Raw genomic sequence first — 43,862 nt, forward strand, 5'->3', positions numbered from 1 at the left:
CTCGCGCGCAAGATCGGAGTCCACCCGTCCTACGTCTCGTTCGTCGAACTTGCGCAGCGACCGCCGAGTGAGAAGTTTGCTACCAAGGCCGACGAAGTCCTGCAGACCGGCGGGACCCTGCTGCTGATGTACTGGCAGCTCAAGCACACTGCCCTGGTCCCGGGCTTCCCCGAGTACGCCAACTACGAGAACCGTGCCGCCGAGGTCAGGCTGTTCTCGATCGACATCGTGTCTGGCCTGCTGCAAACCCCTGCCTACGCCAGCGCTTGGGAAGCGGGCAACGTCCGGCGTGGCAACGCCACCCCCGAGCAGGCCGAGGAGCGAGTGAACTTCCTCATGACGCGCCAGCAATTCCTGAACCGCACCCCTCCGCCTCTCCTTCATGCGGTTCTCGACGAGAGTTGCCTGCGTCGGACTGTCGGAGGAACAGAGGTGATGATCGAACAACTGCGGCACCTCGATGAGTTGGCCGCAAACCCGAACATCCTCCTCCAGGTAGCCCCGTATTCTTTGGGTGAGGACCGGCCTTTCAGCTCACACGTGACGTTGCTGACCATGCCGGACCGCAAACTGCTCGGATACACAGAAACCGAGCTGCGCGGGTACCTCGACCGCGATATCAACGCTGTCCTTCCGCTAGCCAGGGACTACGATCGGCTGCAGATCGGGGCACTGAATCAGGCCGCATCCGTGAAGATGATCCGTGCGGTACGGAAGGACTATGAGGATGGACGTTGACCTGGCTAGCGCCGGCTGGCGTAAAAGCACGTACAGCGGCGGGCAGAACGGCTGCGTCGAGGTCGCCGACGGCTTCACCGGCCTCATGCCCGTCCGCGACTCCAAGGACCCCGAGGGCCCGGCCCTTCTCTTCTCCTCCGCCGCCTGGCAGGCCTTCGTCACCGCCACCCGTACCGGCGAGTTCGACTCCAACTAGGCCTATCTGACGCCGGAGTGGGAAGTCATCCCCACCGACTTCCCACTCCACCCACAGGAGGCAACCGCGATGGACACCACCTGGCGCAAGAGTTCGCACAGCGGCAGTGGCGGTCAGTGCATCGAGGTAGCCGACGGCTTCATCGGCGTGCAGCCCGTCCGCGACTCCAAGGACCCCGACGGGCCCGCCCTCCTCTTCCCCTCCCCCGCCTGGCAGGCCTTCGTCACCGCAGTCCGCGCCGACGAGTTCGACGCCCGGTAGACCCGCCTCTCGGCGAACTGACCCGTGGCCTGCGGAGGAGGAAGCCGACTGCGGCGAGGACCCGGCCGTTCTCCAGCCGGATCCACGCGGCCTTCTCGATCGGCTCGGGCATCGCGTGCGCCCTCGTCAGGCCGCGACGGGCGCGCCGGCGACGCGGCGTTCGCCGCCGTTGCGCTCGCGCCACGCCCGGTAGACGTCGATGGCCGCGTCGCTGGGCAGGTAGCGCATCGGCAGCCGGCGCTCGTCCCAGTTCTTGGCGAACTCGGTGTAGAAGGTGGCGAGTTCGAAGTACTTGCGGTCGTCGACGTAGTGCGGTTCGTAGTCGTCGCGGGTGGTGAGGAAGACGACCTCGTCAGGGCTGCAGTAGTAGAGCGAGCCCAGGCACATCGGGCAGGGGTGGGCGAGGACGTAGATGGTGGTGCCGGTCAGGTGCTCGGTGCCGAGCCTCGTGCAGGCGTCGCGGATGGCGAGGATCTCGGCGTGCGCGGTGGGGTCGCCGGTCTGGGCGACCTTGTTCGGACTCTCGGCGAGGATCTCGCCGTCCTTGACGATGACGGTGGCGAACGGGCGCCCGCCTTCGGCGACGTTGCGGCGGGCGAGGTCGATGGTGTGCTGGGCGAAGTCCACGGTGGCGGTTCCCTGCTGGTCGGGGGTGGGGCGGCGGGCCGGGGGACCTGTCGGGTCCACCCCGGCCCGCCCGGGGATCAGAACGGCTTGGTGGGCAGGTACTTGCCGTCCAGGGTGATGACGGCGCGGTGGCCGCCCTCGGGGTCCTCGACGGTCTTGACGTCGAGCTTGAAGTTGATGGCGCTGATGATGCCGTCGCCGAGCTGCTCGTGGACCAGGGCCTTGAGGGTGGTGCCGTAGACCTGGAGCATCTCGTAGAAGCGGTAGATGGTCGGGTCGGTGGGGATGCCGCCGGGGATGCTGCCGCGCAGCGGGATGGTCTGGAGCAGCCGGGCCGCGTCCTCGTCCAGGCCCAGGAGCTCGGTGACGGCCTTGGCCGCGTCGGCGGGCAGGGCGTGCTGGCCGAGCAGGGCGGCGGTGACGAAGGCGACGGACAGGCCGGTCGTGTCGGCGAGCTCCTGCCAGGTGAGGTCCTTGCGGGTCTTGGCGTCGACGACCTCCAGGGCGAGCTGCTGACGGGCGGTCTGGTCGAACTGCGCGTGCACCATGGGGTGGGCCTTTCGGGGATGGGGTCCGGGGCGGGTGCCCGGACCTGGTCTGGGGATGGTGGGAGGGAGTGGTCGGAGGGGACGCGGTGGTCAGCCCGCCAGGGCGACGAACCGTCCGCTGTCGGTGTCGAGCGTCTCGGCGGAGCCGGATCCGATGTCGTAGACCCAGCCGTGCAGGGTCACCCTGCCCTGCACCAGGGCCTTGGCCACCGACGGGTGGGTCTTCAGGTTGGCCAGCTGGGCGAGGACGTTGTCCTTCACCAGGGCGGCGACCCGCTCCGCGCCGGCCGGGTGCTCGGCCGCGTCGGTGCGGGCCTTGGCGACGTCCGCGTGGTGCAGCCAGGTGGCGACGGCGGGCAGGCCGGTGAGGTCGCCGCCGGAGGCGAGGGCGGTCATCGCGCCGCACGCGGAGTGCCCGCAGACGATCACGTCCGTGACCCCGAGCACGCCGACCGCGTACTCGATGCTCGCCGCGACACCGTCCGCGCCCCGGGTGTACGGGGGCACGAGGTTGCCGGCGGTACGGATGACGAACAGCTCGCCCGGATCGGTCTGGGTGATCAGCTCCGGCACGACCCGGGCATCCGAGCAGCCGATGAACAGCGCGGTCGGCTGATGGGTGGTGGCGAGCCTCTTGAACAGTGCCGCCCGGGTCGGGAACACCTCCCGGCTGAACCGCTGGAAACCCTGCGCCATCTCGTTCATGAGGTCACTCCTTCTTCGACGACCGTTGGTGCCTGCCGATGACCTCAACGATGCATGACCTGGTCCTATAGTGTCCAAGACGCGGTAGCCATCATTGCCATCAGCACTGCCTATAGTTGGCTCATGGAACTGCGCCACCTCCGGTACCTGCTCGCCGTGGCCGAGCACGCCAACTTCACCCGCGCCGCCGAAGCCCTGCACGTCTCGCAGCCGACCCTCTCGCAGCAGATCAAGCAGTTGGAGAGCTCGCTGCACGTGCAGCTCCTCGACCGCTCCGGGCGCACCGTGCGCCTCACCGACGCCGGCCAGGCCTACGCCCACTACGCGCGCCGGGCCCTGCGCGACCTCGCGGCGGCCGAGCGCGCGGTGCGGGACGTCAAGGACCTCTCACGCGGCACCCTGCGCCTGGCCGTGACCCCGACCTTCACCGCCTACCTGACCGGGCCGCTCATCGGGGACTTCCACGCGCGCCACCCCGGGATCAGCCTGGACGTCCGCGAGATGGCACAGGAACGCATCGAGTCCGAGCTGGCCGCCGACCAGCTCGACCTCGGCATCGCCTTCGGCGGAGCGCACCTGCCGGCCATCACCGCCACCACCCTGTTCACCGAGCGCCTCGGCCTCGTCGTCGCCTCCGACCACCCGTACGCGGCCCACTCGGGCCCGCTCCCGGTCCGCGAACTGGGCGACCAGCAACTCGCCCTGCTCAGCGGTGACTTCGCGACCCGGCAGCACATCGACCGGTTCCTCTCCGACCACCGGGTCCGGCCGCGGATCGCCATCGAGGCCAATTCCGTCAGCGCGCTCGTCGCGATCGTCCAACGCACCGGCCTCGCCACCGTGCTACCCGACGCCACCACCCGCGAACACCCCCACCTGCGCTCCGTCCCGGTCGACCCGCCGCTCCCCTCGCGCGCCGTCGCCCTGCTCCGCCGGGACACCGCCTACCAGAGCGCCGCCGCCCGCTCCTTCGGCGACCTCGCCCGACACCGGGCCCACACCTTCGACCACACCCCCGACGGCCCGGCCTGAAGCGGGTCGCGCCCGGCGGCCCCGCCCGGGAGAAGACCACCCCGACGACCGCGGAGTGGGAAGTCGGCCCGGCCGACTTCCCACTCCGGCCGCCCTGCCGGCGCTCTGCGCGCCGGCGGGCCCGGTCACGCACTCAGGACGAGCCTTCACCACGGATCAGCCGCAGCGCCGGCCCTGCACGCCCGGCCACCCGCCCGGCCCTCGGCCGCTGGGCTTCCCGCTGGGCTTCCCGCTCGGCCTCCTGTTCGGCCACCAGGTCCGCCGACACGCGGGCGCCCAACGCCCGCAGCTCGGCCTTGCGCTCCTCGTCGGCCTCCTCGTCGCCCGGGTAGGCGGCCACGTACTTGACGCCGTGCTCGTCCTCCCAGGCGTAGCTGCGGTACTGCGTCGTCACCTCGTCCGCCACAGGGAACCTCCGTTCCTCGTCTTCGGGGTGACCCACCGTAGGCGACCGACCTGCACCGGGAAAGGGGCCGTGGCGCCCGCACCGCACGCCCCGTCACGCGGCTGACGGGCCGCTTGCCGCCCTCGGACCTCGGGCCACGCCCCCCTCACGGGCCGTCCGTCACCGACGGCCGTTCCCCCGATCGAGGGAAGCGGCGCCCGTCCGTGCGCTCACTCCGGGCCGAACCGAGACACTGAGGCCATGAGGATCTGGAACGGACCCGTCCTGGGCGTGGTGGCACTGGCCGCCGCCGCGATGCCGAGCCTGCTCGCCACGGTGCCGGCACAGGCACAGGCACAGGCCACCGGTCCGGCGGTGGCCGCCCACTCCGCCGAGCGCACGTCCCGGCGCGACGTCTACGTGCCGCGCGTTCTCTCCCCTCGCGCGGGGACGGTCTGGCGGGTCGGCGAGCGGGTCGAAGTCACCTGGGACGTCTCGGATCCGCCGGCGCAGATCACCAACCGCACGGGGTCCATCGCCTTGCGCGCGGGCGGCGTCACCCTCCTCGACCGGGTCCTCGCCAGTGACTTCGACATCCTGCTGGGACGGATGGAGGTGACCGTGCCGGACGTCCCCCCTGGAGACGACTACCGGGTCGTCCTGTCCGGTGATTCCGGCAACTGGTCCGAGCCCTTCACGATCACGTCGGACGGACGGGCCGCCCCGCCGCCGGGTGCGCCGGCTACTCGTCGTCGGTGAAACTGACCGAGCCGATGCCGCTCTGGGTGCTCGAACCACCCGACCTGATGGTCTTGATCTCGTCCCGGCAGCCGGCGCCGAGGTAGACGGCCGCCTCCGCGTCGGTGTCGTTGTACAGCTCGGTGACGCGGCGGCCGAGGTCGTAGCACCGGTCGCCCTCGGGGTTCTCCAGCGTGTGCTCCTGGTTGTTGCTGATGTAGGTGAAAGTCCCCTCCGCGGCTTGGGCGTTGGCCGGGACTGCGATGCACAGAACCGCAGCGGCACCGACGGTGACCAGCGTCCTTCCGAGGCTCTTCACGGACTCGTCTCCTTTGAACGGCGGGCTTCCTCAGCGCTGCCAGTGTGGCCGTTCGGACACGCGAGGACGCGGGACGTCACTCGAATGGCCCTTCGACGGCGTTTCCCCGTCCCCGAAGAGCGGTGTTGGGCGATAGGAGGGTTCGCCCCCGATTCACCGGCCAACTTCTTTGTGCCATCTGCCAGTACGGCGGCCCGGCGGGGCGGAGGAGACTTTCCGCCACGGCCGCGACCCGGCGGGCGGCACACAGGAGGGGCGGCACGTGGGCGTGCAGCAGTACGACGGGATCGGCGAGGCGTTCGAGGGGTTCAAGTCCCTGCCGTTGATCCGCTACGGGGAGGTGCCGAGCTTCCTGGGCCTGGTCGGGGACGTGGACGGCCGGTCGGTCCTCGACCTGGCGTGCGGCACCGGCTTCTACAGCAGGGAGTTCAAGCGGCGCGGCGCCACCGACGTCCTCGGCGTCGACATCTCCGCCGAGATGGTCACCGCCGCGCGCACGATCGAGCGGCGCGACCCGCTGGGTATGCGCTACGAGGTCGGCGACGTGGCCGAACTGCGGCTCTTCGACCGGAAGTTCGACATCGCGCTGGGAGTGCAGTGCCTCAACTACGCCGAGGACGTCGCGGCGATGGAGCGGATGTGCCGCAACATCCACCGGGGCCTGGTGCCGGGCGGGGAGTTCTTCGTGCTCGCCCAGAAGCCCGACTACCGGTTCGACTGCCCGTCCCTGGACACGTACGGGTTCCGCTGCGAACCGACCGGCGAGGAGAGCGAGACGGGGCCGCGGGTGCGGGTCACGGCCCTCCTCGACCCGCAGCCGATCAGCATCGTGGGCGCGGCCCCGCGCCGCGAGGTCTACGAGCAGTGCCTGCGGGCGGCCGGGTTCAGCGACGCCGAGTGGGTCCCGCTACAGGTGTCCGAGGCCGGCCTACGCGAGTTCGGCGAGGACTTCTGGGCCGACCTCCTCGCCAACCCGCCGCTGGAACTGCTGCGCTGCCGCGCCTGAGCGGCCGGCCCGGTCGGGTGTCAGAGATCCGGTCGGGTGTCAGAGATCCGGCCACCTCCTCCACCGGCCCGTCAGGGCGACGTCGGTCTCCTTGAACGCGGCCTTCCACGCACCGCCCTCGCGCACCATCGCGTAGCGGGCCTCGCCGCCGATCAACCCTTCCGGTACGTACACCCAGCACCTGCCCGGCGTCTCCTGTTCGACGCGCAGGATCGGCGCCTCGAACTCCGGCGGCGTGCCGAAGCACAGCAGGTCGTAGCGCGACTGGTGCCGGGCCAGCGCCCTGGCCGCCAGGTGCCTGGCGAACACCGCCTTCACCGCCGCCAGTTGCTCGTCGCCCGTGGTGTCGTGCCGGCAAGAGGCCATCCACTCCTCCCACCGGCGCATCGCGTCGAAGAAGTCCTGCGCCGCCGCTCGGGCGCCTGCCGCACCTTGACCGCTCTGGCCGCGCTGGCCGCCTCGGCCGCCCGGTCGGTCGTCCGCTGGCATCGCTGCGCCTCAGCTCCAGTCGAAGGTCAACAGGGCGAGGCGGTCGACGGGTTCGAAGAACAGCATGATCCAGTCGGCGCCGCTGCCGCGGTAGTGCCAGCCGGGCACCGCCGCCACGAACTCGAAGCGGCGGCCGGAGGGGCCGACGGGCCAGGTGCGGTCGCCGTCGTAGTCGAGCGGGAACAGGTCGGTCTCGATCCAGTTGCCGGCGGAGTCGGCGTAGCCGCCGAGCTGGTCCAGGAGGGCCATCTCGCCGGTGCGGCCGGGGTGCGGCAGGCCGTCGTCGCCGAGCAGGACGAGCCTGCCCTCGCGGCGGAAGCTGTCGCGGTGCGCCCGGTAGCTGTGCTCCTGGCGTTCGCAGTGCTCGGCGAGGCCGGTGTGGAACCCGGGCCAGGGGTCGGGGACTTCGTCCGGGCCCGCCGCCCGGGCGAAGTAGCGCAGGTCGCCGGCCAGGCGGAAGCGGTCGCCCTCCAGCGTGAAGCCGAGCCAGTTCGGGGCCTGGAGCCCCGTGTGGAAGGCCGAGGTGTGGTCACCGATGAGGCCCTCCGACGGCTCCAGCGGGCTCAGCAGGTGGATCCACCCCTGCCAGGCGGGGTTGACCCGGGCCAGGTCGATCGAGACCAGCGGGTGCAGGTGCCGGGCCAGCTCGGCCTGGTCGGCGACGAAGACGTCCGCCGGGTCGGGGTAGATCCGCAGGCCCTCCCCGGCCGTCATGACGTCCTCGCGCACGGCGGTGTCCTCCACGGGCATCCGGGCCTCCTTCGGTGACCACGCGTCGGCGGTCGGTCGGCTGACGATCAGCCCCTTCCTACCAGGAGGCTCCGACAATCAGCCCCGGGCCCCGGGCCCCGGGCCCGCCGACCGACTGTCGGTGACGGGTGCTACGTTCCGGTCCTCGTCACAACGGAGGGGAGTTCCCGATGCAGCAGCTGTGGGCGCGGATCGAGGCCGTGCTCGGGCGGATCGCCCCGAGGTTGGCGGCCGCGATGCCGCCCGGCGCCACCGACGAGCAGATCCGGGCGGCGGAGGCCGCGATGGGGGTGGAACTCCCGCCGGACGTCCGGGACTCCTACCGCTGCCACGACGGCCTGCCGGGGGTCCTGATCGGTCTGCACACCGAGCTCCACTCGCTCGACGCGATGGTGGACGACTGGCGCGAGCGGTCCGCCGACGCCGGGGATCCGCCCTGGGACGAGCGGGAGGAGGACGGCGTGATCCGCCGGGACGTCGCCTGGTCCGCCGGGTGGATCCCCTTCATCGGCATCGGCAACGGCGACGTGATCTGCATCGACCTGGACCCGCCCGCCCCGCAGCGCCGCGGCCAGATCATCGACTGGTCGCACGAGGGCTGGCGGGCCGGCTACGAGGCCGCCGGCCTGCGGGAGTTCCTGGAGGCCTTTGCCGCCGACCTGGAGGCCGACCGCTACCAGGTCGACGAGACGGGCGGCGCGTGGAGCAACGGAGGCCTGCCGCTGGTGATGCTGAAGGACTGAGGGCGCAGCCCCGTCAGAGCGCCCCGCTCCCCCGGCGCGCCGGATCGGGGCTGCACAGCCAGCCGTTGACGGCGAAGCGGCTGTCCTCGGGCCGCCGGGACGGGCACCTCACCGGGCGCACCTCGTGCCAGGCGGTGGGGCGGAAGAACACGATGCTGTCGTGCTCGGGCTCCCAGTCCCGCCAGGTGCGCTTCTCCCACTCGCCCGTCGTCCCGCCGTACAGCGGCAGGGCGGCGTCGAACACGCGCAGTGCGCCGCCGCCGAACGGCCGGGGCGTGCCGTGCAGGTAGTAGACGAAGGTGAGCAGGCGCCGGGGGGAGAACTCGGCGCTGGTGTCCTGGTGCGGCCGGTAGAAGTCGCCGTCGTTGTGCACGTTGAGGGTGTAGTCGGGCTCGGTGTTGCGGCAGGAGACGCCCAGGGTGTGCTCGACCGCCTCCAGCACCTCGTCGATGGCCGCCAGCAGTTCGGGCGCGGCGAACTCCCGGCACGAACGGGAGCGGCGGAAGCCGGGGACCAGCTCCCGGTCCCCGATCAGGGAGGGCTGCAACGCGTCGCCGGCGCGGGCGAGCGCGACGGCGCGTTCCAGCAGGGCGCCGGCCGTCCGCTCGCCCAGGAGCCCGGTGATGCGGCAGACCGTCACCGGGAGCCGCCAGATCGCGTCCGTGCTCACCGGCGACGGCTGCTCCGTCACGGTGTGCGGCCCTGTCATGATGTCCGGCTCTGTCCTGGTGTCCGGCTCCGTCACGGTGCCCGGCCCTGTCCTGGTGTCCGGCTCCGTCATGGTGTCCCGCCCTCTCGTCGTCCCGCGGCCCCGGGCGCGCTCACGCCCGGGGCCGCACCGGCCGGTGCCGCACCCGCGCCCCTACCGGCTCCAGTCCACGGGGACCACGTCCTGCTTGAGCCCGCGGTCGCTGCACACGGCACACGGGTTGCCCGGGACGCCGGGGCCCTGGTCGGTGCCGATGGTGATGGCCCCGTGGGCGCCGGCCGGGGCGTGGACGCCGTCGCCGACCATCGCGGCCTCGTAGCCGCCCAGCAGTTCCTGGAGGGTGCCGGGGCCCAGGTTCTCGGGGGCGGTGATCGCCGCGATGCCGTCGTAGTCGGTGTAGGCCGCGCCCAGCGTCCGGCCGCCCACGGTGGCGAACACGATCCGGGCGCCTCGGATGGGCTCCCCGGTCACCGCGTCCGAGGCCATCGCGTGGATGTTCTCCAGCTGCATCTGGGTGACGTTCAGGCTCGCCTGACTGGCCGAGAGCCTGGTCGGCTTGAGGCTGGGGCACTCCGCCCCGCTGCACGGCGGGGCCGGCGAGGCGGCCGCGGACGCGGTGACCGCGCTCCCCGCGCCCAGCGAGGCCAAGGCCGCGGCCATCACCGCGACGGTCTTGCGACCAACAGAGCTCATGATCCACTCCCGTGGGAACCGCCCGCGCGTGCTCCGCTCCGACGCCCGAGGGCCACGAGGGCCGGGCGCGTGCGGCACGCGACGGGTGCCGCCCCCCATCGGACGACACGGCCGAGCGTAGCCACCGCCCGGCCGGCCCAACCAGCCGACGACCACGAGTTCGCAAGATCTGATGAACAGTCAACGGCGCGGTGACAACGGCGGTCGGGGCGCACCGGCTGGTGCGCAGCGGGGCCGGCCGCCGCGGGGCGCCGGCCCCTCAGCGGGCCGGGCGCGGCGGGTAGGTGGGCGCCGTCCAGGACGCGTGGGCGTTGAACGTCAGGCCCGCCCGGTCCGAGGGGAGCGTGTGGTCCGGGTCGTTGCGGACGACCTCGATGCGGTGGCTCTCGACGTACAGCGCGGTGAGGTGCAGGCCCGGCGCGGGGGCGCGGACCTCCTGCCGCTCCCGGGTCATGGCGGCGACGAAACGCGTGCTGTCGTAGCCGAGTTCGCGGCTGAGGGAGGCGCCCGCCCTGGCGCCGAAGCCCTCGGTCTCGACGCCCGCCTCGAACCCCACGGACAGGCCGACGGCTTCGCGGCAGGCCTGCGCCTGCGCCTCGTCCACCCCCCACGGGACGGTGGCGCCGACCGTGCCCGGGCCCGGGTCCTCCCGCAGGTCGGTGACCGCGACCCGGGTGTAGAACCGCTTGCGCCGCACCGTGTACGTCGGCGAGTTGCGCAGGATCCACTCCGTGGACGCGCCCCGGTCGAGGACGGCGGTGCACGGGAGGACCACCTCCCGGTCGACGACCGGCTCGGTCCGCTCGGGCACGTCGCCTCCGTCCGTGACGGCCGGGCCCTTCGCCGTCCCCTGCCGGACCTGCCGCATCGGCACGTCCAGCACGTGGACGTCGCCGGGGTCCTCCCCCTCGTAGTCGCCGTCGAAGTAGGAGATCCAGGTCGCGATGCCGGGGGTCAGCAGGCAGCCCGTGCCGCCGGGGATCGTCTCGGGGCGGACGGTCTCGGGGATCTCCAGGCCGCCGCGCCCGCGCCAGGCGCCGACGGCCACGTAGGGGCGTCCGCCGATCTCCTCCTTCACGCAGCGCAGGTCGCCCTGGGCGACGAAGGCCGCGCCGCCGAGGTCGCGCAGGACGTCACGGGGCCCGTGGACCGTGTCCGAGGACCACAGCGCGCTCAGCGCCCGGTACCCGGGAGGGGCCACCGGCACCAGGCCGCGCAGCACCCCGTCGGAGTCGGTGACCTTGCGCCACTGCTTGGGCTCGGCCAGCGCGGCCGAGCCGGCGGTGCTCCCCCTCACCCAGGTCATCGGGGCGTTGTCGGGGATGACGCTGCACAGGGCGTGGTAGCCCTCGGGCGGTCTGGTCTCGCCGGTGCTGAAGACGAAGGTGAGTTCGCCGAACTGCTGTGGTGCCGAGTAGCTCATATCCGCTCCTCCTGTCGGACGGCTCGCGCTTGCCGGGCGGGCGTGCCGGTCCGCGGGCGGCCGTCCGGGGGCCGGCCCGGGCTCAGCGGCCCGCGGTCACCGGGTAGTGGTCGCTGTAGTCGGTGAAGGCCCGGCCGCCCGCCTCCCAGCTCGGCGAGGCGGTCTTCAGGACCTCGCTCGTCCAGGCGTCGCACGGCGGGGCGTGGCCCTTGCGAAGCAGGACGTGGTCCGTATCCTCGGCGGGGTCGGCCGGGTGGCGGTGCAGGGCGGCGTCGTTGGCGATGGTGTCGAAGGAGTACTTCCAGCCGGTCCGGGGGCCCGCCTCCTGGAGGTTCCCGAAGCCCAGGACGTCCTGGAAGTCGGGCGAGTGGCGGTCGGTGTTGAAGTCCCCGGCGACGATCACCGGCTCGTGCGCCGGGATGCGGCGGTCCGTCAGGAAGACGTCGATGTCGCGCAGCTGGGAGCGGCGCATGATCCTCGCCTGGCCGGTCAGGCAGGCGCCGTCGTCGGACTGCAGGTGGGTGCCCACCACGTGCACGCGCCGGCCGGTGACCTCCAGTACGGCGTAGGCGAAGCCCTTGGCGGCCTCGGCGTCCCAGCCGCAGGCCACCTCGTAGACGTACTGCTCCATCCGCAGGATGGGCCACCTGCTGACGATCGCGACCCCGCCGCGGGCGTGCAGCGGGGAGATCTGCCGGCCGTGCGTGGCGGCCCAGCCCGACTCGTCCACCCCGACCACCGGCGTGCGGTGGCGGTACCCCCGGCCCTCCAGGCCCTGCATCAGTTCCTCGGAGGGGCCGGGGTCGAAGAGTTCCTGGAAGACCAGCACGTCGTGGTCCGCGACGTACGCGGACTCGGCGATCAGCCGCGAGCGCGCCGCGTTGTTCCAGTCGCCCTCGCTCTTCTGCGTCAGCCAGGACAGGAACATCACGTTGTGCGTCAGAACCTTCAAGGCCGTCCTCTCCGAACCGGCGGGCGCGGGGCGCACACACGGCGGAACCGGTCCGGGGCGCCCCGCCCCCCAAGTCAAGGGGGTCGGCCCGCGCCCGCCGGCGTCGACGCGCCGGTGCCCCGGCGGACGCAACGGGGGCGCGGGGAGGCATCACCGGCTCACGGCAGGACGTGAAGGGGCGTACACGGATGGTGCCGCGCCGGGGCCGTGCCCACCGACGGGGCGTACGGCCGCCGTGGGGAGTCGGCCACGCCGACTCCCCACGGCGCAGCTGCCGCGAGGTGCGGCCCGGGGCCTGTTACGCACCGCCGTGGCGGGGGGCGAGCACCCCGCGCAGCGGGACAGCGGCGAACAGCGCGAGCAGGACGAGCAGGGCGCTCGCCCACAGTGGGCCCAGCGGCCCGGCGCTGGATCCCAGGGTGGGGGCGGCGACCAGCGGTCCGGTGGCGGCGCCGACGTTGAGGGCCGCGGTCGCGTACGAGCCGGCCATGGTGGGGGCGGCGGCCGCCTCGTAGAGGACCCGGGTGATCAGGGTGGTGCCCAGTGCGAACGACAGCGCGCCCTGCACGAACACCAGGGCCAGCAGCGCGGCCGGCTCCTCGGCCAGGACGGCGAGGGCGGGCCAGCCGGCGAGCAGCAGCGGGCCGCCGGCCGCGAGGAGCAGGCGGGGGCGGTGGTCGGCGAGGCGTCCGGCGGTGGTGACGCCGAGCAGGGAGCCGGCGCCGAAGAGCACCAGGGCGACGGGGATCCAGAGCCGGCCCAGTTCGGCGGTGTCGGTGACGACGGGGGCGAGGAAGGTGAAGCCGGCGAAGGTCGCGGCGTTCACCAGGGCGCCGAGCGCCATGACCAGGAGCAGACGGGGGCGGCGCAGTTGGGCGAGTTCGGTGCGCAGCGCCGGTTCGGCGGTGTCATGCGGGGCGGTGTCATGCGGGGCGCTGTCGTGTGGGGCGGGTGCGGCCGGGATGCCGCGCAGGAGGCCGGCGGCGGCGGGCAGGCAGAGGGCGACGACGGCCCAGAAGGTGGCGCGCCAGCCGAGCAGGGTGCCGAGGGCGGCGCCTGCCGGGACGCCGGCGATGGTGGCGAGCGTGGTGCCGGAGAGCAGGACGGCCAGGGCGCGGCCCTTGCGGTCGGGGGCGACCAGGGTGGCGGCGGTGGTCAGGGCGACGGCGAGGAAGCCTGCGCAGGCGAGGGCGGCGGCGACGCGGGTGGCGCACAGGAGCGGGAGGCTGGTGGTGATGGCGCCCGCGGCGTGGGCGGCGGCGAAGGCGAGGAGGAGGCCGAGGAGGCTGGTGCGGGCGGGCCAGGTGCGGGCGAGGGCGGCCATCAGTGGGGCGCCGAGGGCCATTCCGGCGGCGAAGGCGGGGCCGAGCAGGCCGGCCGCCCCGACGCTCACGCCGAGGTCGGCGGCGAGGTCGGGCAGGAGGCCGGCGAGCATGAACTCGGAGGTGCCCATGGCGAAGACGGCCAGGGCGAGGAGGTACAGCGGGAGGGGCATCGGGCGTGTCGGGGACATCTGAGGGCTCCGGAGTGAGGAGATGCGCGGGAGGTCGGCGTCTCGTCACCGCGGTCAGCGCCCGGGGCCTGAGGGCGTGCCCGTCCGGCCGCGGGGTGCGGCGGGAGGGCGGGGTGCGCGGCTCGGGGGTTCAGGGGGCTGACGGCGCGTGACCGAAAGCCCCCACCCTGGATGCCTCGGGGCTCGACATGGTCTGCAGGCTACCGGAGCGGTGTCCGGTGGGGCACGCGGGTTTCGGGCGTCTCCGGGGCGCGCCCGAGCCGCCCGGCGGGTGTGGCCGGGCGGCTCGGGGTGGTCGGGGGCCGGGGTTACGCGGTGGCGGTCGGGAGCTTGGCGGTCAGCGCGGTCGGGACGTTGACCACGTCGGCGGGGCTGTACTTGCCGGGGCCGAAGTCGGCTGCGGTGAGGGCCTTCTTGCCGCCGCCCGCGACCAGCCAGACGGTGGGGCTGTCGGGCGAGAGCAGCAGGGTGCCGTCGGCGGGGGCGCTCTTGGCGGCGGCCGCGCCCAGCCAGGTGCCGGGGACGCCCATGAGCGGCTGCTTGTCGTAGCCCATGGCGGTGAAGTCGGCGTAGGTCAGGGAGACCGCCAGGCCGCCGGCCATCACGTAGACGGTGGAGTCGGTGCCGGCGGCGCCGGTGAGGACCGTGCCGTTCCTCAGGGGCTTGGCGACGGCGCCCTGCAGCCAGGCCTCGGGCACGCCCATCAGGGTCTTGGTGTTGTAGCCGTCGGCGGTCCACTCGCTGCCGGAGATGTGCAGGGCGGTGCCGTTGACCATGACGTACATCGACGGGTCGGTACCGGCCTGGCCGTTGACGACGGTGCCGTTCGGGACGGTGGCCTGGGTGGCGGAGGTGAGCCAGGCGCCGGGGACGCCCATGTCGGCGCGGGTGTTGTAGCCGTCGGCGGTCCATTCGGCGCCGGAGATGGGCAGGGCGGCGCCGGAGACGACGACGTAGCGGGCGTTGCCGCCGGCCTGGTCGTGGACGACGAGGCCGGTCGGGAGGGTGTTGGTGAGCGCGTTCTGCAGCCAGGCGGTGGGGACGCCCATGTCGGGGCGGGTGTTGTAGCCGGCCGCCGTCCAGTCCGCGCCGGAGATGGTCAGCGCCGCGCCGGCGACGACGACGTAGCGGGAGGAGCCGCCGGCCTGGTCGTGGACGACGGTGCCCTCGGGCGGGGTGGTGGGCAGGGCGTTGAAGCGGGCGTCGTCCACCAGGACGATCTTGCTCAGGTCGTAGCCGTCGGGGGCGACGTCGGAGCCGGTGACGGGCAGGCCGGCGCCGCTGATCAGGATCTTGACCGAGGAGCCGTTGGGCGACTTGACGAGCGTGCCGGTGGGCAGCGACGCCGGGTCGGGGTAGGAGGTGCCGGCCGGGTAGGGGTTGGCGTGGTCGGCGCCCAGGTTGGCCGCCGGGCCGCAGTGCGGCCAGGCGCCCTGGCCCTGCCCGGCGAGGACCTTCTCGGCGATCAGGATCTGCTGCTGCTTGGTCGCCCGGTTGGCGTAGGGGGCGTACTGGCTGCCGCCGTAGGCGAGCCAGGTGCTCTGGGAGAACTGGAGGCCGCCGAAGTAGCCGTTGTTGGTGTCGATGCTCCAGTTGCCGCCGCTCTCGCACTGGGCGACCTTGTCCCAGGTGGACACCGAGGCCGCGGAGGCCTGGCCGCCGAGGGCGAGCGGGGCGGCGAGGGCGAGCAGCACGGTGGCGGCGGCGAGGGCCGGTGTCTTGCGGGCGGCGGCGGTCATGACGGAAGTCCCCCTGGGCAGATGCGGGTTGGCTGGTCGGACGAGCGGGTGCGTGCGGGCGCGGTACGTGTGTGCAGGTGCGGTGCGTGCGGGCGCGGGGCGGCCCGGCCTGCGGTGGCCGGGCCGCCCTGGCGGGGTGGGTGCGTCAGGCGACGGTGGGGAGCTTGGCGGTCAGCGCGGTCGGGACCTTCACCACGTCGGCGGCGTTGTAGGAGCCGGGTGCGGCCGCCTTCTTGCTGCCGCCGTTGACGACCTGCCAGACGGTGGGGCCGTCGGAGGACTGGAGCAGGGTGCCGTCGGCGGGGGCGCTCTTGGCGGCGGCCGACTGCTCCCAGCTGCCGGGGACGCCGCGCAGCGGCAGCTTGTCGTAGCCGTAGCCGGTGAAGTCGGCGTAGGTGAGCGGGACGGCCAGGCCGCCGGCCATCACGTAGACGGTGGAGTCGGTGCCGGCGGCGTCGGTGATCAGGGTGCCGTTGGCGAGCGGGCGGGCGACCTCGGCGGCCTCCCATTCCTCCGGGACGCCCAGGACCGGCTGGTTGGCGTAGACGGTGGTGAACTCGGCGCTGGTCATCGGCAGTGCGGAGTTGTTGGCCATCACGTAGATCGACGGGTCGGTGCCGGCCTGGCCCTTGATCAGGGTGCCGTCCGGGACGGTCTTCTTGGCCGTGGTGTTGAGCCACTCGCCGGGCACGCCCATCAGGGACTGGAGGTTGTAGCCGTCGGCGGTCCACTCGGAGGCGGAGATGTGCACGGCGGCGCCGTTGACGACGACGTAGCGGCTGGGGTCGGTGCCGGACTGGTCCATCAGGACGGTGCCGTTGGGCATGGGCTTGGCGATGGCGGCCTTCAGCCAGTCGCTGGGCACGCCCATCAGGGACTGGGTGTTGTAGCCGTCGGCGGTCCACTCGGCGGCGGAGATGTGCATGGCGGTGCCGTTGACGACGACGTAGCGGCCGGCGTCGGTGCCGGACTGGTCCATCACGACGAGTCCGGTGGCCGGGCCGGTGTTGATCGCGCCCTGCAGCCAGCTGGACGGGACGCCCATGTCGGCGCGGGTGTTGTAGCCGTCGGCGGTCCAGTCCGCGCCGGAGATGAACAGTGCCGCGCCGCCGACCACGACGTAGCGGGAGGAGCCGCCGGCCTGGTCGTGGACCACGGTGCCGGGCGGCGGCACGGTGGGCAGGGCGTTGAAGGCACCGTCGTCGACCTGGACGATCTTGCTCAGGTCGTAGCCGTCGGCGGCGACGTCGGAGCCGGCGACCGGCAGGCCCGCGCCGTTGATGATGACCTTGACCGAGGCGCCGTTCGGGGACTTGACCAGCGTGCCGGAGGGCAGCGAGGACGGGGAGGTGCTGACGTCCTCGACGACGTTCTTGTAGCGCCGCGCCTTGTAGTCGCCGTTGGGGTGCGAGTCGAACTTCGCGGCGTTGATGGAGGCGCCGGCGATGTGCTTCACCGGGGTGGAGCCGAAGGAGTAGTAGGAGAAGGTCGTGTGGCCGGGGTCGTCCCACTTCTCGAAGAGCAGGACGTGGTCGTAGAAGCTGTTGAGGACGTCCCCGGGGCGCAGGTCGCTGCGCGGGATCTCGTAGCTCTCGTCGGTGGCGATGGACTGGGTGGTGGCGCTGTAGCCCAGGTGCCAGGCCATGGAGACGTAGCCGGAGCAGTCCTTGCGGTAGTAGCGGCCGCTGGAGTCGGGGAAGGTCGCGCCCTGGTTGTAGGTGAGGCCCGGGTTCTGGTTGAACCAGTACTGGGCGCGGGAGATGATCTCCGACCGGGTGATCTGGCCGCCGACGGTGGACGAGGCGGCGGCGTGGGCCGCGGTGGTGGTGACGGCCGTGGCGGCTATCGCGCCGGAGGCGGCGATGGAGGCGGCGAGGGTGACGCGGGCGAGCTTGGAGAGCGCGGAGGGCACGACGACACGTCCTGACAGGGTGAAAGGGGTGGTGGCGCCGGGGCCGGCGCGGGAAGAGGGGGGCGTGGCCCGGACGGAGGCGGACAGCTGCCCTGCAGGAGCAGCGGTCGGGTGGCCTCGGGCGGCGGCGGGGCGGGTCAGTCCCGGAGGGTGTTCACGGCGGTGGCCGGCGCGGGGCGGGTCAGTCCCGGAGGGTGTTCACGGCGGTGGCCGGCGCGGGGCGGGTCAGTCCCAGATGGTGTTCGCCGGGGTCACGGTGGCCGGCGCGGGGGCCGGGGCGTCCCAGATGGTGTTCGCCGGGGTCACGGTGACCGGCGCGGGGGCGGGGCCGTCCCAGATGGTGTTCGCCGTCGTGGCGGCCGGGGCGGGGGCGGGAGTGGGGCTGTCCCAGATGGTGTTCGCCGAGGCCTGGCCGGCGATCGGCAGGGCGGCGGCGAGGGCGAGGGCGGCGACCGCGGCGGCCTTGGCGAGCGGGGTGCGAAGCATGGGAGTTGACCTCTTTCGAGAACTGGACGGGTGGCGGTGAGTCCGGTGTCGCGTCCCGCGGTAGACGCTCGGCCGGTTTGCCTCCGGGCGGTAGGCCCTGCTGGCGAGTACTAGCTTCGTCGCAGTTCAGGGCGGGTGGAAGGGTTCTCCGGTGGACGGAAGCGGCAGCGTCCGGATCCGTCCAGCCGGGCCGGATCAGTCCAGCAGGCGCTCGTAGAACGGCGCGACGAGCGGGGCTCCGACGCGGGTGAGCGTCCAGCCGTGCAGCGCGGGGACGGTCTCGACCGCGCGCCGGCAGAACGCGTCGACGACGGTCTCGGCGGCGCTCAGCCGGCCGGCGACCAGGTAGACGCCGAGGACGGCGCCGGGCCCGGCGCCCTCGTGCACGGCGACGTGTTCGATGCGCTCCTGGGGCCGCGCGCTCGCCAGCAGCACCCCGGCGGTGTCGGGCGCGAGCGCTGCTCCCGAGGCCGGGGCCGGGGCCGGGGCCTGGATCTCGGCGTGAATCAGGTACATGGAACGGACTCTGCCGAACCGTCGACATCCCGGCATAGAGGATCAACCTGGACGGTTCCGGCGGTGTCCGGAACCGTCCAGGACCGCTTGCTGGCCCCCTCTCGCACTCGCGTGCGATGATCGCGTACGCAGCGATTGGCGATTCAGGCCTTACACACCGGGGGGTAACGAGGCATGCTGACCGCACTCGGGCTGGATGCCGTGTCGGAGAGCGTCTACCGCAGCATGCTCGCGCATCCCGGCGACGGGGTGCGGGCGCTGGCGGAGCGGCTCGGGCGCAGCGAGGAGGAGGTCCGGCGCTGTCTGGACCTGCTGAGCGAGCTGGCGCTGATCCGGCCCTCCTACGAGCGGGAGGGCGAGCTGCGTGCGGTGTCGCCGCAGGTCGGCATGGAGTTGCTGATGGCCCGTCAGCAGGCGGATCTGGCGGCGCAGCAGCTGCGGATCGAGGCGTCCCGGGCGGCGGCCGCGCAGTTGATCGCGGAGTACGCGGATCTGCGGCCGGCCGCCTCGCACGCGGGGGTGGAGCAGTTGGTGGGCCTGGACCAGATCCGGGACCGGATCGCGTCGCTGGCCCGTGGCCTGACGGCGGAGATCATGACCTTCGCGCCGGGTGGCGGGCATTCTCCGGAGAGCATCGAGGCGTCCCGGCCGCATGACCGGGATCTGCTGGGCCGGGGGGTGCGGATGCGGACGGTGTACCTGGACAGTGTGCGCAACAGCCAGCCGACGGTGGCGTACGTGGGCTGGTTGGCGGAGCTGGGCGGGGAGGTGCGGACGGTGCCGGAGCTGCCGACCCGGATGATCATCTTCGATCGGGCGACGGCGCTGATCCCGGTGAGCGGGGAGGACACCCGTGCGGGGGCGGTCGTGCTGACCGGTCACGGGACGCTGGTGGCGCTGTGCGCGCTGTTCGAGCACGTGTGGGGTCAGGCGCGGGAGCTGGGGCCGTCGGCGGTGCGGGACGAGGGCGGGCTCAGTGCGCAGGAGGCGACGGTGGTGCGGTTGCTGGCGCAGGGGCTGACGGACGAGGCGATCGCCAAGCGGCTGGGGGTGTCGTCGCGGACGGCGCGGCGGGTGGCGACGGATCTGATGGAGCGCCTGGGTGCGCGCAGTCGTTTCGAGTTCGGGATGCGGGCGGTGCAGAACGGCTGGCTGCCGCAGCAGTTGTAGGGCCGGCGTTCGCGCGGGTGGCCGTGGCGGGGGCCGGGCGGCTGGTGCGGGTGTGGGTCCGCCCGCCGCCCCCGGGTCGCGGGGGCGGCGGGCGGCGCCGGAGGTGTGGAGCGGGGCTGCTAGAACGGCGGGAGCGTGCCGAGCTTGACGTCGCCCGTGTAGTGCTTGCCGAGCGCGTCGAAGTCGTAGTACAGGTGCACGTCGTCGCCGACCAGGTAGAACCTCTGCGTGCCGTTGACGAACGGCGACAGGCCCAGGTGGAAGGTGATGCCTTCGGTCAGGCTGCCGGAGGCGCTGCCGACCTTGACCTTGCCGAGGAGCGGCACGTTCGCGTACACCACGATGGACGCGGAGCGGGCGGTGGTGTCGAGGGTGAGCGTGGTCTCCAGCGGGCCGGTGACGTAGGTCCAGGTCTGCACGGCCGTGATGGCGGGCGTGACGTTCTGGACCACTGCGACCGGGGCCAGGGCAGGGGCCGGGGCGGCCGCCATGGCCGCCGTGCTGCCGAAGCCGACTGTCAGGACGGCGAGGCCGGCCACCACAACACCCGCACGACGTACGAAGCGGTTCTTCATGGTTCCCTCCCAGAGGTGTGAGCTGATGGTCGGGTCCCCCGGGGTGATTCCTATCAGTCAACTCGCTTGGGGTGCCAGCGTGTTGTACATCACGACCGCCCTCCGGCGTAGAAGTGGACCCCCCCGTTCGGGTGGTTTTTCTTGACTTTGCCAGCGCCTGTGTGCAGTGGGGGTGGATCTCGTCGCGCGGCCCGTTCCGGGTACGGAGCAGCCGTCCCCTCGTGCGGGTTCGGGGCTTTGCCGGGCGGCCGCGGTGCGGGGCCTGCGGGCCGGCCGGGGCCGGTGGCGGGCCCGGACGGTGGCGGGAGGGCCTGCGGCCGCCGGCCAAGTGGACCGGTCGCGCGGGTGACGCTACGCGCGTCCGTTTCCGTCCACCCGGGGGGATTTGTCGGACCTTCACTGATCCCCCATCAGATGATCACTCGGCTGCCGGAATTCCGACCCCTGGCGTACGGCGCGGTCCACTCGAATTCCTTCGCACACCGCCGAGCAGCGAAAGGCCTTCACCCCATGACCCGCCCTGCCGACCGCCCCTCCCCCGACCAGCAGCTGCGCGAGGCCGCCGCGCGGCTGGACCGGCGCCGCTTCCTCACCGTCACCTCGGCCGCCGCCGCGCTGGCGTTCACCGTCAACCTGCCGTCCGCGCACGCCGAGGACGCCGAGTTCGGCCCGCGCGCCATCACCGGCGACCCGTTCACCCTCGGCGTGGCCTCCGGCGACCCGCTGCCCGAGTCCGTCGTGCTGTGGACCCGCCTGGCGCCGCGCCCGCTGGAGCCCGGCGCCGGTCTGCCGCCCACCGGTTCGGTGCGGGTGGGCTGGGAGCTGGCCCGCGACGAGCGGTTCCGCAAGGTGGTGCGGCGCGGCAGCGCCCGCGCGCACGCCGAGTTCAACTACGCGGTGCACGTGGACGTCGACGGCCTCGACGCGGACCGGGTGTACTGGTACCGCTTCACCGTCGGCGCCTGGAGCAGCCCCGTGGGGCGCACCCGCACCGCGCCGGAGCGCGGGCGCAGGCTGGACGCCGTCCGCTTCGGGCTGGTGTCCTGCCAGGCCTACGAGGACGGCTACTTCACCGCCTACCGCCACCTGGCCGACGAGGACCTGGCGGCGGTGTTCCACGTCGGCGACTACATCTACGAGTACGGCATCGACGCGGCGGGCGGCGACCGCAAGTACACCGACCGCACCCTGCCGGCGCTGTTCGACCACGAGACGGCCACGCTGGAGGACTACCGGCTGCGCTACTCCCTCTACAAGAACGACCCCGACCTCCAGGCCGCGCACGCCGCCCACCCCTGGTACGTCACCTGGGACGACCACGAGGTGGAGAACAACTACGCGGCCGGCATCCCCGAGAAGGGCCAGGACCCGGCGCCGTTCATCGCCCGCCGCGCCGCCGCCTACCGCGCGTACTGGGAGAACATGCCGCTGCGGATGCCGCAGCCGCGCGGCACCGAGCTCACCCTCTACCGGCGCGTCCACTTCGGGCAGCTGGCGCAGTTCGACATCCTCGACACCCGCCAGTACCGCGACGACCAGGCCAACGGCGACGGCTGGCAGTACCCCACCCCGGAGTCCGAGGACCCCAGGCGCACCCTGATGGGCGCCGCCCAGGAGCGCTGGTTCGCCGAGGGCCTGCGCCGCTCCCGGGCGACCTGGAACGTCGTGCCGCAGCAGGTCGTCTTCTCCCGCCGCAAGAACACCACCGCCGAGCGCTCCAAGCTCTCCATGGACGCCTGGGACGGCTACCCGGCCGCCCGCGAGCGCTTCCTGGCCGCCGTCGACCGGGCCGGGGTGGAGAACCTGGTGCTGCTCACCGGTGACGTCCACGTCGCCTACGCCCTGGACGTCAAGCGCGACTTCGACAAGCCGGACTCGCGCACCGTGGGCGTGGAGTTCGTCGGCACCTCGATCAGCAGCGACGGCGACGGCGAGGAGCGGCCGTCCAACTGGCAGAACCTGATGTCGGCCAACCCGCACATGAAGTTCTACGACGGGCGGCGCGGCTACACCACGCTCACCCTGGACCGCCACCAGGTGCGCGCCGACTACCGGGCCGTCTCCCACATCACCCGCCCCGGCGGCACCGTCACCACCGCCGCCTCCTTCGTCACCGAGGCCGGCAACCCGGGCATCCGCCCCGCCTGACCCGCCACCCCCTGGTCCCGCCACCCCCTGGTCCCGCCACCCCTTGGGTCCCGCCGCTCACGGGGGCGGCGGGACCATGTGGTGGCTGAGCCTTGAGCGTGACCGCGCCGCACCAGTTGCCTCGCATAGGCCCCCCGGCTGCTCAGGACTGAGCAGCCGGGGGACTCGACTACGCGCGAAGGTGTTCCAGTGCCTTCTCCAGCGCATCCTCAGCGGCAACCGCCACGTCCGGCTCCACGCCAACGCCCTCCCAGTTGGTGCCGGTGACCGGGTTGATCGAGCGGGCCGCCGGCACGGTCACCGTCACATGCGGCGCGACAGGAATACGGGCCGTCGGGTGGGCGCCACCACGCGTCGTCTGCCCGACCAGCGTCGCACGCTTGAGCACCTTCAGGTTGTACGACAGCTCCTCCCCACCGGAGAACGTGAAGTCGCTGGTCAGCACCGCCACCGGACGGTCCGAATAGCGCGGCGCGGCGAGGTGCCCGAGGGTCCAGTACTGGCGGGTGGAGTCGGTAGCCCGGTCGTAGATGTCGTTGAGGTGCACCTCGTCGTCAGCGAAGAAGTAGCTGCACCACAGCTGCACACCCTCCGGTGAACCGCCGCTGCACTGCCGCAGGTCGATGACCAACGCCTCGGTGGAAGCGACCAGTTGCATCGCGGCGGCGATCGCGGGACCGCCCACCCCGGCCGGGGGAATCATGCGCAGATCGAGGTAGCCGATGTTGCCGTCGAGCTGCTCTGCCCGCCGGATGCCGTAGTTCTTCTCCCGGGCGTACCGCTCGAACCGGGCCCGGGCGACGTCCTCCGGCTCCTCGTCCATCGACTGCGGCTCCTCGCTCCACAGCAGCCGCAGGTGCTTGTCCGGACACACCCCCTGCAAGTCCTCCGTGACCCGCTCGCACAGCCCCCGCTCGTCCAGGCCCTCATAAGCGCCTTCCGCCAGCCGGTTCCGGATCGCCACTTCCATGGCCGCCGTCTTCTCGGGGAACACGTAACCAGCGGTGATCCGGGCGAGGGCGGTGTCGAGTATCGCTCCATGAGTGATCATTCGCGCGATCGTAGGTCAAGGCCGAACCGATGCCCAGCGGTTTCTCAGCGAACTCCTCACCGCCACCCCCTCCCCCGGCCCCCGCCTCAAACCCGCCCTCACCCACTGCCGCACCCAAGCCACCCACACCACCCGCACCACCCGCACCTGAAAACCCGTTCCGCGCACAGGAAGTCGGCCCCGCCGACTTCCCGCGCAGCGCGGTCGCTCCCCGGCTACGGGGCGAGCCGCAGGTGGATCGCGAGGACGCCGAGCCGCTCCTTCTCCAGCGGGTGGATCTCGCGGCAGGCGGCGAGGAGTTCGGCCCGGCTCATCCCCTCGGATCCGATCGCCTCCAGGTCCTCGGCGTCGAGCATCGCGTCGAAGCCCGGACACTCCACCACCTCGGTGAGCCGGGTGCGGTAGCGGGCGTCCCCGGGTTCGAAGACGAGCAGCTGCCCCGGATGGATCTTTCGCATGCTGGGGTAGCCGACGCGCACCCCGACGGTCTTGGTGCCGCCGGCGATCAGGTCGAGAGTTCCTGGGACTTCTCACGCAGCGTCATCACAGAGAAGGACATCCGTCGGGTGGCCAGGCTCAACGGTGCCCGCCCCCGAGGAGCGTGCACCCGACGCCAGACCGTGGCCCGCGCGGCCTGGCGCCAGTGGAACCCTTCGTCACCCCTTGCCCGCAGGAGACGCGCCGTGCCCCCCGGCTGCTCGCCCATCGGCGATGCAAGCCAGCATGAAGCCGACGATGCGGCGCCACACTCCTCGGAAGCAGCCCCGGCCGGAGGCCTCACATCCGGCTTCGATTCAGACTTCGCCGAACTCGCCGCTTCGGACAGCGGCAACGAACGAGTCCCAGCCCTCGGCCGAGAAGGCCAGCGCCGGGCCCTGGGGGTCCTTGGAGTCACGGACTCTGCCCGGGTGCACATCGTCCACCTCTACGCAGCCGCCCCCGCCATTGCTGTAGGTGCTCTTGCGCCACTTGGCGCCCGTTGGGTCATGCATGGTCCAGTTCCTCCCGTGTCTCCCGGATCATGGCCAAACTGTCCGGCTGGCTGTGCGCGTTGACCTGGAGTCGATCGTATCTATCGACCCATCGAGCCACCGTCTCGGCGTCTTGTTCCAGGTATCCCCGTTGAAGCGTCTCCGTGTACCCGACCAAAGCACGATTGGGGAGGGTCAAGAGCGTGACGGGGTGGGACAGCGACCGATCCTCGGCGAGGCGGTACGGAGAGATCTGGATGATCACATTTGGGTGATCACACAGGCTCTCCAGGTGAGAGAGTTGCACGGCCATAATCTCCCGACCGCCGATCGGTCGACGCAGGACTCCCTCGTCCAGGACGACGTGGATCATCGTTCCTCTGTCAAGCATGAGTTGACGCTGCGCCAGCAGGCTGAGCCTCTCGTCGGCCTGCTCCTGCGTCGCTTCCCCTCGACGGACGATGCCGGCCTCGTAGGCCGCGCTGTAGTCCGGGTGCTGGAGTATGCCCGACACCATATCCGTGTCGAACAGTCTGACTGTGATCGCTTCGCGCTCCCGGCGAAGGTACTCGGAGAACCCCGGCAACAGAGCGCCGTTCTTCCAGCTCCACCACAGTCCCGTCAGGGCGCCACCGGCATCGAGGGCGGCATCCACGCGTTCTACGAACTTTAAAGACGGCGCTTGTTTAGCCCGCTCCACGTTCGAGATGTAGACGTTGGAGTACCCGACTCGCACGCCGAGTTCGATCTGTGTCATCCCCTTGGCCTGGCGCGACCGGCTGATCTGAACAGCCAGGGCTTCCAATGGGGATGACGTTGGGTCAAGTGTGCGACGAACCAAGATCGCCTTCTTTAAAATCCGCCGGACTAGAGATTTGAAACTCTTTCGATCCTAGAGCAGGCTGAGCCATCCTGGTAGTCATTCGACTACTGACCGAAGTGGGCGCACTCCATTCGCATACACCCTCCCCTTGAGGTGCTTCGCCATGCTCAAAATCCGTACCGCTCCCCGCCCCCGCACGTTCGCCGCGCGCCTGGACTCCCGCACGGAATCCACTCCCGTCGCCCGGCAGTTGCTCCGCGCCTACCTCGCCGCGCTCCCCACTGGCGACCGCTACCGCGACACCGCCGAACTCCTCCTCGGCGAACTCTTCGCCAACGCCGTCCAGCACACCGACGCCCCCGCCGACCGGCTCATCGAGGTCCGCTTCGCCGTCGTCCGCGACCGCCTGCGCCTCGAAGTCCACGACGCCGGCACCGGCCGCCCCTCCCTCCACACCCCCACGCCCGAGGACGAACACGGACGCGGCGTCCTCCTCGTCAACGAACTCGCCGAGAAGTGGGGTTGTTGCCCCCGCGCCGGCGGCGTCGGCAAGTTCGTCTGGGCCCTGATCGCCCCCGCACCCTCCCCCGCCACCTTCCTCACCGTCTGAACAGGTGCCCACCATGCGACTCCCCCTCACCGCCCGCCACCTGTTCGACACCGGCTCCACCCCCGCCGACACCTACGCCACCCTCGCGCGCCGCACCCGCGAGCCCCTGCGCTCAGCCCGCGCCGTCTGCATCGCCCTCGGCATCCCGGCGGCCGAGACGCAGCGCCGCCTCGACGACTGCTTCGACGCCCTGCTCGCCAACCCCCGCCCCGGCACCGAGAACGACACCGGCGAACTCCTCGAAGCCCTCGGCGTCTTCGACATCCCCAAAACCCCCGACAACCGCGACCTCGCCATCATCGAACTCTTCCTCACCGCCATCGACGCCCACGGCAGCATCCGCGCCGGCCACCAACACGGCCTCACCCGCTGGTTCACCACCGGCAACCTCACCACCGCCTACCTCTCCCTCACCGCCACCCAACCCCACCCCACCACCGGCGACCCCACCCACTACTGGACCACCCTCACCACCGCCGGCGAACTCCTCACCACCACCCCCAACCCCGACCCCCGCCTCAAACCCGCCCTCACCCACTGCCGCACCCGCGCCGCCCGAACCACCCGCTCCTGAGCAACACCCGACCGTGCGCAGGAAGTCGGGCCCGCCGACTTCCTGCGCAGCGCGGTCGGCTCGTCCAGGTCAGCCGGACCTCAGGGCCGCCATCCGCCGACACCCTCCACTTCCACTCGCCTCGGCACCACACGGCGGTTTCTAGGGGCCTTTCGTGCGTTCTGGGCCTGTGGAATCCAACAGGCCCAAGGGCCCGCCGGCCGTGGGACAAGTCCGGCTCCTCTTGCGTGGAGGGGTGTCAGAGGTGTGGCTCTGCCCGGGTTCGTGCAATTTCGTGCATGCGGGGTTGTGCTTCTGACTCGCAGGGCTGACGGTGGTGCACGTCCCTGCAACTCCACAGACGTTGGAGATCGTCATGGCACTAGGTTTTGTGGGCATCGACCCCAGCACGGGCGGCGGAGGCTCGCCTACCGTGTGGGTCGAGGACGAGGCGGAGGAGATCGATCGCTTCGCCCGCACCGGCGAGATCGAGCTGGACCCCGAAGCGTCGTGGTGGCCCGAGTGGCTGGGACTCGTCCGCGAGACGGTCGGTCGTGGCGTGGTCGTGCGGCGGGCCCGGATCGTGTCCGAGCCGGTGACCGACTACATCCGGTGGGAGCACGCGGTTACCCCGATGAACCTGGCGGCCGGAGAACTGGTTCGGTGGCTGCCGAGGAGTCAGACGTCGAACATCGCGCTGCCGGGGAACGACTTCTGGCTGATCGACGACAAGCTGGTGCTGTTCCACTTCTTCACGGGGTACGGCGACTGGGCCGAGCCCGGGTTCGCCTTCTCCGAGGACTCCGCGACGGTTCGTCTCGTCTCCTCTGCGTTCGAGGCTGTGTGGGAGCGTGGCACCCCGCACGACGAGTACAGCGTCTGACCCGCCCTTACCCTGCGAGCACCGGACCGCCAGACCTATGCCGACGTCTCCGTCATCAAGCGCGCAAGCGGCGCGTCTTGCCCTTGCCAACCGCCTTGTCGATCTCCGCAAGGATGCCGGCCTGACGGGTAGACAGCTGGCGTTCCGGTGCGGGTGGAACCCTTCGAAGGTCTCCCGCATCCAGAGTGCGCGAACCCCTCCGTCTGACTCCGACATTCGGGCGTGGTGCACTGCTTGCACAGCGGCTGACCAGTCGGACGACCTGATCGCCACGTCGAGAGCGGTCGAGTCGATGTACATGGAGTGGCGTCGGCTGCACCGCGCGGGGATGCGCCAGGTGCAGGAGGACTTCTACACGCTCCACGAGCGGGCGGAGTTGTGCCGGACGTACGTCTCCAATGTCGTTCCCGGCTTCCTCCAGACGCCCGGGTACGCGACTGCCCTGATGCGCTCCATCACGGAGTTTCAGGGGACCCCTGATGATGTGGCCGACGCCGTTGCCGCGCGGGTGGCGAGAGGACGGCTCCTGAACGAGGGCAGGCACAGGTTCGCGGTGCTGATGGAGGAATGGGTGCTCCGCTCCCGGATCGGTGACGCGGAGACCATGGCCGGTCAACTAGGTCACCTTCTGGCGGTGATGCCGCTGGCATCGCTGTCGTTGGGGGTCATCCCGTCCACCGCACAGCGCGGCATGTGGCCCCTCGAAGCGTTCTACCTGTACGACGATCGGCATGCTGTCGTGGAGACGTTGACAGCTGAGGTCAACGTCACCCGGCCCCGCGAGATCGCTGACTACATCCGGGCGTTCGGCGAGTTGCAGCGCCTCGCGGTCTACGGTGCCCGGGCACGTGCGCTCATCACGTCGGCAATAGCCGCCCTCGGGTGAATCCGTGCGCGGGGGCCTCGCCGGCGCCGGGCTCCTCGGGCGGGGCGGCCGCGCGTTTCCTGGCCTGGCGCCCCGCGATGCGGCGGGGCGCCAGGCCAGGAAACGGGGGCCCGGGTCTTTCGGCTTGGCTAGGTGCGGGCGGCGGTGGTGCGGGTGCGGCGGGAGAGGGAGTCCAGGACGACGGCGGCGAGCAGGACGGCGCCGGTGATCATGTACTGGATGGCCTGGGCGGCGTGGACCATGTCCAGGCCGGTGGTGATGGACTGGATCACCAGGATGCCCAGCAGCGCGGACCAGGTCTTGCCGCGGCCGCCGAAGAGGCTGGTGCCGCCGATGACGGCGGCGGCGATCGCGCTCATCAGGACGTTGCCGCCGCCCAGTTGCTTGTCGGCGGAGCCCTGCTGGGAGGCGTAGAACAACCCGCCCAGGCCGGCCAGGAACGCGGACAGCATGAAGACGGAGATCCGCACCCGGGCCACGTTGACGCCGGCGCGCCGGGCGGCCTCCACGCCGCCGCCGACCGCGAAGATCTGGCGCCCGTAGGAGGTGCGGCGCAGGACGAAGTCGGTGAGGACGACGACGCCCACCAGCACGACCAGGGGCAGCGGCAGGCCGCGGTCCTGGTTGAGGGCGTAGGCGGTGGCGAGGGTGAGCACGGCCAGGGCGCCGGTGCGCACCACGGTGTCGGCGGTGGGGCGGGCGGTGAGGCCGGCGGCGGTGCGCCGGCGGGCGGTGCGCAGGTGGGCGAGCAGGTAGAGGGCGGGGGCGAGGACCGCCAGGGCCCAGGCGTAGGCGATGTCGCCATCGCCGAGGAAGGTGGTGTCGAGGGTGGCGATGAGGCCGCCGTGGCGGTTGTTGACGGTGCCGAGGTCGCCCAGGACGTACTCCTGCAGACCGCTCCAGGTGAGCATGCCGGCGAGGGTGACGACGAAGGCGGGGACGCCGACGCGGGCGAAGAAGAGGCCGTGCAGCAGGCCCATGACGGTGGCCGCGGCGAGGGCGGCGAGCACGGCGAGCCATTCGGCGACGCCCTGGCGCACGGCGAGGACGGCGGCGAGGGCGGCGCTGGCGCCGGCGACGGAGCCCAGGGAGAGGTCGATCTCGCCGAGGATGAGGACGAAGACGACGCCCACCGCGATGAGGCCGGGGCCGGCGATGAAGCGGGTGATGTTGGTGAGGTTGTCGGCCTGGAGGAAGTGGCCGGTGACGGACTGGAAGATGACGGCGATCAGGATGAGGCCGACGACGACGGGCAGGGAGCCGAGCTCGCCGGCGGCCAGGCGCCGGCGGGCGGCGTCCAGGTAGCCGGCGGGGCCGGCGGCCCGGGTGTGCAGGCGGGGGTCGGCGCCGGGGGCCACGGGGTCGGTGCCGGGGGCCGCGGGGGTGTCGGCGGGGGTGCTGGGCGTGGTCATGCGGCGTCCTCCTCCTCGGTGTGGCGGGCCTGGCGCCGGGCGTGGGCGTTGTCGGTGGCTCCGGTGATGGCGGAGACGATCTGCTCCTGGGTGGTGCCGGCGACGGGGAAGACGCCGTTGTTGCGGCCCAGCCGCAGGACGGCGACGGTGTCGGCGACGGCCCGCACGTCGGCCATGTTGTGGCTGACGAGGACGACGGCCAGGCCGCGTTCGCGCAGCCGCTCGACGAGGTCGAGGACCTGGGCGGTCTGTTCGACGCCGAGGGCGGCGGTGGGCTCGTCCAGGATGACGAGGGCGGGCTCGCCGACCAGGGCGCGGGCGATGGCGACGACCTGGCGCTGGCCGCCGGAGAGCGCGGCGACGGGGGTGCGCACGTCGGGGATGCGGATGGCGAGGGTGTCGAGGAGTTCGCGGGCGTGCTGCTCCATGGCGACCTCGTCCAGGAGCCCTCGGCGGCGTTTCTCGCGGCCGAGGAACAGGTTCGCGATGACGTCGAGGTTGTCGCACAGGGCGAGGTCCTGGTAGACGGTGGCGATGCCGAGGGCCTGGGCGTCCTGGGGGCGGGTCAGGCGCACGGGCTCGCCGTGCCAGGTGATGGTGCCCTCGTCGACGGGGTGGACGCCCGCGATGGTCTTGACGAGGGTGGACTTGCCGGCGCCGTTGTCTCCGACGAGGGCGAGGACTTCACCGGTGTGCACATCGAGGCCGACATCGGTGAGGGCCTGGACGGCACCGAAGCGCTTGGAGACCGAGCGCAGCTGGAGGACGGGTGCGCCTGTCACATGAACCTTCTTCTGCGGTGGTGGACTTGGACCCGGGTCGAACTGGGCGGGGCCGGGCTACTTGAGGCCGGCGGCGGCGCAGGCGGCGGCGTAGTCGGCGGTGCAGATGTCGGAGACCTTGTAGAGGCCGTCGGCGACGACCGTGGTGGCGATGTTGGCCTTGGTGACGACCTTGGCGTCCAGGAACTTGGCGGGGATGGCCTTGTCGGTGGCGCTGTCGACGGTGGCGGTGGCGACGGCCTTGACGTCCTTGCCCTTGAGGAGGGCGACGGCCAGTTCGGCGGCGGAGTCGGCGAGCGGGCGGTAGGCCTTGTAGATGGTGAAGGCCTGGTCGCCGTTGACGATGCGCTGGATCGCGTCGAGGCCGGCGTCCTGGCCGCCGACGGGGACCTTGATGCCGGCGCCCTGGAGCTGGGTGATGATGGCGCCGGCCATGCCGTCGTTGGCGGAGTAGACGGCCTGGAAGCCGTTCTTGCCGAGCTGGGTGACGGCGGCGCCGATCTTCTGGCCGGCGACGGTGGCGTCCCACTGGCCGGACTGCTCGTAGACGATCTTCTTGACCTTGGCGTCGAGGATCTTGTGGGCGCCGGTCTTGAAGTCGGCGGCGTTGGGGTCGGCCTCGTCGCCGTTGATCATGGCGACGTTGGCGTCGGCGGCCTGCGGGCCGAGGGCGTCGACGAGGGCCTGGCCCTGGAGTTCGCCGACCTTCTCGTTGTCGAAGGAGGCGTAGGCGGCGACCGGTCCGGTGGCCAGGCGGTCGTAGGCGACGACCTTGACGCCCTTGGCGGCGGCCTCCTGGACCCAGCCCTGGGTGGACTTGGCGTTGAAGGGGTCCAGGATGATCACCTTCACGCCCTGGGCGAGGAGGGTGTCGAACTGCTGCTTCTGCTTGGCGGCGCTGCCCTCGGCGTTGTTGTACAGGACCTTGCAGTCCGCGCACAGGGCGGCCACCTTGGCCTCGACGAAGGGGCGGTCGAAGGATTCGTAGCGGGTGGAGGAGGCGTTCTCGGGTAGGAGCAGCCCGATGGACTTGCCGTCTCCGGAGGCGGCCGCGTCCTTCTTGTCGCCGCCCGCCTTGCCGCAGGCGGCCATGGACAGGGCCAGTGAGATGCCGGTGGTGGCGATGAGGACGCGACGCAGTGCTGCGTTCATGGGGGTGCCTCTCCCTGACGTCGCCGCGGCTCTGCGGCGGGGTGGGGGGAGTTAAACCTGAACGCGTACATGACGTCAATAAGTAAATTCAGACTGCGGGCGATGCGCCTCTACTCGTTATCTTCATGAACACTGACGGGGAGTTGAAACCTGGAGGAAGCTCCAAATGACGGAACGGCGGCGCCCGTTGCGGGGCCCGCCGTTCAAGAGTCGATCAACCTGTCGGAGTGTCAGAAAGGCGGGGCGCCCGCCGTCCCCCGTGCGGCGGGCGCCCCCGTGCGGAGGTGGTACCGGTGCGTCAGGAACGACGCGTCAGGGGCGGTCGAGGGTGATCGAGTTGATCGGGCCCAGGTCGTACCAGACGCCGTTCTGCGCCGGGATGTCGTAGACGCAGCTGCCGCCGCCCGAGCCCCGACACAGGTGGGCGTGGGCGCCGCCGGACTGGTTGTTGAGGACCCAGTGGTTGCCGTACTGGTTGCTCAGGTTGTGCGCGCCGTAGCTCCAGTACACCTCGCTCGGGGCCGAGGCCGGGTTCTGGTTCTGCGGGTAGACGCAGACCGCCCCGTACGGACAGCCCGCCCAGGAGCCGTCGGCGGCGCCGGCGCTGCCGGCGCCCAGGGTGGTCAGGGTGGTCAGGGCCGCGGTCGCGAGGGCGAGGGCGGCGACGGCGTGGGTGATCCTGCGCATGGATGGTTCTCCCTTGGCTGGTGAGCGGCCTGACGTGGGGTCCGGCCGGTGCTCAGCAGCCTAGGAACGCGGGCGCGGCGGCGGTCCCTGACATCTGACAGGGGCGCGCCGCCGCACTCCGGGAGCCGGTTCGCCGGCTCACCGGGCTAGAGCTTGCCGAAGGTGTCGCACTGGGCGAGGTCGCCGGTGCGGTAACCGGTGGTGAACCAGGTCTTGCGCTGGTCGGAGGAGCCGTGGGTCCAGCTCTCCGGGTTGACCCGGCCGGTGGCCTGCTTCTGGATCCGGTCGTCGCCGACGGCCGCGGCCGCGTCCAGGCCCTGGGCGATGTCCTGGTCGGTGAGGGAGGCGATCAGCGGCCGCCCGGTGGAGGGCTGCGGGGTGGTGGTGGCGTGGTGCGCCCACACCCCGGCGTAGCAGTCGGCCTGGAGTTCCAGCTTCACGGAGGCGCTGTTGGCGCCCTGGCGGTCGCTGCCCACCTTCTGCATGGTGCCGAGGAGGTTCTGGATGTGGTGGCCGTACTCGTGGGCGACGACGTAGGACTCGGCGAAGGGCCCGCCCTTGGCGCCGAAGCGGGCCGAGAGCTCGTTGAAGAAGCCGAGGTCGAAGTAGGCCTTCCGGTCACCGGGGCAGTAGAACGGGCCGACGGCGGAGGTCGCCGGGCCGCAGGCGGTGGAGACCTGACCGGTGAACAGCACCGTCTCGGCGTTGCGGTACGCGGTGCCCGTGCGCTTGGGCAGTTCGGCGCGCCAGAACTCCTGCACGCTGTTGGTGACCGCCACGATCCGGCAGTCCTGGCGCCGGTTGGCGTCCGCGCCGGTCTTGCAGGCCTGCTGCACCTCGCCGGCGGTGTGCGCGCCGCTGGAGGTGGTGGAGCCGCCGCCGGAGGACAGGCCCAGCAACTGGGGGTCCACGCCCAGGACGACCGCGAACAGTACGACGATCAGGCCCACCGCCCCGCCGCCGATGGCGACCTTCCCGCCCGGGATCCCGCGCCGGTCGTCCACCTGCGAGGTGTCGAGGTCGCCCTGGTCGTCGAACTGCATGCCCCTGCCCGCTTCTGTCGTGTTTGTCAGTACTGGTGACGGTCTGTGCCGGTGACGGCCCGCCCAGCCTACGGGCAGCGGGCGCCGGCGCGGCGCAGCGGGGCGCGGGCGCCAGGGGCCGGTCAGGACGGGGCGGGGCCGGGCGGCGACTGCGGCCGTGGCCGTGGCCGCGGCGATCGGGCACCGCTCCCCCGAGGCCGCACGCGCCGTCCTGGACCATCACCTGGCCCGACTGTTGGACTGTCGGTCCGTCAATTCTTGACGCGGGTCATGGATTTGGCCACGACTGAGGCTTCGGCAGGGCGGGCGGGCCCGCGGGGGCGGCCGAGCAGGACGCCGGCCAGGACCAGGGCCAGCCCGCACACCTGGCGCGCGCCGAGCCCCTCCCCCGCGAGGCCGGCGCCCAGCAGGACGCCGGCGAGCGGGTTGAGCAGGCCGAGCAGCCCGACCGTGCCGGCCGGCAGGTGGCGCAGGCCCGCGAACCAGAGGGCGAAGGCGAGGGCGGTGGCCACCAGGGCGACGTAGCCGAAGGCCGGGAGCGTGCGGGCGTCCATCGCCGGGGGCGCGCCCTCCACGGCGGCGGCCAGGGGCAGCAGCATCAGGCCGCCGGCGGTCAGCTGCCAGGAGGTGACGGCCAGTGGGTCCGCGCCCTCGCGCCAGCGGGCGGCCAGCACGTAGCCGACGCAGGAGACCAGCATCGCCGCCACCGACGCCGCCAGCCCCGCCCCGCTGACCGTGCCGCCCGCGCCGAGCAGCGTCAGCGCCACCCCGCCCAGGCCCACCACCGCGCCGACCAGGTGGGCGCGGTGCGGGCGCTGCCCGGCCAGCGCCCAGGCGGTGAGCAGCATCGCCAGCGGGGAGGCGGCCATGACGGTGGCGGCGGTGCTGGTGGGCAGCAGTTGGGAGGCGAGGTAGAGCAGGACGAAGAACACCGCGGTGTTCAGCAGTCCGAGCAGGGCGCTGCGCCACCACCAGGGCCCGTGCGGGCGGCGGCGGGACAGGGCGAGCAGGACCAGTCCGGCGGGCAGGGCGCGCAGGGCCGCGCCCCACAGGGGCCGGTCGGCGGGCAGGTAGGCGTGGGTGACGTAGTAGTTGGCGCCCCAGGCGAGCGGCGCGACCGCGGCCAGCAGCACCCACCGCAGATTGGCTTCCATGGAAGGCAATATACCTTCCCGGGAAGGTACTGGCGGTAGGATGGCCCCATGGAGCACCACCAGCAGCACCCCCGGACGCCCTCCCCGCCGGGCGCGGACGCCGACCACGTGGCGCTGATCCAGGCCCAGTGGCGGCGCGAACGCCCCGACCTCGACGTCTCCCCGCTGGCCGTCATCGGCCGCCTGCACCGCCTCGCCGCCCGGCTGACCGGCGAACTCGCCCTGGTCTACTCCCGCTACGGCCTCGGCGAGGGCGAGTTCGACGTCCTGGCCGCGCTGCGCCGGGCCGGCGCCCCCTACGAGCGGGCCCCCGGGGAGCTCGCCGCCCACACCATGGTCACCACCGGCGCGATGACCAAACGGATCGACCGCCTCGAACGCGCCGGGCTGGTCACCCGCCGCCTCGCCGAGGGCGACCGGCGCGGGCGCCTCGTCGCCCTCACCGACGCCGGCCTGCGGCTGATCGACGAGGCGTTCACCGCCCACATGCGCAACGAGCACCGCCTGCTCGCCCTCCTGTCCCCCGAGGAGGCCGCCGCCCTGCAGGCCCTCCTCACCGCCTGGCAGCACCGCCTGGACGGCACCGCACCGGGCGGCGGGCCAGCAGAATGTGACGCATGACCAGCACTCCGCCGCCGTCCCAGCCCGAACCCGAGCCCGGACCGCAGCCCCAGCCGCCCCAGCCGTCGCCGTCCGGCAGCCCGGAGAGCCCGGGGGCCCGGGCCGACCGGCGGCTGGTGGAACTGCTGCAGGAGCTGCGGGTGCTGCAGACCGGCGTGCAGATCGTGTTCGCGTTCCTGCTCGGGGTCGCCTTCACCCCGCGCTTCGCCACCCTCACCGACGGCCAGCAGGACGTCTACGTCACCACCCTGCTGCTGGCCGTCATCTCCTCGGCCGTGTTCGCCACCCCGGTGGCGCTGCACCGCGGGCTGTTCCGCCACCCCGGCAAGGCGCGGATCGTCAAGGTCTCCGCCCACATCGCCCAGTTGGGCCTGATGCTGCTCGCCTGCGCGCTCACCGGCGCCGTGCTGCTCGTCCTGGACGTCGTGCTCGGGACCGCCACGGCCCTGGCCATCACCTCCGTCGTCGCGCTGATCTTCGCCGGGCTGTGGTTCGTCCTGCCCTGGGCGGTGCGCCGCCCGCTGCACGACGACTGAACCGGCGCCCGGCGGCCGGCACCACCGGGGACAGTGCGCCCGCTTCCCGTCACCCGCGCCGCGCCGGGGGCGGGCGCGGCGCGGGTGACGGACGGGACCGGGCCGGGGCCGGCTGTCGGGCGCCGGGGGCCAGGCGAGGAAGTCCCACATCTCCCTCACCCCTCAGAGCCCGCCCGCCCCCGAAACCGCTTACCGCCCCACCCCGCGCGGCGGGTACCGTGCCCGGATGCACAGCAACGACAACAACGGCAGCGGGAGCGGCAACGGGGACGTCAACGGCAGCACCCCCACCTGGGACGTCCTGCTGCTCGGCGGCGCCTCCGGCCTCGGCAAGAGCCGCGCCGCCGCCGAACTCGCCCGGCACAGCGGCGCGTTCGTGGTCGAGTTCGACGACGTCGCCGCCGCCCTGCACGCCGCCACCACCGCCGAGGGCCACCCCGGCCTGCACCACTTCGACGGGCTCGACGACCCCGACGCGCTGCCCGCCGACCGCGTCCTGGAACTGCAGATCGCCACCGCCCGCGCCCTGGACGACGCCCTGCTCGGCGTGGTGCGCAACCGCCTCACCGTCGACGTGCCCGCGATCGTCGAAGGCGACTACCTCACCCCGGCCGCCGCCGCCCGCGCCGCCGCCGAGGCCGCCGGACAGGGCCGCGTCGTGCGCGCCGTGTTCCTGCACGAGGGCGACGCGGCCGGCATCAGCGCCAACTACGCCCAGCGGGAACCCGACTGCGGCCCGCAGGAGCGCCGCGCCGCCGTCAGCGCCCGCTACTCCCACTGGCTCGCCGACCAGGCCCGCACCCACCACCTGCCCGTCCTGGACTGCCGCCCCTACCCCACCCTCGCCGACCGCCTGCTCCGCGCCCTGACCTGACCTGACCTGACCTGGCCTGACGAAAGGGGTCCGAGATGCTGATCGTGGTGAGCGGCGGGCCGGGCAGCGGGAAGACGACGCTGGCCCACGCGCTGGCACAGGCCCTCGGCTGCCCGGCGGTGTGCCGGGACGAGCTGAAGGAGGGCCTGGTGCACGCGGGCACCCGGGCCGGGAACCCCGACGAGGCGGTGCGCGCGGCGTTCTTCGACGTCCTGGAGGTCCTGGTGCGCGCGGGGGTGAGCGTGGTGGCGGAGGCCGCGTACCAGGACCGGCTGTGGCGGCCCGGCCTGAGCCCGCTGGCCGAACACGCCGAACTGCGCATCGTGCACTGCCGGGTGGACCCGGCAGTGGCCCGCGCCCGGATCCGCACCCGCCTGACGACGCACCCGCACCGCGCCGCGCACGCCGACCGCACGCTCCTCGCCGCCCCGCCCGGCCCGGGCAACCTGCTGGACGACTTCACCCCGCCGTCCCTGCCGGCGCCGCACCTGCACGTGGACACCACCCACGGCTACCGCCCGCCGCTGGCCGACATCGCCGCCTTCGCCACCGGACCCGGCGACTGACGAACCATCAATTCTCCGGCTGCGAACAGCCCCGGCCGGCCAACTGCGCCGCCCCGCTCGGCGCCGCCACCCTCGGCGCGGTGCGCCGCCGCGGCGCCTTCGTCGCGGTGGCCGGCGGCAGCCGGCCGGCGGGCCTGCGCGGCATCCGCGTGGCCAACGCGTGGATACCCCCCGACGGCCGCCTCACCCTGCGCCTCGCCGCCGGCGGCCTGCGCGAGCGCCCGGTGCTCGTCCCGTGAACAGGGCCCGCCCCTGCCAAGGCCGTTCGGGAGGCACCGGGTACCGCCCCGGCCCTCCGCCATGCTCGGCGCTCCTCGATCCGGTCGGATCAACTCCTTCTGGCAGAAGGTGAGTTACGCACAACACGGGCGCGCCCAGCGGGTCTCGCACGCAAGGCGGTCTCGCCGGGCCCACTGCGCCCGACCGTCCATCGGCGGGTGGAGCCCCAGGGGCGGGCGGGGGCCGCCACGATCGCCGCAGTACCGGCCGTCACTCCGACGGCCGCACCTTGACGGTCCGTCCGCTATTGCCGGCCCGTCCCTGTGGGCCGCCGGGATGACTTCCCCAGCGTGCCGAATCGGCCCGGATGGTGTATACGGCATAGTCGTTTCGTCACCTTATGGCGTATTTATGCCGCCATCCACGCGTCCCGTGAACACCCTGGGGAGTCCCCGATGCCCGAAGTCAGACGCCGCTGGGGCTTGGCCCGAGCCTTCGAGGCACCGGGGAGAGCCGCCCCGAATCGGCGCGGCTGGTCCGGAGTACTCGCGGCCGTGCTGATGCTGGCGCCGGTGCCGCTCGTCCCGCTGCTGGCCGCCCCCGCCGCGCACGCGGCTCAGGCGTGCCCGGCGGATGCCGGCTACACCGACTGCCTGTCCTTCGCCTACACCGGAAGCGACCAGGAATTCACCGTCCCCACCGGGGTCTCCTCGATCAGGGCGAAGGCCTGGGGCGCGGGTGCGGCCGCCGACGGCGACACCGCCGCGGCCGGCCGCGAGCACGCGAACCGGCCGGGCGCCGCCGGCGCCTACGCGACCGCGCTGCTGGAAGTGACGGCCGGACAGCGACTGACGGTGGTACCGGGTCAGGGCGGGCGCTCGCACCCCGACGACGCCGCAGACTCCCCGGCGGCCCGCAACGGCGGCGCCTCCACCATCCGGTCGGGCCAGTCCCACACCCCCGCGGACACCCTGCTGGCAGCCGACGGCGGCACGGCCACGAGCGCGACTGAGACCGCGACCGCGAGCGGCGCCGGTGCTGCCGGGGCCGGTCCTGAAGACGGGCCGCAAGGCCTTGCCCCTCACGTGACCGAGCGCCAGTACGTCACCGGGGCGGCCTTCGGCGGCTTCGCGCCGTCCATCACGGACGTCAACGGCGCCGATACCGACGCCAACACCGGCGCCGACGCGGCCAAGGGCGGCGGCCACAGCGGCGACGGCGGCAACGGCCTCGTCGTGCTGGAGTGGAAGGATCCCGGCGCCGGCGCCACGACGGCGAAGGCCGACCCGTCAGCGGCCTCGACGCCCACCGGCCAGAGCAGCGCTCCAGGAGCCCCGTCCCCGGAGACCACGCCGTCCCCGGAGACCACGCCATCCGCAGCGGCCGGACCGGCCGGCCCGAGCAGCGCCGCCCCGCTCGGCCGCTTGCCCCGGGCACCCGGCGACCCCCTGGACTGCACGGGCAACACGATCTACGCCATCCAGCGCGGCTCCTCCACCGCCGCGACCGGCACCCTGCTCGCCCTGGCCGCCGGCACCGTCGGCGGATCCAGCGTGACCGCGACGACGGTCAGCACGCTCCCCGCCGGGTCGGGCTTCACCAACGCCCTCGGAATCACCGACGGCGGCACCGCCGCCTACGTGGTCGACCAGACCCCGACCGTCGCCGGGTCCGTCAACGTGTACGGCTACAACGCGGCCACCGGGGCCTGGACCACCTACACCGGATCCGCCGGCGCCACCACCGACTCCTTCGTCGCCGGCGCGGTGAACCCGGCCAACGGCATCTACTACTACGCCAGCTTCGAACCCGGTACGGCGACCACACCCGGCGTGGCCACCCTCTACGGCTTCAACACCGTCACCAACACCGCGATCCCCGGCGTGATCGCCACGTTCGACCTGCCGGTCACCGGAGCCTCCGGCCCCAACGGCGACATCACCTTCGACGCCGCCGGCAACCTCTACGTCCTCTCCTCCGTCGGCACCGACGCCGCCATCGGTCGGGTGGCCGGGCCGATCCCCACCACGGGGTCGGCCACCGGTGTGCCGCTGACCGACACGGTGCTGAGCACCCTACCCAACCCGAACGGCAACTCGTTCAACGGGGCGGCCTTCGACAACGCCGGAAACCTCTACATCGAGTTCGCCTCGGGGAGCACCACCTACCTGGAGCAGCTCAACCCGAACACCGGCGCGATCACGGCCGGGCCCACGCCGTACTCCAACAACGCCTTCCTGTCCGTGGACCTCGGCGCCTGCTCCACCAACCCGACCCTGGCCCTGCAGAAGAACATCGTCGGCCGGTTCGCCGAGTCGACCACCTCGAACGACCAGTTCGGCCTGGCGATCACCGGCGGCGGCATCACCCAGGGCAACACCGCCACCACGACCGGCACCAGCACCGGCGTCCAGACACCCCCCGCCGGCCCGGTCATCGCCGTGTCGGGGACCACCTACACGCTGACCGAGACCGCCGCCTCCGGCAGCCTCGCCAACTACACCACCGCCTACGACTGCGTCGACACCGCCAACGGCAACGCCCCGGTCGCCTCGGGCACCGGAGCGACCACCTTCAACCTGCCGTTCCCGCCCACGGTGGAGGGCAAGAACAGCCCGATGGTGCTCTGCACCTTCACCAACACCCCGGTCCCCGCGACGCCCTCGCTCACGATCGTGAAGACCGCGTCCCCGACCACGGTCACCGCCGTCGGGCAGACCGTCGACTACAGCTTCCTGGTCACCAACACCGGCAACGTCACCCTCACCAACGTGACGGTGAACGAGACCGCGTTCTCCGGCACCGGCACCCCACCCGTGATCACCTGCCCGGCAGGCGCGGCCTCCCTCGCCCCCGGCGCGTCGGTGACCTGCACCGCCCCCTACACGGTGACGCAGGCCGACATCAACGCGGGCTCGATCACCAACACGGCAACGGCGACGGGCACTCCGCCCACCGGCCCGCCGGTGACCTCACCGCCCTCCAGCGCAACCGTCACCGCGACACCGGCTCCGGCGATCACGATCATGAAGACCGCGTCCCCGACCACGGTTTCGACCGTCGGGCAGGTCGTGGACTACAGCTTCCTGGTCACCAACACCGGCAACGTCACCCTCACCGACGTGACGGTGAACGAGACCGCGTTCTCCGGCACCGGCACCCCACCGGTGGTGACGTGCCCGGCCGGCGCGGCCTCGCTGGCGCCCGGCGCGTCGGTGACGTGTACTGCGAGCTATGCGGTGACGCAGGCCGACATCAACGCGGGCAGCATCACGGACACCGCGACGGCCACCGGCACACCGCCCACCGGCCCGCCGGTGACCTCACCGCCCTCCAGTGCAACCGTCACCGCGACGTCCAACCCGGCGCTCACCATCCTGAAGTCGGTGGATGCGACGGAACTGACCGGTGCCGGCCAGGTGCTGCACTACTCCTTCCTGGTGACCAACACCGGGAACGTGACCCTGACCAACGTCACCGTGAACGAGACCGCCTTCTCCGGCACCGGCACCCCTCCCGTGATCACCTGCCCGGCAGGCGCCGCCTCCCTCGCCCCCGGCGCGTCCGTGACCTGCACCGCCAGCTACACCGTCACGCAGGCGGATGTCGACAGTGGGAAGGTCACCAACACGGCGACGGCGACAGGTACCCCGCCCACCGGCCCGCCGGTGACCTCCCCGCCGTCCTCGACCAGCGTCCCGAACACCCCGGCCCCGGCGCTCACCATCGTCAAGTCCGCCTCGCCGACCACGGTTTCGACCGTCGGGCAGGTCGTGGACTACAGCTTCCTGGTGACGAACACCGGGAACGTGACCCTGACCAACGTCACCGTGAACGAGACCGCCTTCTCCGGCACCGGCACCCCTCCCGTGATCACCTGCCCGGCAGGCGCCGCCTCCCTCGCCCCCGGCGCGTCCGTGACCTGCACCGCCAGCTACACCGTCACACAGGCTGATCTCAACGCAGGCAGCATCACGGACACCGCGACGGCCACCGGCACACCGCCCACCGGCCCGCCCGTAACCTCACCGCCCTCCAGCGCGACCGTCACCGCGACGTCCAACCCGGCGCTCACCATCGTCAAGTCGGTGGATGCGACGGAACTGACCGCCGTCGGCCAGGTGCTGCACTACTCCTTCCTGGTGACCAACACCGGCAACGTCACCCTGACCAACGTCACCGTGAACGAGACGGCGTTCTCCGGTAGCGGCACGGCGCCCGTGGTGACCTGCCCGGCCGGCGCCGCCTCGCTCGCCCCCGGCGCGTCCGTGACCTGCACCGCCAGCTACACCGTCACGCAGGCCGACCTGGACGGCGGCAAGGTCGCCAACACGGCAACAGCGACGGGCACTCCGCCCACCGGCCCGCCCGTGACGTCCCCGCCGTCCTCGACCAACGTCCCGAACACCCCGGCCCCGGCGCTCACCGTGGTGAAGTCGGCTTCCCCGACCACGGTCACGGCCGCGGGTCAGACCGTCGACTACAGCTTCCTGGTGACCAACACCGGGAACGTCACACTGACCGACGTGACGGTGAACGAGACGGCGTTCTCCGGCAGCGGCACCGCGCCCGTGGTGACCTGTCCGGCAGGCGCCGCCTCGCTCACACCGGGTGCGTCCGTGACCTGCACCGCCACCTACACCGTCACACAGGCCGACCTGAACAGCGGGAAGATCACCAACACCTCGACGGCGACGGGCACTCCGCCGTCCGGTCCGCCGGTGACCTCCCCGCCGTCCAGCGCGACGGTGACCGCGAAGCCGCCGCACGGCCACCTGCCGAGCACCGGCGCGAACACCCACCTGGCCGGGCTGGCGGGGAGTCTCCTGCTCCTCGGCGGTGGGCTGGCGCTGGTGACGCGCCGCACCCGTCGTCGCGGCTAGCAACGACGGCTGACGGCGGCGGTCCCCGGAGCATGGGCTCCGGGGACCGCCGCCGTTCTGTGCCCGTCCGTCGTCCGTCCGTCGTCCGTCCGGCCCGTGGGTGAGGGGCGGACGACGGGACGAACCTCAGCCGAACGGATGAACCTCCGCCACCGCCAGGCCCGCCGAGCCCACGCCGCCCGTACCGGCACGGTAAGACAGGCCGGGCCCCTCTGCGGTGACACCGGTGTGATCGTTCCTGGCGCCGCCCACAGCCGAAGGAAGTAAGAGATGCGCGAAACCAAGCACAAGGCCCGAGCGGGTGCCGCCGCCGGCATCGCACTGCTCGCCCTCGCCGCCCTGTCCGGCTGCCGCCAGCCCCACAGCGGTGGCAGTCAGGACGTGCAGGCCGCTACGGCCGCGCCCTCCGAGGACGCTGCGAGCAGCGGTGAGATCGCCGTGCTGGAGCAGCCGACGCTGCCGCCTCCGTCGTCCGTCGCCAACGACCAGGAGAAGCGCAAGCAGGTCACCATCGGCACCTGCGAGGCGACCAAGGACGGCTGGCGCGCGGCCGGCACCGCGGTGAACCCCGGCGGCCGGGACGCGGACTACCGGATCGTCGTCTACTTCACCTCGGCGAAGGCCACGGTGCTCGCCCTCGGCGACACGGCGGTGAACGTCAAGGCGGGGCAGAGCGGCGCGTGGGAGGTGCGGCAGGCGTTCCACGCGCCGCAGGGGACCCTGTGTGTCCTGCGGGGCGTCAGCTGAGCGCCCACTGCCGGGGCCGGGTTCGGGTTCGGGTGTCGGCGAGGTAGCTGCCGCCCGGCGTTCTAGCGCGGTGGGGGCCGGTTCTCGTCGCAGGTGGTGCGTTGGCCGTGGAGGAGGAGGGGGACGGCGCGGTTGGCGAGGGCTTCGGCGGCGCGGGCGGCCTGGGCGGGGGCCATGACGTCCGGGAGTTCGTGGGCGGGGACGAAGCGGGCGCCGAACAGGCCGCTGCGGTGCCGGGGCGGGACGGTCAGGCGGGTGTCGTCGCGCACGGTGCCGCCGTCGAAGACCAGGTTGAGGCGCTCCAGGTAACGGTCGGCGGGGGTGAAGTCGACGGCCAGGACGTCCGTGAGGCGCAGGTTGAGGCCGGTCTCAGCGAGGAGGTGGCGGGCGGCGGCGAGGTTGGGCGGCTCGTTGGGCTGGGCGGCGCCGCCCGGGAGGATCAGGCCGTCCATGTAGTCCGGGTCGACGAGCAGGACGTCGCCGCGCGGGTTGCGCACGAGGACGAGGCAGCCGAGCCGGCACACCGGCGGCTTGGCGAGCAGACGGGGGTCACGCATCGGACGGTTCACTTCCTGAGGGCGGCGAGGAGTACGAGGGAGAAGCCGGCCCACCAGAGCAGGCGGACGAGGAGTTCAGTCGTCATGCGTCAGGCGCTCGTAGCGCAGCCCCTTGCGCAGCAGGTCCACGACCCGCAGGAGTTCGGACGGGCGGGCGCAGCCGAGGCCGATGAGGTAGCAGCCCGTCCTGCGGCCGTACTCCCAATCGACTTCGACGGAGGGCAACTTCACCCCGGCCAGGGCGAGGACGGTGGTCAGGTCGTCCAGGACGTCGGCCGCCTGGCGCCGCTGGTCGGCGGTGGCGCGGTTGAGGGCGGCTCCCATCATGCCCCCACCTGCCGCCGTGCCTCGAACCCCCGCCACGCACTGAAGGCGGCGGAGAACGAGGAGAAGGAGGCCAGCTCACCCGAGGTGCCGCTGCGCAGCCACTCCCCCGTCGTCTCGTTCCGCACCCGGTAACACCGGCCCTCCGGGTCCCA

At 72.4% G+C, this 43,862-nt stretch carries 49 protein-coding genes; 20 read left to right on the forward strand and 29 right to left on the reverse strand.

The window, feature by feature from the left end; genetic code table 11:
* From ACIP37_RS35055 to ACIP37_RS35065, 3 genes are all read left to right on the forward strand, one after another.
* A partial coding sequence (locus ACIP37_RS35055; protein ID WP_400845170.1) for a helix-turn-helix transcriptional regulator occupies positions 1-738 on the forward strand: 738 nt, incomplete at its 5' end.
* A complete protein-coding gene (locus ACIP37_RS35060) occupies positions 728-934 on the forward strand; it encodes a DUF397 domain-containing protein (protein ID WP_400334527.1) in 207 nt (68 codons plus the stop codon). The genes ACIP37_RS35055 and ACIP37_RS35060, both read left to right, overlap by 11 nt.
* A gap of 69 nt (positions 935-1,003) precedes the next feature.
* Positions 1,004-1,195, forward strand: coding sequence for a DUF397 domain-containing protein (locus ACIP37_RS35065; protein ID WP_400845173.1), 192 nt, complete (start codon positions 1,004-1,006; stop codon positions 1,193-1,195).
* A gap of 126 nt (positions 1,196-1,321) precedes the next feature.
* On the opposite strand, the gene ACIP37_RS35070 is transcribed toward ACIP37_RS35065, so the two are convergent.
* The 3 genes from ACIP37_RS35070 to ACIP37_RS35080 all read right to left on the reverse strand — a co-directional run bounded on the left by ACIP37_RS35070 (position 1,322) and on the right by ACIP37_RS35080 (position 3,075).
* Positions 1,322-1,822, reverse strand: coding sequence for a nucleoside deaminase (locus ACIP37_RS35070; protein ID WP_363587894.1), 501 nt, complete (start codon positions 1,820-1,822; stop codon positions 1,322-1,324).
* Positions 1,823-1,899: 77 nt separating this feature from the next.
* Positions 1,900-2,370 (reverse strand): cyanase, encoded by a 471-nt coding sequence (gene cynS / locus ACIP37_RS35075; RefSeq protein WP_350881326.1) that lies wholly within the window; start codon positions 2,368-2,370, stop codon positions 1,900-1,902.
* A 90-nt stretch (positions 2,371-2,460) separates the two neighbouring features.
* Positions 2,461-3,075 carry a carbonic anhydrase gene (locus ACIP37_RS35080; protein WP_363587813.1) on the reverse strand — a complete coding sequence of 205 codons (615 nt, stop codon included), beginning with the start codon at positions 3,073-3,075 and terminating at the stop codon, positions 2,461-2,463.
* Positions 3,076-3,198: 123 nt separating this feature from the next.
* Between ACIP37_RS35080 and cynR the strand changes: the two genes are divergently transcribed.
* Complete coding sequence (cynR, locus tag ACIP37_RS35085; RefSeq protein WP_363630916.1) at positions 3,199-4,107, forward strand: transcriptional regulator CynR; 909 nt, start codon at positions 3,199-3,201, stop codon at positions 4,105-4,107.
* A 133-nt stretch (positions 4,108-4,240) separates the two neighbouring features.
* Here cynR and ACIP37_RS35090 read toward each other — a convergent pair whose 3' ends face one another.
* Positions 4,241-4,513 carry a hypothetical protein gene (locus ACIP37_RS35090; protein ID WP_363623997.1) on the reverse strand — a complete coding sequence of 91 codons (273 nt, stop codon included), beginning with the start codon at positions 4,511-4,513 and terminating at the stop codon, positions 4,241-4,243.
* Between the two features lie 240 nt (positions 4,514-4,753).
* Between ACIP37_RS35090 and ACIP37_RS35095 the strand changes: the two genes are divergently transcribed.
* Complete coding sequence (locus ACIP37_RS35095; RefSeq protein ID WP_400845177.1) at positions 4,754-5,251, forward strand: GPI anchored serine-threonine rich family protein; 498 nt, start codon at positions 4,754-4,756, stop codon at positions 5,249-5,251.
* Here the strand turns inward: ACIP37_RS35095 and ACIP37_RS35100 are convergent.
* The gene (locus ACIP37_RS35100) at positions 5,235-5,549 is read right to left on the reverse strand and encodes a hypothetical protein (RefSeq protein WP_363632461.1); all 315 of its coding nucleotides are present in this window, start codon (positions 5,547-5,549) and stop codon (positions 5,235-5,237) included. The two genes, ACIP37_RS35095 and ACIP37_RS35100, sit on opposite strands and share 17 nt — an antisense overlap.
* Positions 5,550-5,811: 262 nt before the next feature.
* Between ACIP37_RS35100 and ACIP37_RS35105 the strand changes: the two genes are divergently transcribed.
* Positions 5,812-6,555: a class I SAM-dependent methyltransferase gene (locus ACIP37_RS35105; RefSeq protein ID WP_400845182.1), complete on the forward strand. Its 744-nt coding sequence runs from the start codon at positions 5,812-5,814 to the stop codon at positions 6,553-6,555.
* 39 nt (positions 6,556-6,594) lie between these two features.
* Here ACIP37_RS35105 and ACIP37_RS35110 read toward each other — a convergent pair whose 3' ends face one another.
* Together ACIP37_RS35110 and ACIP37_RS35115 are read right to left on the reverse strand one after the other, a co-directional pair.
* A complete protein-coding gene (locus ACIP37_RS35110) occupies positions 6,595-7,044 on the reverse strand; it encodes a hypothetical protein (RefSeq protein WP_400810403.1) in 450 nt (149 codons plus the stop codon).
* Positions 7,045-7,053: 9 nt separating this feature from the next.
* Positions 7,054-7,794, reverse strand: coding sequence for a hypothetical protein (locus ACIP37_RS35115; protein ID WP_400810405.1), 741 nt, complete (start codon positions 7,792-7,794; stop codon positions 7,054-7,056).
* Between the two features lie 170 nt (positions 7,795-7,964).
* On the opposite strand from ACIP37_RS35115, the gene ACIP37_RS35120 reads away from it, so the two are divergent.
* Positions 7,965-8,537: an SMI1/KNR4 family protein gene (locus ACIP37_RS35120; RefSeq protein WP_400476453.1), complete on the forward strand. Its 573-nt coding sequence runs from the start codon at positions 7,965-7,967 to the stop codon at positions 8,535-8,537.
* A 13-nt stretch (positions 8,538-8,550) separates the two neighbouring features.
* Here the strand turns inward: ACIP37_RS35120 and ACIP37_RS35125 are convergent, their stop codons facing one another.
* From ACIP37_RS35125 to ACIP37_RS35165, 9 genes are all read right to left on the reverse strand, one after another.
* A complete protein-coding gene (locus ACIP37_RS35125; RefSeq protein WP_363632453.1) occupies positions 8,551-9,318 on the reverse strand; it encodes a 2OG-Fe(II) oxygenase in 768 nt (255 codons plus the stop codon).
* An 81-nt stretch (positions 9,319-9,399) separates the two neighbouring features.
* Positions 9,400-9,939 carry a hypothetical protein gene (locus tag ACIP37_RS35130; RefSeq protein WP_363587833.1) on the reverse strand — a complete coding sequence of 180 codons (540 nt, stop codon included), beginning with the start codon at positions 9,937-9,939 and terminating at the stop codon, positions 9,400-9,402.
* Between the two features lie 259 nt (positions 9,940-10,198).
* On the reverse strand, positions 10,199-11,362 hold the full coding sequence (locus tag ACIP37_RS35135) for a hypothetical protein (RefSeq protein ID WP_400810409.1): 1,164 nt from the start codon (positions 11,360-11,362) through the stop codon (positions 10,199-10,201).
* A gap of 82 nt (positions 11,363-11,444) precedes the next feature.
* The gene (locus ACIP37_RS35140) at positions 11,445-12,314 is read right to left on the reverse strand and encodes a sphingomyelin phosphodiesterase (RefSeq protein WP_400810411.1); all 870 of its coding nucleotides are present in this window, start codon (positions 12,312-12,314) and stop codon (positions 11,445-11,447) included.
* A 298-nt stretch (positions 12,315-12,612) separates the two neighbouring features.
* Positions 12,613-13,809, reverse strand: coding sequence for a Cmx/CmrA family chloramphenicol efflux MFS transporter (locus ACIP37_RS35145; protein ID WP_400810534.1), 1,197 nt, complete (start codon positions 13,807-13,809; stop codon positions 12,613-12,615).
* Positions 13,810-14,135: 326 nt separating this feature from the next.
* The gene (locus ACIP37_RS35150) at positions 14,136-15,566 is read right to left on the reverse strand and encodes a transglycosylase family protein (RefSeq protein ID WP_400810413.1); all 1,431 of its coding nucleotides are present in this window, start codon (positions 15,564-15,566) and stop codon (positions 14,136-14,138) included.
* 145 nt (positions 15,567-15,711) lie between these two features.
* Entirely contained in the window at positions 15,712-17,478 is a 1,767-nt protein-coding gene (locus ACIP37_RS35155) for a hypothetical protein (RefSeq protein ID WP_400810415.1), read from the reverse strand.
* Between the two features lie 225 nt (positions 17,479-17,703).
* Positions 17,704-17,964: a hypothetical protein gene (locus tag ACIP37_RS35160; protein ID WP_400810417.1), complete on the reverse strand. Its 261-nt coding sequence runs from the start codon at positions 17,962-17,964 to the stop codon at positions 17,704-17,706.
* Positions 17,965-18,159: 195 nt separating this feature from the next.
* Positions 18,160-18,480: a hypothetical protein gene (locus ACIP37_RS35165; protein WP_400810418.1), complete on the reverse strand. Its 321-nt coding sequence runs from the start codon at positions 18,478-18,480 to the stop codon at positions 18,160-18,162.
* A gap of 174 nt (positions 18,481-18,654) precedes the next feature.
* Here ACIP37_RS35165 and ACIP37_RS35170 point away from each other — a divergent pair, with 174 nt between their 5' ends.
* Positions 18,655-19,650: a helix-turn-helix transcriptional regulator gene (locus ACIP37_RS35170; protein ID WP_363632442.1), complete on the forward strand. Its 996-nt coding sequence runs from the start codon at positions 18,655-18,657 to the stop codon at positions 19,648-19,650.
* Between the two features lie 119 nt (positions 19,651-19,769).
* Here the strand turns inward: ACIP37_RS35170 and ACIP37_RS35175 are convergent, their stop codons facing one another.
* Positions 19,770-20,225 carry a hypothetical protein gene (locus ACIP37_RS35175; RefSeq protein ID WP_363587849.1) on the reverse strand — a complete coding sequence of 152 codons (456 nt, stop codon included), beginning with the start codon at positions 20,223-20,225 and terminating at the stop codon, positions 19,770-19,772.
* Positions 20,226-20,735: 510 nt separating this feature from the next.
* Here ACIP37_RS35175 and ACIP37_RS35180 point away from each other — a divergent pair.
* Complete coding sequence (locus ACIP37_RS35180; protein WP_400810421.1) at positions 20,736-22,373, forward strand: alkaline phosphatase D family protein; 1,638 nt, start codon at positions 20,736-20,738, stop codon at positions 22,371-22,373.
* Positions 22,374-22,542: 169 nt separating this feature from the next.
* Here the strand turns inward: ACIP37_RS35180 and ACIP37_RS35185 are convergent, their stop codons facing one another.
* From ACIP37_RS35185 to ACIP37_RS35200, 4 genes are all read right to left on the reverse strand, one after another.
* The gene (locus tag ACIP37_RS35185; protein WP_363623969.1) at positions 22,543-23,424 is read right to left on the reverse strand and encodes a S41 family peptidase; all 882 of its coding nucleotides are present in this window, start codon (positions 23,422-23,424) and stop codon (positions 22,543-22,545) included.
* Positions 23,425-23,639: 215 nt separating this feature from the next.
* Positions 23,640-23,933, reverse strand: coding sequence for an ASCH domain-containing protein (locus tag ACIP37_RS35190; protein WP_400810536.1), 294 nt, complete (start codon positions 23,931-23,933; stop codon positions 23,640-23,642).
* Between the two features lie 285 nt (positions 23,934-24,218).
* The gene (locus tag ACIP37_RS35195; RefSeq protein WP_400810423.1) at positions 24,219-24,416 is read right to left on the reverse strand and encodes a DUF397 domain-containing protein; all 198 of its coding nucleotides are present in this window, start codon (positions 24,414-24,416) and stop codon (positions 24,219-24,221) included.
* Positions 24,409-25,236, reverse strand: a complete 828-nt coding sequence (locus ACIP37_RS35200; protein ID WP_400810425.1) for a helix-turn-helix domain-containing protein — start codon at positions 25,234-25,236, stop codon at positions 24,409-24,411. The genes ACIP37_RS35195 and ACIP37_RS35200 overlap by 8 nt, the downstream gene beginning before the upstream one ends.
* A 145-nt stretch (positions 25,237-25,381) precedes the next feature.
* Here ACIP37_RS35200 and ACIP37_RS35205 point away from each other — a divergent pair, with 145 nt between their 5' ends.
* The 4 genes from ACIP37_RS35205 to ACIP37_RS35220 all read left to right on the forward strand — a co-directional run bounded on the left by ACIP37_RS35205 (position 25,382) and on the right by ACIP37_RS35220 (position 28,150).
* Positions 25,382-25,828 carry an ATP-binding protein gene (locus ACIP37_RS35205; RefSeq protein WP_400810427.1) on the forward strand — a complete coding sequence of 149 codons (447 nt, stop codon included), beginning with the start codon at positions 25,382-25,384 and terminating at the stop codon, positions 25,826-25,828.
* Positions 25,829-25,841: 13 nt separating this feature from the next.
* Positions 25,842-26,402 carry a hypothetical protein gene (locus tag ACIP37_RS35210; RefSeq protein ID WP_400810428.1) on the forward strand — a complete coding sequence of 187 codons (561 nt, stop codon included), beginning with the start codon at positions 25,842-25,844 and terminating at the stop codon, positions 26,400-26,402.
* 370 nt (positions 26,403-26,772) lie between these two features.
* Positions 26,773-27,264, forward strand: coding sequence for a DUF6879 family protein (locus ACIP37_RS35215; protein ID WP_400845187.1), 492 nt, complete (start codon positions 26,773-26,775; stop codon positions 27,262-27,264).
* A 37-nt stretch (positions 27,265-27,301) separates the two neighbouring features.
* Positions 27,302-28,150, forward strand: a complete 849-nt coding sequence (locus tag ACIP37_RS35220) for a helix-turn-helix domain-containing protein (protein ID WP_400810432.1) — start codon at positions 27,302-27,304, stop codon at positions 28,148-28,150.
* A gap of 128 nt (positions 28,151-28,278) precedes the next feature.
* Here ACIP37_RS35220 and ACIP37_RS35225 read toward each other — a convergent pair whose 3' ends face one another.
* The 6 genes from ACIP37_RS35225 to ACIP37_RS35250 form a co-directional block, all read right to left on the reverse strand.
* Entirely contained in the window at positions 28,279-29,562 is a 1,284-nt protein-coding gene (locus ACIP37_RS35225) for an ABC transporter permease subunit (protein WP_363587870.1), read from the reverse strand.
* Positions 29,559-30,344: an ATP-binding cassette domain-containing protein gene (locus ACIP37_RS35230; RefSeq protein WP_363587872.1), complete on the reverse strand. Its 786-nt coding sequence runs from the start codon at positions 30,342-30,344 to the stop codon at positions 29,559-29,561. The genes ACIP37_RS35225 and ACIP37_RS35230 overlap by 4 nt, the downstream gene beginning before the upstream one ends.
* 57 nt (positions 30,345-30,401) lie before the next feature.
* Positions 30,402-31,496: a substrate-binding domain-containing protein gene (locus ACIP37_RS35235; protein ID WP_363587874.1), complete on the reverse strand. Its 1,095-nt coding sequence runs from the start codon at positions 31,494-31,496 to the stop codon at positions 30,402-30,404.
* A gap of 312 nt (positions 31,497-31,808) precedes the next feature.
* A complete protein-coding gene (locus tag ACIP37_RS35240) occupies positions 31,809-32,183 on the reverse strand; it encodes a hypothetical protein (protein WP_363587876.1) in 375 nt (124 codons plus the stop codon).
* Between the two features lie 146 nt (positions 32,184-32,329).
* Positions 32,330-33,226 carry a neutral zinc metallopeptidase gene (locus ACIP37_RS35245; protein WP_363587878.1) on the reverse strand — a complete coding sequence of 299 codons (897 nt, stop codon included), beginning with the start codon at positions 33,224-33,226 and terminating at the stop codon, positions 32,330-32,332.
* Between the two features lie 251 nt (positions 33,227-33,477).
* The gene (locus ACIP37_RS35250) at positions 33,478-34,380 is read right to left on the reverse strand and encodes an EamA family transporter (RefSeq protein WP_400810436.1); all 903 of its coding nucleotides are present in this window, start codon (positions 34,378-34,380) and stop codon (positions 33,478-33,480) included.
* A gap of 48 nt (positions 34,381-34,428) precedes the next feature.
* On the opposite strand from ACIP37_RS35250, the gene ACIP37_RS35255 reads away from it, so the two are divergent.
* The 7 genes from ACIP37_RS35255 (at position 34,429) to ACIP37_RS35285 (ending at position 42,826) form a co-directional block, all read left to right on the forward strand.
* Positions 34,429-35,001, forward strand: a complete 573-nt coding sequence (locus tag ACIP37_RS35255; RefSeq protein WP_400810437.1) for a MarR family winged helix-turn-helix transcriptional regulator — start codon at positions 34,429-34,431, stop codon at positions 34,999-35,001.
* Positions 34,998-35,537, forward strand: a complete 540-nt coding sequence (locus ACIP37_RS35260) for a DUF6328 family protein (RefSeq protein WP_363587884.1) — start codon at positions 34,998-35,000, stop codon at positions 35,535-35,537. The genes ACIP37_RS35255 and ACIP37_RS35260 overlap by 4 nt, the downstream gene beginning before the upstream one ends.
* Before the next feature lie 226 nt (positions 35,538-35,763).
* Positions 35,764-36,411 carry an AAA family ATPase gene (locus ACIP37_RS35265; protein WP_363632425.1) on the forward strand — a complete coding sequence of 216 codons (648 nt, stop codon included), beginning with the start codon at positions 35,764-35,766 and terminating at the stop codon, positions 36,409-36,411.
* 35 nt (positions 36,412-36,446) lie between these two features.
* Positions 36,447-36,977 (forward strand): AAA family ATPase, encoded by a 531-nt coding sequence (locus ACIP37_RS35270; protein WP_363587888.1) that lies wholly within the window; start codon positions 36,447-36,449, stop codon positions 36,975-36,977.
* An 80-nt stretch (positions 36,978-37,057) separates the two neighbouring features.
* Entirely contained in the window at positions 37,058-37,216 is a 159-nt protein-coding gene (locus ACIP37_RS35275; RefSeq protein ID WP_400810439.1) for a hypothetical protein, read from the forward strand.
* Positions 37,217-37,651: 435 nt separating this feature from the next.
* Entirely contained in the window at positions 37,652-42,079 is a 4,428-nt protein-coding gene (locus ACIP37_RS35280) for a beta strand repeat-containing protein (protein ID WP_400845190.1), read from the forward strand.
* A gap of 270 nt (positions 42,080-42,349) precedes the next feature.
* The gene (locus ACIP37_RS35285) at positions 42,350-42,826 is read left to right on the forward strand and encodes a hypothetical protein (RefSeq protein ID WP_363589746.1); all 477 of its coding nucleotides are present in this window, start codon (positions 42,350-42,352) and stop codon (positions 42,824-42,826) included.
* Between the two features lie 62 nt (positions 42,827-42,888).
* On the opposite strand, the gene ACIP37_RS35290 is transcribed toward ACIP37_RS35285, so the two are convergent.
* The gene (locus tag ACIP37_RS35290; protein ID WP_400810443.1) at positions 42,889-43,383 is read right to left on the reverse strand and encodes an NUDIX domain-containing protein; all 495 of its coding nucleotides are present in this window, start codon (positions 43,381-43,383) and stop codon (positions 42,889-42,891) included.
* A gap of 75 nt (positions 43,384-43,458) precedes the next feature.
* Positions 43,459-43,710, reverse strand: a complete 252-nt coding sequence (locus tag ACIP37_RS35295; RefSeq protein ID WP_400810445.1) for a hypothetical protein — start codon at positions 43,708-43,710, stop codon at positions 43,459-43,461.
* Positions 43,711-43,862: the final 152 nt, after the last annotated feature.

The organism is Kitasatospora sp. NPDC088861, from assembly GCF_044750105.1.
Lineage (GTDB): Bacteria > Actinomycetota > Actinomycetes > Streptomycetales > Streptomycetaceae > Kitasatospora.

Coding starts and splice junctions, on each gene's coding strand:
- ACIP37_RS35115 (WP_400810405.1), bottom strand. CDS start 7,794: ATGCCCGTGGAGGACACCGCCGTGCGCGAGGACGTCATGACGGCCGGG.
- ACIP37_RS35280 (WP_400845190.1), top strand. CDS start 37,652: ATGCCCGAAGTCAGACGCCGCTGGGGCTTGGCCCGAGCCTTCGAGGCA.
- ACIP37_RS35175 (WP_363587849.1), bottom strand. CDS start 20,225: ATGAAGAACCGCTTCGTACGTCGTGCGGGTGTTGTGGTGGCCGGCCTC.
- ACIP37_RS35250 (WP_400810436.1), bottom strand. CDS start 34,380: ATGGAAGCCAATCTGCGGTGGGTGCTGCTGGCCGCGGTCGCGCCGCTC.
- ACIP37_RS35185 (WP_363623969.1), bottom strand. CDS start 23,424: ATGATCACTCATGGAGCGATACTCGACACCGCCCTCGCCCGGATCACC.
- ACIP37_RS35130 (WP_363587833.1), bottom strand. CDS start 9,939: ATGAGCTCTGTTGGTCGCAAGACCGTCGCGGTGATGGCCGCGGCCTTG.
- ACIP37_RS35240 (WP_363587876.1), bottom strand. CDS start 32,183: ATGCGCAGGATCACCCACGCCGTCGCCGCCCTCGCCCTCGCGACCGCG.
- ACIP37_RS35210 (WP_400810428.1), top strand. CDS start 25,842: ATGCGACTCCCCCTCACCGCCCGCCACCTGTTCGACACCGGCTCCACC.
- ACIP37_RS35225 (WP_363587870.1), bottom strand. CDS start 29,562: ATGACCACGCCCAGCACCCCCGCCGACACCCCCGCGGCCCCCGGCACC.
- ACIP37_RS35160 (WP_400810417.1), bottom strand. CDS start 17,964: ATGCTTCGCACCCCGCTCGCCAAGGCCGCCGCGGTCGCCGCCCTCGCC.
- ACIP37_RS35205 (WP_400810427.1), top strand. CDS start 25,382: ATGCTCAAAATCCGTACCGCTCCCCGCCCCCGCACGTTCGCCGCGCGC.
- ACIP37_RS35135 (WP_400810409.1), bottom strand. CDS start 11,362: ATGAGCTACTCGGCACCACAGCAGTTCGGCGAACTCACCTTCGTCTTC.
- ACIP37_RS35255 (WP_400810437.1), top strand. CDS start 34,429: ATGGAGCACCACCAGCAGCACCCCCGGACGCCCTCCCCGCCGGGCGCG.
- ACIP37_RS35165 (WP_400810418.1), bottom strand. CDS start 18,480: ATGTACCTGATTCACGCCGAGATCCAGGCCCCGGCCCCGGCCCCGGCC.
- cynS (WP_350881326.1), bottom strand. CDS start 2,370: ATGGTGCACGCGCAGTTCGACCAGACCGCCCGTCAGCAGCTCGCCCTG.
- ACIP37_RS35180 (WP_400810421.1), top strand. CDS start 20,736: ATGACCCGCCCTGCCGACCGCCCCTCCCCCGACCAGCAGCTGCGCGAG.
- ACIP37_RS35235 (WP_363587874.1), bottom strand. CDS start 31,496: ATGAACGCAGCACTGCGTCGCGTCCTCATCGCCACCACCGGCATCTCA.
- ACIP37_RS35060 (WP_400334527.1), top strand. CDS start 728: ATGGACGTTGACCTGGCTAGCGCCGGCTGGCGTAAAAGCACGTACAGC.
- ACIP37_RS35120 (WP_400476453.1), top strand. CDS start 7,965: ATGCAGCAGCTGTGGGCGCGGATCGAGGCCGTGCTCGGGCGGATCGCC.
- ACIP37_RS35285 (WP_363589746.1), top strand. CDS start 42,350: ATGCGCGAAACCAAGCACAAGGCCCGAGCGGGTGCCGCCGCCGGCATC.
- ACIP37_RS35260 (WP_363587884.1), top strand. CDS start 34,998: ATGACCAGCACTCCGCCGCCGTCCCAGCCCGAACCCGAGCCCGGACCG.
- ACIP37_RS35170 (WP_363632442.1), top strand. CDS start 18,655: ATGCTGACCGCACTCGGGCTGGATGCCGTGTCGGAGAGCGTCTACCGC.
- ACIP37_RS35290 (WP_400810443.1), bottom strand. CDS start 43,383: ATGCGTGACCCCCGTCTGCTCGCCAAGCCGCCGGTGTGCCGGCTCGGC.
- ACIP37_RS35270 (WP_363587888.1), top strand. CDS start 36,447: ATGCTGATCGTGGTGAGCGGCGGGCCGGGCAGCGGGAAGACGACGCTG.
- ACIP37_RS35195 (WP_400810423.1), bottom strand. CDS start 24,416: ATGCATGACCCAACGGGCGCCAAGTGGCGCAAGAGCACCTACAGCAAT.
- ACIP37_RS35245 (WP_363587878.1), bottom strand. CDS start 33,226: ATGCAGTTCGACGACCAGGGCGACCTCGACACCTCGCAGGTGGACGAC.
- ACIP37_RS35065 (WP_400845173.1), top strand. CDS start 1,004: ATGGACACCACCTGGCGCAAGAGTTCGCACAGCGGCAGTGGCGGTCAG.
- ACIP37_RS35080 (WP_363587813.1), bottom strand. CDS start 3,075: ATGAACGAGATGGCGCAGGGTTTCCAGCGGTTCAGCCGGGAGGTGTTC.
- ACIP37_RS35220 (WP_400810432.1), top strand. CDS start 27,302: ATGCCGACGTCTCCGTCATCAAGCGCGCAAGCGGCGCGTCTTGCCCTT.
- ACIP37_RS35265 (WP_363632425.1), top strand. CDS start 35,764: ATGCACAGCAACGACAACAACGGCAGCGGGAGCGGCAACGGGGACGTC.
- cynR (WP_363630916.1), top strand. CDS start 3,199: ATGGAACTGCGCCACCTCCGGTACCTGCTCGCCGTGGCCGAGCACGCC.
- ACIP37_RS35095 (WP_400845177.1), top strand. CDS start 4,754: ATGAGGATCTGGAACGGACCCGTCCTGGGCGTGGTGGCACTGGCCGCC.
- ACIP37_RS35295 (WP_400810445.1), bottom strand. CDS start 43,710: ATGATGGGAGCCGCCCTCAACCGCGCCACCGCCGACCAGCGGCGCCAG.
- ACIP37_RS35125 (WP_363632453.1), bottom strand. CDS start 9,318: ATGACGGAGCCGGACACCAGGACAGGGCCGGGCACCGTGACGGAGCCG.
- ACIP37_RS35110 (WP_400810403.1), bottom strand. CDS start 7,044: ATGCCAGCGGACGACCGACCGGGCGGCCGAGGCGGCCAGCGCGGCCAG.
- ACIP37_RS35150 (WP_400810413.1), bottom strand. CDS start 15,566: ATGACCGCCGCCGCCCGCAAGACACCGGCCCTCGCCGCCGCCACCGTG.
- ACIP37_RS35145 (WP_400810534.1), bottom strand. CDS start 13,809: ATGCCCCTCCCGCTGTACCTCCTCGCCCTGGCCGTCTTCGCCATGGGC.